This is a genomic window from Streptomyces sp. NPDC053474 (assembly GCF_044544845.1).
Taxonomy (GTDB): domain Bacteria; phylum Actinomycetota; class Actinomycetes; order Streptomycetales; family Streptomycetaceae; genus Streptomyces.
In genome coordinates this window covers 110,093-156,747 of the sequence record NZ_JBITXV010000021.1, presented here as the reverse complement: position 1 = coordinate 156,747, position 46,655 = coordinate 110,093, and the positions used below count along the sequence as shown (strand labels likewise).

Genomic DNA, 46,655 nt, shown 5'->3' with positions numbered 1-46,655 from the left:
GGCACGCTGTTGAGTTCTCAAGGAACGGACGCTTCCTTTGTACTCACCCTCTCGGGCTTTCCTCCGGGCGCTTCCCTTCGGTATTTCGTGTTTCCAACCCTACCAGATCCGTTTTCCGTTCCGTTTCCGGTTCGGATTTCATTTCCGGTGGCCGTTGGAGGGCCTTTGCCTTTCGGCGTGGTCACTACTTTAGCGGATTCTCCCGGCGACTCATAATCGAGTCTGCGGATTCGAATTTCGGCATGCGGACATGCGAAATAGGACCCCGCGAAGGGGAAGTCGTAGGTAGTGGTTGGCCGCTTCCGGCTGCAGGCTGAATGCCGTACCCGGGTCAAGCGGCTCGGGCCACATTACGGACCTGCCAACGCCGCGTCAAGTTCGTCGGCGCCGGGGCGTATGGGCCCGATAAGGGCTGACCGTGGGGTCGTTGGCCGCCCAGAAGCGCCAGGGGTGGCCGCTGCCCTCGCCGCCCACTCCGGTTCGGGGTCCGTTCTTGACCTGGTCGGGGTGGGTGGGCGTCCCGGTGAGGAGGCTGAGCGGCGCCTCGGGGCCCGCGCAGAAGTCGGCGCCGTTGAGAGCGCGGTCCACGTCGAGGGCCGTGGCCAGGCGTGCGGGTCCTTTGGCCAGTTCCTTGTCGTTCCGGGCCGAGAGTCGACGTTTGCGGGCCAGCTCGGCGCCTTCGACCACCTCGCCCGCGCGCAGCAGCACCCCGCTCGCGGTGCCCTCCGGGCCGCACACGACGTTGAGGCAGTGCCACATGCCGTAGGTGAAGTACACGTACGCGTGCCCGGGCGGGCCGAACATCACGTCGTTGCGAGCGGTACGGCCCCGATAGGCGTGCGAGCCGGGGTCCGCCTCCCCCTCGTACGCCTCGACCTCCGTCAGGCGCAGCGCGATCGGGCCGTCCGGGGAGGCGCGCACGAGGACGCGGCCGAGCAGGTCGGGGGCCACCTCCAAGACGGGGCGGTCGAAGAACTCTCGGGGCAGGGGCGTACGGTCAGGTCCCGCGATCATGCCGAACGAGCGTAGTGCACCGGATGTGTGCGGGTTCGGCGCGGAGGGCGGGCGGAGCCTGGCCCGAGGGCCTTCTCGCCGCGAGGGTGGGGACACGAGGGTGAGAGCGCGGAACCACACGCGCGCTGGTCGCGTTTGTACGGATCGAAGTCGACGATCCGATCGAATCAAGCCACAGGCAGGGTCCTGGGGAGGAGAGTCATGGGGTTCAAGAAGCTCCTTGCGAGTCTGGGTGCCGGCGGCGCGTCCGTCGAGACGGTGCTGACCGAGGCCAACGTCGTGCCGGGTGGTGTGGTCCAGGGCGAGGTGCGCATCCAGGGCGGCTCCGTCGACCAGCGGATCGAGGGACTCTCCGTGGGTCTGCAGGCCCGGGTCGAGGTCGAGGGCAACGACCAGGAGTTCAAGCAGGACATCGAGTTCGCCAAGCAGCGCCTCGGCGGGGCCTTCGAACTGAAGGCGAACGCGGTGCACGCGGTGCCGTTCGGGCTCGACATCCCCTGGGAGACGCCGATCACCCACTTCGCCGGGCGCGAGCTGCACGGCATGAACATCGGCGTGACGACGGAGCTGGCGATCGCCCGTGCCGTGGACTCCGGTGACCTGGACCCGATCCACGTCCACCCGCTGCCCGCGCAGCAGGCCGTCCTCGACGCCTTCGGGCAGCTGGGCTTCCGCTTCAAGAGCGCCGACATGGAGAAGGGCCACATCCGCGGCACGCGCCAGAAGCTGCCCTTCTACCAGGAGATCGAGTTCTTCCCGCCGGAGCAGTACCGCGGTCTGAACCAGGTCGAGCTGAGCTTCGTCGCCGACGACCGCGAGATGGACGTCGTCCTGGAGATGGACAAGAAGCCCGGCCTGTTCAGCGAGGGCAGCGACTCCTACAAGTCGTTCACGGTCGGTCTCCACGACTTCCAGGGCACGGACTGGGCCGCGTATCTGAACGCGTGGCTGTCCGAGGTCGGCAGTCGGCGCAACTGGTTCTAAGGCCTAGGCTCGGCAGCGCGGACGACCGCCGTGATCGTGGACGGTCGCCGCGGAGCAGGACCGTTGTCTGTACCGATCAGTCCCTACCGATCAGGAGGTGCCTACGTGGCCGAGGTCAACAGGCCGCCGCTGCCGCACGACTTCCACCCGCCCGTGCCGTCGTTCACGGTCGCGAGCACGGACTTCGAGGCGGGCGCGACGCTGCCGGACGCTCAGGTGTACGCGGCCGGGAACACGTCGCCGCAGCTGCGGTGGGAGGGGTTCCCGCCGGAGACGAAGAGCTTCGCCGTGACGTGCTTCGACCCGGACGCCCCCACGGGGAGCGGATTCTGGCACTGGGTCGTGTTCGACATCCCGGCCTCGGTGACCGAGCTGCCGACCGGCGCGGGCACCGGCAAGTTCGACGGCCTGCCCGAGGGCGCGGTCCAGGTGCGCAACGACTACGGGACGAAGGACTTCGGCGGCGCCGCCCCGCCGCCCGGTGACCCGGCGCACCGCTATGTGTTCACCGTGTACGCGGTCGACCAGGAGAAGCTGGGCCCGGACGCGGACGCCACGCCCGCCGTGGTCGGCTTCAACCTGCGGTTCCACACGCTCGCGCGGGCGCACGTGGTCGCCGAGTACGCGGCGCTCGCGGAGGACTAACACCCGCCGACCGTTCATGGAACGTTTGCCCGCCCCTGGTCTTGGAAGTGATCAGGGGCGGGCATCTTTTATTGCGTTGTCCATCCCGGCGTGCCCGGCCAGAGTTGATCCAAGCCCGCCAGGGGGTGGGCCGGTGCACACGGGAGGTGGGCGAGATGCGAGACACGCTGGTCCTGAACGCAAGCTTCGAGCCGCTGTCGACGGTGACGCTGAACCGCGCCGTCGTGCTGGTCCTCCAGGACAAGGCCGTCGTGGAGCACGCCCACCCCGGGCTGCGGATGCGCGCCGCCGACCTGGATCTTCCGGTGCCCCGGGTGATCAGGCTCTGCCGGTACGTACGCGTGCCGTTCCGAAGACGTGCTCCATGGTCTCGGCGCGGTGTGCTGGTGCGCGACCGGCACCGCTGCGCGTACTGCGGCAGGCGCGCGACGACCGTGGACCACGTGGTGCCGCGGTCCCGGGGCGGCGCGGACAGCTGGCTGAACACGGTGGCGTCGTGCGCCCTTGACAATCACCGCAAGGCGGACCGGACGCCGGAGCAGGCGGGGATGCCGCTGCTCAGGCAGCCGTTCGAGCCGACGCCCGCCGACGCGATGCTGCTCGCGCTCGGGCGCGAGGACCTGGAGGCCCTGCCCGACTGGCTGGGACAACCGGCCGCCTGAGTGCCGGTACGAGGCTGGGGCGGCACTCTTCGAAGAGTGCGGCCCCAGCCTCGTACCGTACGCGCGTCAGTCGATGGGCGGCTGTTCGCGGCGCTCCACGCTGCCCGGGGTCTTGGGGGCGGCGGGGCCGCCGCCCCCGATGGGGCCGAAGTTGCCGAGCGCGCCGCCGAGGCCCTTGAGGGCGTCGCCGATCTCGCTGGGCACGATCCAGAGCTTGTTGGCGTCGCCCTCGGCGATCTTCGGGAGCATCTGGAGGTACTGGTAGGACAGCAGCTTCTGGTCGGGGTCGCCCGCGTGGATGGACTCGAAGACCGTGCGGATGGCCTGGGCCTCGCCCTCGGCGCGCAGGGCGGCGGCCCTGGCCTCACCTTCGGCGCGCAGGATCGCGGACTGCTTCTCACCCTCGGCGCGCAGGATCTCCGACTGCCGGACACCCTCGGCCTGGAGGATCGCGGCGCGCTTGTCACGGTCGGCGCGCATCTGCTTCTCCATCGAGTCCTGGATGGAGGTCGGCGGCTCGATGGCCTTGAGCTCGACGCGGTTGACGCGGATGCCCCACTTGCCGGTGGCCTCGTCGAGGACGCCGCGCAGGGCCGCGTTGATCTCCTCGCGGGAGGTCAGGGTCCGCTCCAGGTCCATGCCGCCGATGATGTTGCGCAGGGTGGTGACGGTGAGCTGCTCGATGGCCTGGATGTAGCTGGCGACCTCGTACGTCGCGGCGCGGGCGTCGGTGACCTGGTAGTAGATGACCGTGTCGATGTTCACCACCAGGTTGTCCTGGGTGATCACCGGCTGCGGCGGGAAGGGCACGACCTGCTCGCGCAGGTCGATGCGGTTGCGGATGGAGTCGATGAACGGGACGACGATGTTCAGGCCCGCGTTCAGGGTGCGGGTGTAGCGGCCGAAGCGCTCCACGATGGCGGCGCTGGCCTGCGGGATGACCTGGATCGTCTTGATCAGGGCGATGAAGACCAGCACCACCAGAATGATCAGGACGATGATGATTGGTTCCATCGTGGTTCCCCACAACCCTTCGTGCTTCGGCTTTTCCGGAGGATCTTGGCGATCTCGCTGCGAGTCTGTCAGAACGCCGCCTGCCCCGTGGGGGGTTCCGATCACCCGGCGGCGTCGTACGGCGGCCCGGCGGACGGCTTCGCGCCGTCACATGACGACGGCGGTCGCTCCGTCGATCTCGACGACGTCCACCTGCTGGCCGGCCTCGAAGGTCTGCTCGGTGTCGAGCGCGCGGGCCGACCACACCTCACCGGCGAGCTTGATGCGGCCCCCGGAGGCGTCGACCCGCTCCAGGACGACTGCGGACCTGCCCCTCAAGGCGTCGATTCCGCTGGCCAGTTCGGGCCGTTGGGAGCGGTGCCGGTTGGCGATGGGCCGTACGACGGCGATCAGGGCGACGGAGACGGCGGCGAAGACGATCGTCTGCGCCGCGACTCCGCCGCCGACGGCCGCGGTCGCCGCGGCCGCCACGGCGCCGACGGCCAGCATGCCGAACTCCGGCATCGCGGTCATTACCAGCGGGATTCCCAGACCGACCGCGCCGATCAGCCACCACACCCATGCGTCGATGTCCACATAATCATGGTAGGGCCGCGGCTCCCGTTACGGACAGGGCGTGCCGGGTCAGCCGAGCGGCAGGCCCTGCGCGCTCCAGCGGTCGCCCCGCTGCTCGACGACCAGCGGCAGGCCGAAGCAGAGCGAGAGGTTGCGCGAGGTCAGTTCGAGCTCCAGGGGGCCCGCGGCGAGGACCTCGCCCTGGCGGATCATCAGGACGTGCGTGAAGCCCGGGGCGATCTCCTCGACGTGGTGCGTGACCATGATCATCGAGGGGGCGATGGGGTCGCGGGCGAGGCGGCCGAGCCTGCGCACGAGGTCCTCGCGGCCGCCGAGGTCGAGGCCCGCGGCGGGCTCGTCGAGGAGCAGCAGCTCGGGATCGGTCATCAGGGCGCGGGCGATCAGGGTGCGCTTGCGCTCGCCCTCGGAGAGGGTACCGAACCGCCGGTCCAGGTAGTCGCTCATGCCGAGGCGGTCGAGGAAGGCGCGGGCGCGCTGCTCGTCGACGTCCTCGTAGTCCTCGCGCCAGCCCGCGGTCATGCCGTACGCGGCGGTGAGGACGGTCTGCAGGACGGTCTGGCGCTTCGGCAGCTTGTCGGCCATGGCCATGCCGGCCACGCCGATGCGCGGGCGCAGCTCGAACACGTCGACCTTGCCGAGCTGTTCGCCGAGGACGGTGGCGGTGCCCTTGCTCGGGAAGAGGTAGCTGGACGCAACGTTGAGGAGGGTGGTCTTGCCCGCCCCGTTCGGGCCGAGGATGACCCAGCGCTCCCCCTCCTTGACCGACCAGGAGACCTGGTCCACCAGAGCCCGGCCCTCGCGGACCACGGATACGTCCTTAAGCTCCAGTACTTCGCTCATGAGCGCGGTCTCTCCCATTGCAGTCTCGGCTGTCGCGGCGCCCGTGGATTTCGCTGTGGACGCAGCCCCCGGATAAAACCTACGCCACTGGCCGACCGTTCCCGTGCGGAGGCCGGTCCTTAGGCTGTGTGCATGCTCTCGGAACCACGCTCAGGACGCTTGGCCGCATGGGGAAACGCCCTTTTGGCCGGACTTGTTTCACCGGACGACGCGGTGCACGCGATCGTGGGTGACGACGCGGTGCACCGCGTCGAGGGGCTGCCCGGGGAGTCGGCGCCCGTCGGTCTGACGCTCGCGCTCGGGCGGCTGCGAGGGCTCGGCGCGACCGGGTTCCGGGTGGCGCTGCCCGTGCCGGGCCATCCGCTGGGGCTGAGCGGGCCGCCCGACTTCAACGCGCGGGCGCTGGAGGCCGAGGAGGCCGTCGTCGCGTCCGGCGCGGCGTTCGGTCTCGTGCCCGAGGTGTACGAGGCCGGGCCCGAGGAGGCCGCGGACGCCGAGGACGTCCATGTGGAGGTCGTGTGGCACTGCCTGCCGGTGCGGGAGGCTCCGCCCGCCGACGTGCCGTCGCTCGGTGAGGCCGAGCGGGAGCTCGCGGAGGCGATGCGGGAGGCCACGCGGGTGCTCTCGCGGCTCGACGTGGCGGCGTCGGGGCCGCTCGCCGAGGCGGCGCTCGACGCCTACCGGGCACGGGCGGAGCGGGGGCGCGAACTCCTCGCGCCCGGGTATCCGCCGCGCGCGGTACGCGTGTTGGAGCTGGCGCAGCGCGTGGGCCTCCTGGTGTCGATGGCCTACGACCACGGGCACGGCGGGGCCGTGAGCGCCTCGGAGATGACGGCGCGGGCAGGCGCCCTACAGCCGGTGGAGCGAACGGCTCGGCGAGCACAGGTAGCCGCGTACAACGCGTACGTGGAGGTGCTGGAGGGCGGGCGGGGGTAGGGGGGCCTTTGCGGGTGCCCGGGGGCGGGCGGATGCCGGGGAAGCGACGCGGGGCGTCAGCCTGGGCGCGGACGCAGGGCGGCTCTAGCCGGGGGCGTGGGCGCAGGGGTGGTGCTCAGGGCGTCGATGCGGGGCGGATGCCCGAGAACCGTCGTGGGCAGACGCGCGGCGGCAGACGCGCGAGAGGTGTCGCGCGCGGCTGGTGTGCGGGGGTGGGGGTGGGTGTGCGGGACCCCGCGGACCGGGGTCCGCGGGGTCCTGGGCCCGTGGGTGTCGCGTCAGTGGTTCGCCGACTGGTTGCCGAACGCGGGGTTGAGGATGCCGACCACGTTCGCGCTGTTGCCGGTGGCGTTCACCGGGATGTGGATCGGGGCCTGCACGAGGTTGCCGGAGCCGATGCCCGGGGAGTTCTTGGCGTTGCCGTCGGCGTGGGCGTCGGTGGCGGAGGCGGCTCCGGCGGAGGCGCCCGCGGCGATACCGGCGACGGCTACGGCCAGGGCGGCCTTCTTGGCGATGCTCATGGGTGTGTTCCTTCTGGTGGCGCTGGTGGCGGGGGCCCCGGCCGTGCGGCCGGGGCTGTGCGGGGCGACACCGACGCGCGCGGCCGGGTGGGGGGAGGCCGCGCGCGAGCGGGTCAGACGTTCTCGCAGACGTTCCCGAAGGTGGGGTTCAGGATGCCGACGACGCTGACGCTGTTGCCGCAGGCGTTCACCGGGATGTGCACCGGGGCCTGGACCAGGTTGCCGGAGACGACACCCGGGGAGTTCTTGGCCTGGCCGTTGGCGTCGGCGCCACCGTGGGCGGAGGCCATACCGGCGCCGGCGACCAGCAGGCCACCCGCCATCATCGTGATGGCCGCGGCCTTCTTCACGTTCTTCACTGCTGAAACCCTCCTAGCGGAAGCTGCGGCTGAGGTGCCGCAGCACGCACTGGAGAACGGCCGCGCACCCTGGGGGATGCGCCATCCGGGGGACATCCACACGACGGTATGAATCTCATCCCGGAACGCGACGGTCCGTACTGACCGCGCCCGGTGTGCGCCCGGGGCGCTCGCCGCCCCGGCGCACCAGGGGATTCAGCCCGCCACGCCGTGGCGCACGGCCCAGAGGGCGGCCTGGGTGCGGTCGGCGAGGTCGAGCTTCATGAGGATGTTCGACACGTGCGTCTTGACGGTCTTCTCGGAGAGGACCAGGGCACGGGCGATCTCGCGGTTCGAGCGGCCGTCCGCGATCAGGCCGAGCACCTCGCGCTCCCGCTCGGTCAGGGAGCCGCCTCTCCCCTGCGAGTTGTTGGCCTCCTCCTGGGACAGCAGGGCGCCCGCCACCTCGGGCTGGAGCAGGACGTGTCCGGCGTGCACGGAGCGGATGGCTCCGGCGAGGGCGTCGGGGTCCACGTCCTTGTACACATAGCCGGCGGCGCCCGCGCGCAGGGCGGGCACGACCGTGCGCTGCTCGGTGAAGCTGGTGACGATGAGCACGCGCGCGGGGTTGGCCAGCTCGCGCAGCTTGCGCAGGGCTTCCACGCCGTCCATGCCGGGCATCTTGACGTCCATCAGGACGACGTCCGGCTTCAGCTCCTCGGCGTGCGCGACGCCTTCGGCGCCGTCGGAGGCCTCGCCGACGACCTCGATGTCGTCCTGGATCTCCAGGAACGTACGCAGGCCGCGGCGCACCACCTGGTGGTCGTCGACCAGGAGCACCCGGATCCGCCGTGTGACCGGGGCGGGCACCGCCCCTTCGTTCTCAGCCACCGGGAACCTCCATCTCGATCGTGGTGCCCTTGCCGGGCTCCGATGCCACGGTCAGCCGTCCGCCGACCCCGCCGGCCCGGTCCCGCATGGAGACCAGGCCCAAGTGCCGCCCGGCGCGGCGCGTCGCGCGCGGGTCGAATCCCTTGCCGTCGTCGGTGACGCGCAGCACCGCGCCCGTGCCGTGCCGCTCCAGGGCGACGCCCACGCACGCGGCCTCGGCGTGCCGCAGCGCGTTGTGCAGGGCCTCCTGGGCGACGCGCAGCATGGCCTCCTCCTGGGCCGCGGGCAGGGCGCGCACGCCGGTGCTGGTGAAGGTGACCGTGGCCGAGTGGGCGCGGTCGAGGACCTGGACGTGGGTGCGCAGCGTGGCGACGAGGCCGTCCTCGTCGAGGGCGGCGGGGCGCAGCTCCACCACGGCCGCGCGCAGCTCGTCGGCCGCCTCGGCCGCGAGCGCGGCCACCTGCTGGAGCTCGCCCTTGGCGCGGGCCGGGTCCCGATCGACCAGGGCGGTGGCCGCCTGGGCCGTCAGGCGCAGCGAGAACAGCTTCTGGCTGACGGCGTCGTGCAGCTCGTGGGCGAGCCGGGAGCGCTCCTCGGCGATGGTCAGCTCGCGGCTGCGCTCGTACAGCCGGGCGTTGGTGAGGGCGATCGCCGCGTGCTGGGCGAGGATCGAGAGCAGTTCCTCGTCGTCCTCGTCGAAGCCGCAGCCGCCGGTGGGCTTCGAGCAGTTCTTGTTGGCGAGGAACAGGGCGCCGAGTGTCTCGTCGCCGTGCCGGATGGGCAGGCCGAGGAAGTCGGACATGTCCGGGTGGGCGGACGGCCAGCCCTCGAAGCGGGGGTCCTCGCGGACGTCGGCGAGCCGCTCCGGCTCGGCCTTCTGGAGCATCGAGGCGAGGATGCCGTGCTGGCGCGGGAGCGGGCCGATGGCCTTCCACTGCTCTTCGGTGACGCCGTCGACCACGAACTGGGCGAAGCCGCCGTGGTCGTCGGGGACGCCGAGTGCCGCGTACTCCGCGGAGAGCAGCTCGCGGGCCGAGACGACGATCGTCTTGAGGACGTCGCGCACCTCCAGCTGGCTGCTCATGGCGAGCAGGGCCGAGCTGACCGCGTACAGCCCGGACCGGGGACCTTGACTCATGCGCCCACCGTACCGGCGGGGTGTGACAGGCCGTATCCGACCTGTGGCGGCAGGGGGGGTAGGGCGCTGGGACTAGGTCGTGGGGCCCTCGATCCCCCGCCGTAGGACGGCCCGGCGCCGTAGGCCGAAGAGCCCCGGAACGTCCCGTCCGGCGTACGAGGCGCCAAGGCGGGGTCCGTTCCTACCGTGAGGCCACCGGCCGCGGCACAGGGGCCGGACGGGCCGTGCGCACCGACGGACCCACCAGCGCGACGACAGACCGACAGGACGAAGGGGGCAGGCCATGCCGGTGGCGATCATCACGGGGGCTTCGAAGGGACTGGGGCGGGCGCTGGCGGCGGCGCTCGCGGGGCGCGGCTGGGACCTGGTCCTGGACGCGCGGACGGACGCGGTGCTCCAGGAGGCCGCGCGGGAGCTCGGCGGCCGTGGCGGGCGCGTGCGCGCCGTCGCGGGGGACGTCACGGACGCCGGGCACCGCGGCGCCCTGGTGGCGGCGGCGCGCGCCTTCGGCGGGCTCGAACTGCTGGTGAACAACGCGAGCGCGCTCGGCGCCGCGCCACTGGTCCGCCTGGAGGCGCATCCCCTCGACGGCCTGCGGCAGGCCCTGGAGACGAACGTGGTGGCTGCGCTGGGGCTCGTGCAGGAGGCGCTGCCGCTGTTGCGTGCCTCGCGCGCGGGCGGGGCGGTGGTCAACGTCAGCTCCGACGCGGCGGCGGAGGCGTACGAGACGTGGGGCGGGTACGGGGCGTCCAAGGCGGCCCTCGACCAGCTGACCGCGGTGCTCGCCAAGGAGGAGCCGGGGCTTCGGGTGTGGGCCGTCGATCCGGGCGACATGCGCACGGACCTCTATCAGGCGGCGGTGCCGGTCGACGACACCTCGGGGCGGCCGCTGCCGGAGACGGTCGTGCCCGCGTTCCTTCGGCTGCTGGACGAGCGTCCGGCGAGCGGGCGGTACGCGGCCCCGGCGCTCCTGTCGGTGTCATGACGCTCTCGGTGCGGGTGCCCGATGGCCTGCGCGCGGCGCTGCCGGTGGAGCGGCGGGGCCGTGGTCTGCGCCGGGATTCCGTACGGCTGCTGGTGTCGCGGGGCGGTGCGGTGTCGCACCACGCCTTCACGGAGCTTCCGGAGCTGCTGCGGGCCGGTGACGTGCTGGTCGTGAACACCTCGCCGACGCTGCCCGCGGCGGTCGACGGGCGGATGGGCCACGCGCGCGTAGTGGTGCATTTCTCGACGCTCGGGCCGGACGGGCGGTGGGCCGTGGAGCTGCGGGAGCCCGACGGGAGGGGCACCACCCGCGCGCGGGCGGGCGGGCCCGAGGGAGCGGTGGTCGAGCTCCCCGGGAAGGTCGGCTTGGTCTGTGAGGAGCCGCTGAGCGCGGACAGCGGGCGGCTGTGGTGGGCGCGGGCGGCCGTGGACGTGCCGCGGCTGCTGCGCCGCCACGGGCGGCCCATTCGTTACTCCTATACGGAGCGGGACCAGCCGCTGTCCGCGTACCAGACGGTGTTCGCCGTGCCGTCCGCCGACGGCATGGGGAGCGCGGAGATGCCGAGTGCGGCGCGGCCGTTCACCGCGCGCCTGGTGACGCGGCTCGTGAGCCGGGGCGTGCAGTTCGCGCCGGTCCGGCTGCATACGGGGGTGGCGTCGCCGGAGGCGCACGAGCCGCCGTACCCGGAGCGGTTCGAGGTGCCGGCGGCGTCGGCGCGGGCGATCGAGGCGGCACGGGCGGGCGGCGCTTCCTCGACGGGGCGGGGCGGGCGGGTGATCGCGGTCGGTACGACGGCGGTGCGGGCCGTGGAGTCGGCGGCCGGTCCCGACGGGGTGGTGCGGGCGGCGGCGGGGCGCACCGGCCTGGTGGTGACGCCGGAGCGGGGCGTGCGGGTGGTGGACGGGCTCCTCACCGGTCTGCACGAGCCGGAGGCCTCGCATCTGCTGATGCTGGAGGCGGTGGCGGGCCGGGCCGCCGTGGAGCGGGGTTATGCCGAGGCGGTACGCCGTCTCTACCTGTGGCACGAGTTCGGCGACGTACACCTCGTCCTCCGGGAGGAGTCTGCTCACCGAGAGCATTGCTTCAGCAACTGATGGTGAAACTGTTACGCGTCCGATGTGAGCCCGCGCATAGGACGCACATCACGTACGAAGCGCCTTAGTGGAGGACAGGACGCAGTAAAGGAAGGCTAAGCGCGGGTCTCGGCGCGGGCCGTCGACCCCCCGGTCCACTATCGCGGATCGTACGTCGCAGCTTTGCCACCGAATTTTGCGCCCGCTAAGAATTGCTCCCGTCGCTCGGCGCCGCGGTCCTCGCACCGCGGCGTTTTGCCGGTAGCAACACGTCCCCCGCCGGTGCCAGAGCGGCCTCCCGATACGAAGAGGTCCACTCCGCATGTCCAAGCGCACCCCCTCTGGTCATAGTCGCTCGACCCTGACCAAGGCCCAGAAGTTCTCGATCGCCGGTGTCGCCACGCTCGGCGCCGCCGCCCTCGCCTTCTCCATCGCGCCGGGCAGCTCCCAGACCGAGGCGACGCAGGCCGAGGCCCTGGGCGCCCACGCCGCCGCCTGGTCCGTGCCCGCCAAGACGCAGCAGGCCGTGCACGAGAACGTCAGCAAGCAGCACGCCAACGCCGACAAGCAGGCCAAGGACGCCGCCGCGAAGAAGAAGGCCGAGGACGAGGCCGCGGCGAAGAGGAAGGTCGAGGAGGACCGCAAGGCGAAGGAGGCCGCGAGCCGCGCCGCCGCGCGCAAGCCGGTCTACGCCAACAACCTCGACGGCTGGATCCGCCAGTCCCTCGACATCATGAAGAGCAGGGGCATCCCCGGCTCGTACGAGGGCCTGCACCGCAACATCATGCGGGAGTCCACGGGCAACCCGAACGCCATCAACGGCTGGGACATCAACGCCCAGAAGGGCACCCCGTCGATCGGCCTGCTCCAGGTCATCCAGCCGACGTTCAGCGCGTACCACGTCGAGGGCACCTCGACGAACATCTACGACCCGGTCGCCAACATCACCGCCGCCGCCAACTACGCGGCCCACCGGTACGGCTCGATCGACAACGTCAACGGCGCCTACTGAGCCGCACCTCCAGGATCGGACCTCCCCCGAGGCCGAGCTCACAGACGCCGAAGGGCGGCACCCCGTGCGGGTGCCGCCCTTCTTCGTGTGCCCGCTCCGCGTGACTCCGCGGGCGAGCGGTGCTACTTGCGCATGACCTCCGGCTCGTGGCGGCGCAGGAAGCGGGCCACGAGGAAGCCGCAGAACGCGCCGAGGGCGAGCAGCGCGGCCATGTCCATGACGTAGGCGCCGCCCTCGTGGTCCCACAGCGGGTCGGTGCTGCCCGGGTCGTCCGGGTTGGGGCTGATCCTGTTGAAGTCCAGCGTGCTGCCGGCGGCGGCCACCGCCCAGCGCGAGGGCATCAGATACGAGAACTCGTTGACGCCGACCGTGCCGTGCAGGATGAACAGACAGCCGGTGAACACGACCTGGATGATCGCGAACATGACCAGCAGCGGCATGGTCTTCTCGGCGGTCTTCACCAGGGCCGAGATGATCAGGCCGAACATCATCGAGGTGAAGCCGAGGCCCATGATCGGCAGGGAGAGTTCGAGCAGCACCTGGCTGCCGAGGACCAGGCCCTTGTCCGGGATCTCCCGGGTGGAGAAGCCGATCGCGCCGACCAGGGCGCCCTGGAGCACCGTGATCATGCCGAGGACGATGACCTTGGACATCAGATACGCGGAGCGCGACAGACCGGTCGCGCGCTCGCGTTCGTAGATCACCCGCTCCTTGATCAGCTCACGTACGGAGTTCGCGGCGCCCGCGAAACAGGCGCCGACCGCGAGGATCAGGAGCACCGTCGTGGCCGTGCCGTTCGGGATGATCTTGCCGGTCTTCGGGTTCACGACCGGCAGCAGGCCCTTGTCCGGGTCGATGAGCAGGCTGACCGCGCCGAGCACCGCGGGCAGGATCAGCATCAGCGCCATGAAGCCCTTGTCGGACGCGATGACCGACACATAGCGGCGGATCAGGGTGATCAGCTGTGAGCCCCAGCCCTGCGGCTTGGGCGGCTTGATCGCCTGCGGCGGCGGCATGTGTACGGACTGCGCGGCGACGGCGTCGATGTCCGCGGCGTACATCTGGTAGTGCTGCGAGCCCTTCCAGCGGCCCGCCCAGTCGTAGTCGCGGTAGTTCTCGAAGGCGGAGAAGACGTCGGCCCAGGTGTCGTAGCCGAAGAAGTTCAGGGCCTCCTCGGGCGGACCGAAGTACGCCACCGAGCCGCCCGGCGCCATCACCAGGAGCTTGTCGCACAGCGCCAGCTCGGCCACGGAGTGCGTGACGACGAGGACCGTGCGGCCGTCGTCGGCGAGCCCGCGCAGGAGCTGCATGACGTCGCGGTCCATGCCCGGGTCGAGGCCCGACGTGGGCTCGTCCAGGAAGATCAGCGACGGCTTGGTGAGCAGCTCCAGGGCGACCGAGACGCGCTTGCGCTGGCCGCCGGAGAGGGAGGTGACCTTCTTGTCCTTGTGGATGTCGAGCTTCAGCTCGCGCAGGACCTCGCCTATCCGCTGCTGGCGCTCCTGCTCGCTGGTGTCGGCGGGGAAGCGGAGCTTGGCCGCGTACTTGAGCGCCTTGTTGACGGTCAGCTCCTTGTGCAGGATGTCGTCCTGCGGGACCAGACCGATGCGCTGCCGCAGCTCGGCGAACTGCTTGTACAGGTTCCGGTTGTCGTAGAGGACGTCGCCCTGGTTGGCGGGCCGGTAGCCGGTCAGCGCCTTGAGCAGGGTGGACTTGCCGGAGCCCGAGGGGCCGATGACCGCGATCAGGGACTTCTCCGGGACGCCGAAGGAGACGTCCTTGAGGATCTGCTTGCCGCCGTCGACCGTGACGGTCAGATGGCGCGCGGAGAAGGAGACGTCACCGGTGTCGACGAACTCCTCAAGGCGGTCCCCGACCAGGCGGAACGTGGAGTGGCCGACGCCGACGATGTCGTTCGGGCCGATCAGGACCGTCGACGCCTTGGCGATCGGCATGCCGTTGACGTACGTGCCGTTGTGCGAGCCGAGGTCGCGCAGTTCGAAGCGGCCGTCGGGCGTCGAGGTGAACTCGGCGTGGTGCCGCGAGACCTGGAGGTCGGAGACCACCAGCTCGTTCTCCAGGGCGCGGCCGATGCGCATCTTTCGGCCAAGCGCGAACTGGTGGTACGTGGTCGGGCTGCGGTCGCCGTAGACCGGCGGGGCCCCCGCCGCGCCACCGGGTCCCACGCCCGCGCCCGGGCCCTGCTGCGGTGGCACCTGCGCGTGCTGCGGCTGCGGTGCGTGGTGCTGCGGCGCCTGCTGCCAGGCCTGCTGCTGCGGCATCTGCTGCTGGTGCTGCTGATACTGCGGCGCCTGGTGCTGCGGCTGTGCCGCCCAGCCCGGGGCCTCCTGATGGCCAGGTCCTGCCTGGCCAGGGGCCTGCTGCGGCGGGGCGTGCGCTGCCTGTGGCGGGGCGTGCTGCGTCTGCTGCTGCGCGCCCGGCGCGGACATGGCAGCGGCGGCGGCGCCGGGCGCGCCGCCGGAGAGGACGAGCTGCGGCCCGTCCGTCGCGTTGCCCAGATGGACGGCCGACCCGGGGCCGATTTCCCTCTGGTGGATCCGCTGCCCCTGCACGAAGGTGCCGTTGGTGGAGCCGTGGTCCTCGATGACCCAGCTCCGGCCGCTCCAGCTGATCGTCGCGTGCCGCCAGGAGACCCTGGCGTCGTCGAGCGCGATGTCACCCTGCGGATCGCGTCCGAGGGTGTAGGTCCGGGACGCGTCGAGCGTCCAGGACCTGCCATTCAATTCCAGTACGAGTTCCGGCACTCCATGCCCCACTGAGTTGTCCCCCGAGTTGCCCCCATCTATGGGGAGTCTAGGGATGTCGAACATCGGGAGGAACTATTTCAGGCGAAGGCCTCTGACCGAAAGTCGGGCCTTGTGAAGACTGCGTACGGGCCACTATGACTGCCCCGTTGACGGGGCAGATATCGCCTCGGAAAGTGGTAAGGGCTCTCAGCGAGTACGGATCACGAGCATGCCGCACATATCGACCATGTCACCCATGTCGTCGATGTCGCCCCTGCCGTGCGTCCACGGGCCGAGGGCGACGCGCGGCGAGCTCGGGGGGTCTGATGGTGAGCGGCGGGTACGAGGGCGGGCGGCGGAGCGTGCCCTGGGGGGACGTCCTGCTCTCCGCGATCGCAGCGGTCAGCTGGGCGTTGATCGGCATGGCGGGTACGGCGGCCTTTGGTCTGCACCTGCTCGGCGCGGACGCCGCGGCGTCGCTCGGGCCGATGACGGCGGCGGCGATCGCCCTGGGCGTCGGCGGCTCCATCACCCCATCCGGTGATGTGTCGGCCTTCGGCCTCAAGGGTGCCGAGGCGACCACGGCCATTGACATCGCGCCCTTGGGCGTGGGTCTTGCCGGGGCGGTCCTGCTCGCCTACTTCTTTTTACGTTCCCTGCGCGGCGCGGGAGTTGTGATCTCACCCGCCGAACTCGCCGCGCGCGCCGGTGCGGTGATCGCGCTCTTCGTCGGGATGCTCGGCGGACTCGCCTGGGCCGGTCACGACATCATCACGATCAACGGCGAACAGCTCGGCATCGACAAAGGAATTGACAAGGGAATCGACAAAGGGCTCGGTGACCTTCCCGGCGGCATCGGCGACCGGATTCCCGACGGCCTCAAGGACATCGGCGGCATCGGTGACATCGGCGGGCTCCTGCCCGACCGGCTGCGCGACCTCGTCGAGGCGAAGGCCGCGGTCGGCTTCACCGTCGACACCGGAGCCACCCTGCTCGGTGGCGCGATCTGGTCGGTCGTGGTGCTGCTCATCGCGCTGCTCGCGTCCCGCCGGACGCCCCTGCCGCCCGGCTTCGACGTCGTCCACCGGCTGCTGCGGCCCGCCGCGTCTGCCCTCGTCGCGGTCGCCCTGATGGCCGTCGCCGCGGGGCTCGCCGCGGCCGCGTACGCGGCGATCGGCGACGACCACCCCAAGCGGGTCGTGGGCGGCGCGCTCCTCGGCACCCCCAACGGCGTCTTCCTCGGCCTGCCCGTCGGTCTCTTCGTCCCCTACGACGGCGAGGCCTCGGGCGCCCTGACGCGGTTCCTGCCGGACCCGGTGGACGATCTGCTGAGCGGCTCCGACAAGCCCCTGACGCTGGGGCGACTCGCCGAACTCGACGGCCGGGTGTGGCTGCTCGGGGTCGCGACCGCGGTGATGATGCTGTTCGCGGGGGTGCTCACGGCGGTACGCAGTCCGCTGGCGCGGGCCTCGGCGCACCCGAGGGGCGTGGCCGGGTTCGTCGCGCGGTGCGCGCTGACGCTCGGGGCGGTCACGGCGGTGGCCCTGCCGCTGATGGCGTGGCTGACCGGGGTGTCCGCGGACGCCTCCCTCTCCGTCCTCGGCTTCGACGCGTTCGGGGCCGGGCTCGAACTGCACGGGGACCTGACGCTCGCCGCGCTCCTCGGCGCGGCGTGGGGGGCGGGGGCCGGGGCCGCCGGGGCGCTGCTCGCGCGGGCCACCGGGGCGGCGGGGGGCCGGGTGGCGCCGCTGGCGTCGGGCCCGCAGGCCGCGTCGGCCCCGGACGACGTGGGGCCCTACCGGCAGAGCACGCCCTACCGGCCGCCGCGGGCCGAGACGAACCCGTACTTGCGGGTGCCGGACGGGGGGCCTGCCCCTGGGGCGGGTGGGCCGCCGCCCGGCAGCGGGGCGCCGACCGTCGCGAGCCCTGTGCCACCGCCGCCGCCGGACGGGGCGAAGCGGGGGCGGCGGGGGGCGCGGGAGTGGCCTGCGCCACCGCCTCCCCCGCCGCCGCCACCGCCACCCCCGAAGCGGAGGCCCTGACCCCACGCAGGGTGCCCCCAACCCACCGAGCCGCGGCGCTCCGCGTCGGGGCCGGGCCCCGCAAGGCCGGAGCGCTTTGGGTGGGCGGGTGGGAGGGCAGTCGCCGCGACAGCGGCGGCACCCACCGAGCCGCAGCACCCGGGGGAGCCGAGCAGCCCGCGCGGCAGCGACGGCACTCCCGCCCAGGCGGGGAGTGACAGCAAGACGGGCACCGAGCGAGCACAGCGGGGCCGGGGGATGAACAAGGGGGCGAGGGGGTGTCCGGCAGCCGGACACCCCCGTCACCCGGCCCGCGCCGCCAGCTACCGTGGGGATCACCATGAGTGCCTCCACGCCCCCCGCGCCCCCGGGCGCCCCCGCGCCGCCCGGCACCCCCTCGCCGGTGGGCGCCAACGCTGATCTCCCCACGCTGCTCGTCAAGATCTTCGGCAAGGACCGCCCCGGCATCACCGCCGGCCTCTTCGACACGCTCGCGGCGTACTCCGTGGACGTCGTCGACATCGAGCAGGTCGTCACCCGGGGCCGGATAGTGCTGTGCGCACTGGTCACCGCGCCGCCGCACGGCCTCGAAGGGGATCTGCGGGCCACCGTCCACTCGTGGGCGGACTCCGTGAGCCTGCAGGCCGAGATCATCTCGGGCCGGGGCGACAACCGCCCGCGCGGCCTCGGCCGCTCGCACGTGACCGTGCTCGGCCACCCGCTCACCGCCGAGTCGACCGCCGCGATCGCGGCGAGCATCACGGGGACCGGCGGGAACATCGACCGCATCTTCCGACTCGCCAAGTACCCGGTGACGGCGGTGGAGTTCGCGGTGTCCGGCACGGAGACCGAGCCCCTGCGCACGGCGCTCGCGCTGGAGGCCGCGGCGCTCGGCGTCGACGTCGCGGTCGTCGCCGCGGGGCTGCACCGCCGCGCGCAGCGCCTGGTCGTGATGGACGTCGACTCGACGCTGATCCAGGACGAGGTGATCGAGCTCTTCGCAGCGCACGCGGGCTGCGAGCCGCAGGTCGCGGAGGTGACGGCGGCCGCGATGCGCGGCGAGCTGGACTTCGAGCAGTCGCTGCACGCCCGCGTCGCCCTCCTCGAAGGGCTCGACGCCTCGGTGGTGGACAAGGTCCGCTCGGAGGTGCGGCTCACCCCCGGCGCGCGGACGCTCATCCGCACCCTCAAGCGCCTCGGCTACCAGGTCGGCGTGGTCTCCGGCGGCTTCACCCAGGTCACGGATGATCTGAAGGAACGTCTCGGCCTGGACTTCGCCCACGCCAACACCCTGGAGATCGTCGACGGCAGACTCACCGGCAAGGTGACGGGCGAGGTCGTGGACCGCGCGGGCAAGGCCCGGCTGCTGCGCCGCTTCGCCGACGAGGCGGGCGTCCCGCTGGAGCAGACCGTCGCGATCGGCGATGGCGCGAACGACCTCGACATGCTCAACGCCGCCGGTCTCGGCGTCGCGTTCAACGCCAAGCCGATGGTCCGCGAGGCCGCCCACACGGCCGTCAACGTGCCGTTCCTCGACACCGTCCTGTATCTGCTCGGCGTCACCCGCGAAGAGGTCGAGGCCGCGGACATGCACCTGGACCACGAGTAGCCCGCCGCTCTCCGAAGGGCCCGGCACCCCTGGGGTGCCGGGCCCTTCGCATGGGTCGGCGGGTCCTGCCGTGCCGCTAGGCGGAGGGCGCCCAGTAGTCCACCAGCGTCGCCGTGCCGGGCTCCAGGCCCTTCCACGAGCCGGTGTACGTGAGGACGGCGAACGCCGAGGTGGGAAAGCCCCGGCGGTTCATCCGCACCTGGGCGTCGCCCTCGGCCTCCCCGGCGAGGACGTCGGCGAGGCCGTGGACGCCGGGGTTGTGGCCGATGAGGATCAGGTCGCGCACGTCGTCCGGGGTCTCGTTGAGCACGGCGATCAGCTCGCCCGGGGAGGCTTCATAGACCCGGTCCTCGTACACCGTCCGGGGACGCTGCGGGAGTTCCTGGACGGCGAGCTTCCAGGTCTCGCGGGTCCTGGCGGCGGTCGAGCACAGGGCCAGGTCGAAGACGATTCCGGTGTCGGCGAGTTTGCGGCCGGCCACGGGGGCGTCCTTGCGGCCGCGCTCGGCGAGCGGACGCTCGTGGTCGGACACCTCGGGCCAATCGGCCTTCGCATGCCGGAAAAGGACAATCCTGCGGGGTTCTGCGACGCTCATGCGTCCCAGCTTCGCATGAAACACGCCATCGGGCGCAGGGAGTTGGCGGGCTCTCCCGCCAGGGGTGACGGGGCGTCCACCGGGTGTCTCCTGAGGTGGCGAGGACGCCCACGACCAGGTACGAACGCCTTACTGGAGGGAGGCGAGAAGCTCCCTGACGCGCTCGAAGAGGTGGGTGACGACGGGCTCGCCCCTGGCCGCGTGGGCATCCACCGGGTTCAGTATCAGCAGGAGCAGGGCGGCGAAGGCGACCGCGGGCAGGGCGATGGCCCACCACGGGAGCTGGATCTCGACCGCGGCCGGCTCCGCCCGCTCTGCCGGGTCGCGTCGGGTGTGCGCACGGGCCGACATGCCGCCTCCAAGAACCTTCGAGTGCTCCGTGCCGCGTTGTCGCGGCCACATCTCGAAGGTACGGAGTCCCGGCCCCTCGGCCCATCCGGTGATCCACCCAGATAACCCTGACACTGACCCCCTAGGGGATGGTGGGGCTAGCACCACCATCCCGCGGTGGAGGGCGGGTTCGCCGGTGATCCGGCGGGGCCTCAGGGCGAGGCGACGGACGCGATGATCCCGATGATCACGGTGATGGCCAGCATCGCGCCGAGCACGATGAGGAGCTTCTTCTGGCCGTTCTGGGGGTTCGGGTCGAGCACTGGCATGCCGCAAGTCTCCCATCCCGGGCCGGTGGGCCCGCCGTCGGGGTGCGCGGGCCCCGGCCGGGGCCGCCGACGCCCGCCCTCGACCCGCGGGACCCGCCCTCGGCCCGCGGGGACCCGCCCTAGGCCCGGGGCGGCTCGCCCCCGGTGGCGGGCGGGCCGCCGGGTCAGGCCGCGGCCTTCGCCGCCACCTCGTCCTCGATCGTGCGGTCGCGGCCCGCCAGGAAGCCGACCGCGATCTGCGGCACCATCAGGCCCGCCATGAGGGCGAGCGGCAGGCCCCAGCCCCCGCTGTGCTGGTAGAGCACGCCCACCAGGAGCGGACCCGGAATCGAGATCAGATAGCCGGTGCTCTGCGCGAAGGCGGAGAGCTTGGCCACGCCCGCGCTGCTCCTGGCGCGCATGCCGACCATGGTGAGCGCGAGCGGGAAGGCGCAGTTGGAGATGCCGCACAACAGCGCCCACGCCCAGGCGCCGCCCGCCGGGGCGAGGTACAGGCCCGCGTACCCGGCGAGACCGCAGGCGCCGAGGACGACCACGACGGGGCCCTGGTGGGGCAGCCGGGTCGCCACGCGCGGGATCACGAAGGCGAGCGGCACGCCCATGGCCATCGTGACGGCGAGCAGCACCCCGGCCTCGCTCGCGGGCACGCCCGCGTCCCGGAAGATCTGCGGCAGCCAGCCCATGGTGATGTAGGCGGCGGTGGCCTGGAGCCCGAAGAAGCAGGCGAGGGCCCAGGCCGTGCGGCTGTGGGTGACGCGCAGCGCGTCGTCCTCGCGCCGGACGGCGGCCGGGGCCCGCTCGGCGGCGGCCGCCCCGGTGCCGCGCTCGCGCACCAGCGGCAGCCACGGCACGACGGCGACGACGGCGAGCACCGCCCAGACGCCGAGCCCGGTGCGCCAGCTGCCGCCGAGCGCGTCGGTCAGGGGCACGGTGACGGCGGCGGCCAGGGAGGTGCCGAGGGCGAGGGCCATCGAGTACAGGCCGGTCATCGAGCCGACGCGGTCGGGGAACCAGTGCTTGACGATGACCGGCATCAGGACGTTGCTCACGGCGATACCCATGAGGGCGAACGCGGTGGCGGCCAGGAAGCCCGCGGTGCCCCCGATGAAGGGGCGGACCAGCAGGCCGGTGGCTATCGCGGCCATGCCCGCGCACACCACGGCGCCGGAGCCGAAGCGCCGGGCCAGGCGTGGGGCCTGGCTGCCGAAGAGGGCGAAGCACAGCGGCGGCACGGAGGTGAGCAGTCCCGCGAGGGTGCCGCTCATGCCGAGCCCGTCCCGCACCTCTTCGAGGAGCGCGCCGAGGCTGGTGATGGCGGGCCGGAGGTTGAGGGCGGCGAGGACGATGCCGACGACGATCAGTCGCGTCGCCCACGCGCGCGGGGCGGTCGTTCCACCCGGCTCGACCGGCGCGTCCGCGGCGCCGCGCGCCGGTCCGCCGCCGTTCGCACCCGCCGGGCCCGCCGCGGCGGGCGCCTGCCGCACGGCCGCTCCGGCCGGTCCCGGTGGTGTCATCGTCCCGCGTGTCGTATCCGCTTCCTCACTGACCATGAGAGTCATCATAGAATCATGGGATGATTGCCTGTCCAATCCTCGATGGACTCACCGGGCTCAGAGGGGCTCACCGGACCGACAGGCTGAGCGGGTCCACAAGGTCCCGCCCGGCGCGCGGTGAGCCCGCCGTGCCCGACGACATCGCCGCCGACCTCGCCGAAGGAAGCACATGCCGCTGACCACCCCGCGCCGCTCCGCGCTGTCCGAGCAGGTCATCGCCGCCCTGCGCAATCAGATCTCGTCGGGCGAGTGGCCGGTCGGCTCCCGCATCCCCACCGAACCCGAGCTGGTCGAGCAGCTCGGCGTGGCCAGGAACACGGTCCGTGAGGCCGTGCGCGCCCTCGCCCACAACGGCCTGCTCGACATCCGGCAGGGCTCGGGCACGTACGTGGTCGCGACCAGCGAGCTGGCGGGCGTGATGCAGCGCAGGTTCGCCGACGCCGATCCGCGGCACATCGCGGAGCTGCGCGCCACGCTGGAGTCGAGCGCCGCGAAGCTCGCCGCCGAGCGGCGCACTGAGCGGGACCTGAAGCAGCTGGACACCCTGCTCGCGCGCCGCGAGGAGGCGTGGGCGTCGGGCGACGCCGAGGCGTTCGTGGCGGCCGACGCGACCCTGCACATGGCGGTGGTGGCCGCGTCCCACAACGACGTCCTGATCGCGCTCTACGCGGACCTGGGCGAGGTGCTGCGGGACTGGCTGCGCGAGGACATCGGCAAGGAGCTGACTCCGGCGGCGTACATGGACCACGGCCGTCTCGTCGAGGCGATCCGCGCGCGGGACGCGGACGCGGCAGCCACGGAGGCGGCCAGCTACCCCTACCTGTGCCACCCGGAGCGGCTCAGCGGCTGAGCGGCCCCCGGGGTCAGCGCTGGTGGCTGATCCACACCGAGCGGACCTCTTTCCAGCAGCGGCCCGCGAGCCGCACCGTCATGGCGGGCCCGGCCGCGACCGGACGGCTGTCGCTGTCGATGTCCCACCACCGGTCGCACTCGATGTGCAGCCGCAGCCGGTCGGTGTCGGGGTACGGGTTGTGGCAGTACGCGACGACGTGAGAGCCGACGACGTTGCTGCGGCACTCCGCGCCGAACGGCCGGTCCGCCGCGGCCGGGCGCGGGTCGGGGGCCGCGCTCGCGGGCCGCTCCTGGTCCTCCCGCGCGCGCTGCCCGGCCGCGTGGGACGCCGCGTGGGACACGGCGTCGTACGGCAGGGTGATCAGGAGGGCGAGCGCGGCGAGCGCCGCACCGGGGGACCAGCGCACACTCCAGGGTGCGCGGCCCGGCCCCGGCGCCGCCCGGTCAGCGGGGCCGAACGGGCGACGCCCCGCCCCCGCGCGCTGCGGGAACGGGGCGTCGACGCCTCAGGAGGGGTCAGGCACCCATCATGTGCACGCCGCCGTCGACGTGGATGATCTCGCCCGTGGTCTTCGGGAAGAAGTCCGAGAGCAGCGCGACGATGCCGCGGCCCGCGGGCTCGGGGTCGGCCATGTCCCACTGGAGCGGGGAGCGGCTGTCCCAGACCTTGGCGAGGTCGCCGAAGCCCGGGATGGACTTGGCGGCCATGGAGCCGATGGGGCCTGCGGAGACCAGGTTGCAGCGGATGTTCCGCGGGCCCAGGTCACGCGCCAGGTAGCGGTTGGTGGCCTCCAGGGCGGCCTTGGCCGGGCCCATCCAGTCGTACTGCGGCCAGGCGAACTGCGCGTCGAAGGTCAGGCCGACGACCGCGCCGCCCTCCTCCTCCGGCATCAGCGGCAGCAGGGCCATGGTCAGCGACTTCAGCGAGAACGCCGAGACGTGCATGGCCGTGGCCACCGACTCGAACGGCGTGTTCAGGAAGTTGCCGCCGAGCGCGTCCTGCGGGGCGAAGCCGATGGAGTGGACGACGCCGTCGAGGCCGCCGAGCTCCTCGCGGACCACGCCCTCCAGGCGGGCGAGGTGCTCCTCGTTGGTGACGTCGAGCTCGATGACCTTGGCGGGCTTGGGCAGCTTCTTGGCGATGCGCTCGGTGAGCGTGGGCCGCGGGAAGGCGGTCAGGATGACCTCGGCACCCTGCTCCTGCGCGACCTTGGCAGCGTGGAAGGCGATGGAGGACTCCATCAGCACACCCGTGATCAGGATCCGCTTGCCGTCGAGAATTCCGCTCATGGTGATCAGTGACCCATGCCCAATCCGCCGTCAACGGGGATGACGGCTCCAGTGATGTACGAGGCGTCGTCCGAGGTGAGGAACCGCACCGTGGCGGCGATCTCCTCGGGCTGCGCGTAACGGCCGAGCGGCACCTGCGCCACGATGCCCGCGCGCTGCTCGTCCGTGAGCGCCTGAGTCATGTCGGTGTCGACAAAACCGGGCGCGACGACGTTGAAGGTGATGTTGCGCGACCCCAGCTCGCGGGCGAGCGAGCGGGCGAAGCCGACCAGGCCCGCCTTGGACGCGGCGTAGTTCGCCTGACCCGCCGAGCCGAGCAGCCCGACGACGGAGGAGATGAGGACGACGCGGCCCTTCTTGGCGCGCAGCATGCCGCGGTTGGCCCGCTTCACGACACGGAAGGTGCCGGTGAGGTTGGTGTCGAGGACGGACGTGAAGTCGTCCTCGGACATGCGCATCAGAAGCTGGTCCTTGGTGATGCCCGCGTTCGCGACGAGGACCTCGACCGGGCCGTGCTTCTCCTCGATCTCCTTGTAGGCCTGCTCCACCTGCTCGGTGTCGGTGATGTCGCACTTGACGGCGAGCACACCGACGGCGGTGAGGTCCTTGGGCGGCTCACCCGAGCGGTGGGTGATCGCCACCTTGTCCCCGGCGTCGGCGAACGCGCGGGCGATGGCGAGGCCGATGCCCCGGTTTCCTCCGGTGACGAGAACCGAGCGGCTCAAGGGATCACCCTTCTCATTGACTGTGTGGTCTCCCGGAAACCTATCGGTCCCGTACGCGATCCGGAGAATCGGCGTCCGACAGTGGCGCAGATGACTCGCTGTTGGGTCCCTACAGAAAGGTATGGCCGAGCGACCGGTTCGCACGCGATGATCGGACATGACCGGTGCCCGGGGGTGGCCGTGGACCGGAGCAGACGGCGGCGGACCGGAGCCGACCGCAGATGACAGCAGGGAGACGTTCCGTGCCTCATTCCATCGATGAAGCCTTCACGGCGCTGCCGCTGCGGGCCCTCGCCGACGCGGCGCTGGCCCGCGCGCGGGCGCTCGGCGCCGAGCACGCGGACTTCCGCCTGGAGCGGGTGCGCAGCGCCGCCTGGCGGCTGCGGGACGCCAAGCCCGCCGCGTCCTCCGACACCACGGACCTGGGGTACGCGGTGCGGGTGGTGCACGGCGGCACCTGGGGCTTCGCCTCGGGCGTGGACCTGACCATGGACGCGGCGGCGCGCGTCGCGTCCCAGGCGGTGGCGATGGCCAAGCTGTCGGCCCAGGTCATCAAGGCGGCCGGGTCCGACGAACGAGTAGAGCTCGCGGACGAGCCGGTGCACGAGGACCGGACGTGGGTCTCCGCGTACGAGATCGACCCCTTCTCGGTCCCGGACGAGGAGAAGACGGGGCTGCTCGCGGACTGGAGCGGGCGGCTGCTGGCCGCCGACGGGGTCGCGCACGTGGACGCCTCGCTGCTCACCGTCCACGAGAACAAGTTCTACGCGGACACGGCGGGCACGGTCACCACGCAGCAGCGCGTGCGGCTGCACCCGCAGCTGACGGCGCACGCCGTGGACGAGTCGACCGGGGAGTTCGACTCCATGCGGACGATCGCGCCGCCGGTCGGCCGTGGCTGGGAGTATCTGACCGGCACGGGCTGGGACTGGGACGACGAGCTGGCCCGGATCCCCGGGCAACTGGCCGAGAAGATGCGCGCCCCGAGCGTCGAGCCCGGCCTGTACGACCTGGTGGTCGACCCCTCCAACCTGTGGCTGACGATCCACGAGTCCATCGGCCACGCCACGGAGCTGGACCGCGCCCTCGGCTACGAGGCGGCGTACGCGGGCACCTCCTTCGCCACCTTCGACCAGCTCGGCAGGCTCGCGTACGGCTCGTCCCTGATGAACGTCACGGGCGACCGGACGGCCGAGCACGGCCTCGCCACCATCGGGTACGACGACGAGGGCGTGGCCGCGCAGTCCTGGGACCTGGTCAAGGACGGCACGCTCGTCGGCTACCAGCTGGACCGGCGCATCGCGAGGCTCACCGGCTTCGAGCGCTCCAACGGCTGCGCGTACGCCGACTCCCCCGCGCACGTGCCGGTCCAGCGCATGGCGAACGTGTCGCTCCAGCCGGATCCTGCGGGCCTGTCCACGGACGACCTGATCAGCGGCGTGGAGCGCGGCATCTATGTGGTGGGCGACCGGTCGTGGTCCATCGACATGCAGCGGTACAACTTCCAGTTCACCGGCCAGCGCTTCTACCGGATCGAGAACGGGCGGCTCGCCGGGCAGCTGCGCGACGTCGCCTACCAGGCGACCACCACCGACTTCTGGGGCTCGATGACGGCCGTCGGCGGCCCGCAGACCTACGTCCTCGGCGGCGCCTTCAACTGCGGCAAGGCCCAGCCGGGCCAGGTCGCCGCCGTCTCCCACGGCTGCCCCTCCGCCCTCTTCCAGGGCGTCAACATCCTCAACACCACGCAGGAGGCCGGGCGATGAGCCCTCGTACGAGCAAGCCGCACGAGATCGTCGAGCGGGCCCTGGAGCTGTCGACCGCCGACGGCTGTGTGGTGATCGCCGACGAGGAGTCGACGGCGAACCTGCGCTGGGCGGGCAACGCCCTCACCACCAACGGCGTCACCCGCGGCCGCACCCTCACCGTCATCGCCACGGTCGACGGGGCCAAGGGCACCGCGTCCGGCGTCGTCTCGCGCTCGGCCGTGACCGGGGACGACCTGGAGCCGCTGGTGCGGGCCGCCGAGGCCGCGGCGCGCGCGGCCGGGCCCGCCGAGGACGCGCAGCCCCTGGTGACCGGCGCCCCGGCGGCCCCGGACTTCACGGACGGGCCCGCCGAGACCTCCTCGGCCGTCTTCGCGGACTTCGCGCCCGCCCTCGGCGAGGCCTTCGCCCGCGCCCGGGCGGGCGGCCGCGAGCTGTACGGCTTCGCCAACCACGAGCTGACCACCAGCTACCTGGGCACGTCCACGGGGCTGCGGCTGCGCCACGACCAGCCGAGCGGCACCCTGGAGCTGAACGCGAAGTCCCCGGACCGCACCCGTTCGGCCTGGGCGGGCCGGTCCACGCGCGACTTCAAGGACGTCGACCCGGCGGCGCTCGACGAGGAGCTGGCCCAGCGCCTGGCCTGGGCGCGGCGGCGCGTGGAGCTGCCCGCGGGGCGGTACGAGACGCTGCTTCCGCCCACCGCGGTCGCCGACCTGCTGATCTACCAGCTGTGGTCGTCGACGGCCCGGGACGCGGCGGAGGGCCGCACGGTGTTCTCCAAGCCGGGCGGCGGCACCCGCGTCGGCGAGCGGCTCGCCCCGCTGCCCCTGACGCTGCGCAGCGACCCGAACGAGCCGGGCCTGGAGGCGGCGCCCTTCGTGCTCGCGCACGCCTCGGGCGACGACGCCTCGGCCTTCGACAACGGCCTGCCGCTCACCCCCACCGACTGGCTGCGCGACGGTGAGCTGAAACACCTGATCACCACCCGGCACAGCGCCGCCCTGACCGGTCTGCCGGTGGCCCCGGCGATCGACAACCTCGTCCTGGAGGGCGGCTCCGACCGCTCCCTGGACGAGATGGTGGCGGCCACCGAGCGCGGCCTGCTGCTGACCTGCCTGTGGTACATCCGCGAGGTCGACCCGGCGACGCTGCTGCTCACGGGCCTGACCCGGGACGGCGTGTACCTGGTGGAGAACGGCGAGGTGGTGGGCGAGGTGAACAACTTCCGGTTCAACGAGTCGCCCGTGGACCTGCTGTCGCGGGCCAGCGAGGCGGGCCGGACGGAGAAGACGCTGCCGCGCGAGTGGGGCGACTACTTCACCCGGGCGGCCATGCCCGCGCTGCGGGTCCCGGATTTCAATATGAGTTCGGTCAGCCAGGGCGTATAACCTCGTAGACCGCACCCTTGAGGTGCACGTACTGATCACTCCCGAGGAGACAAGAGACCTGTGACGGACATCGTCGACGAGCTGAAGTGGCGGGGACTGTTCTCCCAGTCCACCGACGAAGAGGCACTGCGCAAGGCGCTCGCGGACGGTCCCGTCACGTTCTATTGCGGCTTCGACCCGACCGCGGCCAGCCTGCACGTCGGGCATCTGGTGCAGGTCCTGACCGTGCGCCGCCTCCAGCAGGCGGGCCACCGCCCGCTGGCCCTGGTGGGCGGCGCCACGGGCCAGATCGGCGACCCGCGCCCCACGGCCGAGCGCACCCTGAACGACCCGGAGACGGTCGCGAACTGGGTGACCCGCCTTCGGACCCAGATCGAGCCCTTCCTGTCCTTCGAGGGCGAGAACGCCGCAGTGATGGTGAACAACCTGGACTGGACCGCGGGCATGTCCGCGATCGAGTTCCTGCGGGACATCGGCAAGCACTTCCGCGTGAACAAGATGCTCACCAAGGAGTCCGTGGCCCGCCGCCTGGAGTCGCAGGAGGGCATCAGCTACACCGAATTCAGCTACCAGCTGCTCCAGGGCATGGACTTCCTGGAGCTGTACCGGCGCCACGGCTGTGTGCTCCAGACCGGCGGCTCCGACCAGTGGGGCAACCTCACGGCGGGCATCGACCTGATCCACCGCCTGGCGCCGGAGGCGACGGTGCACGCCATCGCCACGCCGCTGATGACGAAGGCGGACGGCACCAAGTTCGGCAAGACCGAGGGCGGCGCCGTCTGGCTCGACCCGGAGATGACGACACCGTACGCGTTCTACCAGTTCTGGCTGAACGTGGACGACCGGGACATCTCCCGCTACCTGCGCATCCTGTCCTTCAAGTCCCGCGAGGAGCTGGAGGAGCTGGAGCGGCAGACCGAGGAGCGTCCGCAGGCGCGCGCGGCCCAGCGCGCGCTGGCCGAGGAGCTGACGACCCTGGTGCACGGCGCCGACCAGTGCGCCGCCGTGATCGCCGCGTCGAAGGCCCTCTTCGGCCAGGGCGACCTCGGTGACCTGGACGCGGCGACGCTGGCCGCGGCGCTCTCCGAGCTGCCGCGCGCCGAGGTCGCCGAGCTCGGCCCGGTCGTGGACCTGCTCGCCGAGGTCGGCCTGGTGGCGAGCAAGTCGGCCGCGCGCCGCACCGTCAAGGAGGGCGGCGCCTACGTGAACAACGTGAAGGTGCCGTCCGAGGACGCCGTCCCGGCCCGCGAGGACCTGCTGCACGGGCGCTGGCTGGTGCTGCGCCGGGGCAAGAAGAACCTGGCGGCGGTGGAGGTCACGGCAGGCTGACCCCGATCACCACGGTCGGCTGACCCCGGTCACGACGGCCGCCTGATCCCGATCACGGCGGCCGCCTGACTCCGGTCACGGCGGCCGTCCGGCTGAGCTCGTGGTCGCGACCGGCGCGACTGAGGGGCCGGTCCTTACGGACCGGCCCCTCACACATGTCCGCGGAGCGCGTGCCCGCGGCCGCGTCACGTCGTCTGTCTGTTGCCCTTGACCGCCTTGTACAGCATGTCGCCGACCGCCACGACCACGAGCGCCGCACCGAGCTGGAGCGCGTGCCGCCCCCAGTCGATGCCCTTGGTCTCGTCGATGCCGAACCCGGCCGCCAACGAGTTGCCGATCACCGCGCCGATGATGCCGAACACGGTCGTCAGCCAGAGCGGACTGTGCTGCTTCCCCGGCAGGATCGCCTTGGCGAGCAGACCGAGCACGAAGCCCACGATGATCGCCCACAACCAGCCCATAGCTGCCTCCTCAGACGGCTCGACATGAGCATTACGCTCAGTGTCGGCCCATCCTCCGTACGGCGCATGTCGGGCGGCGCCATACGTGGCACGACGCACCGGAGACCGTGGGGCGAGGCCGGACCCGGTCTACGCGGCGGCGCAGGTGCGGCGTAACGTGGAGGGGTCCAGGCCGGGGAGAGTCTGGCGCGAACGGGCAGGCGGTGGAATGTGATGCGGAAGCAGAACGACACTCAGGTCTTCCGGATCACAGGGGCCAGGCAGGGCCTCGCGGACGACGTGCGGGGGCGGCAGCGGCGCTATGTGATCTCGATGTCCGTCCGCACTGTTTCGGTCATTGCCGCCGCGGTCCTCTGGAACGTCGAACGGCACGTCGCGCTCGTCGCGCTGGTGCTCGGCATACTGCTGCCGTACGTCGCGGTGGTGATCGCCAACGCGGGCCGGGAGAACGCGCCTTCGCTGCCGTCAACCTTCGTACCGGCACCGTCGCGGCCGATGCTGGCCGCCGCCGTGCCCGGCGAGCGGAGCGCGGAACGCGTCTCGGAGGAGCCGCCGAGGGCCGCCCGCGAGGAGCCCCGGGCGCCGTCACGGGATCAGGGCTGACCGACGACGTTACGCCAAGCTCAAGAAAAGCTCAGATCAATCATGGAGTTCCGGTGCCAGGCGGCCACTTGGCCGTGACATACTTCGTACGCGCTCCGCATCCCCCGTCGGAGCGACAGACCGACGCCGGGCAGCTCCCCCCGTGGCTGCTCGGCGTCGCCTTGTTTGGGATGAATACGTGACCGACGAAACCCCCGTCTGCTCCGCCAAGGGCTGCCGTGCGGCCGCCGTGTGGGTGCTTGCCTGGAACAACCCGAAGCTGCACACTCCGGAGCGCCGCAAGACCTGGCTGGCCTGCGAGGATCACCGCGAGCACCTGTCCCAGTTCCTCGGCGTGCGGGGCTTCCTCAAGGACGTCGTCACGCTGGCGGAGTGGGACGCCGCGCAGGCTTCCGGGGACGGCCCGGCGGCCTAGGGCCGCTCCGGCGCGTCCGCGCCGGGTCAGCCGCCGATCGCCGACATGGGGCGCTCGGGCTGGAGGAACGCCGGATCGTCCAGACCTGATCCCGCCTTTTTGCCCCACATCGCGAGCTTCCAGATGCGGGCGATCTCGTCGTCCGTACGGTCCGGCGCGCGCAGGGCGGCGCGCAGATCGGTCTCCTCCGTGGCGAACAGACAGGTGCGGACCTGTCCGTCGGCGGTGAGCCGGGTGCGGTCGCAGGCCGCGCAGAAGGGGCGCGTGACGGAGGCGATCACACCGACGCGGTGCGGGCCGCCGTCGACGAGCCAACGCTCCGCGGGGGCGGAGCCGCGCCGCTCGGAGCCCTCCTCGGTGAGGGCGAAGCGGGTGCGCAGCGAGGCCAGGATGTCACCGGCCGTGATCATGCCCTCGCGCTTCCAGCCGTGCTGGGCGTCCAGGGGCATCTGCTCGATGAAGCGCAGTTCGTAACCGTGCTCGACGGCCCAGGCCAGGAGGTCGGGGGCCTCGTCGTCGTTGAGCCCCGGCATCAGGACCGTGTTGACCTTCACGGGGGTCAGGCCCGCCGCGCGGGCCGCTTCGAGTCCTTCCAGGACGTCGCGGTGGCGGTCGCGCCGGGTGAGGGTCTTGAAGACGTCCGGGCGCAGGGTGTCGAGGGAGACGTTGACCCGGTCGAGACCGGCGGCCTTGAGGGCCTCGGCGGTGCGCTTGAGGCCGATGCCGTTGGTGGTCAGGGACATCTTGGGGCGCGGCTCCAGGGCGGCGCAGCGCTCGACGATGCCGACGAGACCGGGGCGGAGCAGCGGCTCGCCGCCGGTGAAGCGGATCTCCTCGATGCCGAGGCGGGTGACGGCTATGCGGACCAGGCGGACGATCTCGTCGTCGGTGAGGAGGTCGGGCTTGGCCAGCCACTGCAGGCCTTCCTCCGGCATGCAGTACGTGCACCGCAGATTGCACCGGTCGGTCAGTGAAACCCGCAGATCGGTGGCCACTCGGCCGTACGTGTCGATGAGCACGTGGGCCCCCTCCCCGGTCCGGATCGGTGGTGCGTTCGGTAGTACGCCCTTTGACCATGAGCCTACGTGACGCGACTGACATCGACAGAGGCCGTTTCCACAGGACGCGCGCGGCCGCGTCGTAGGGATCTACGACGCGGCCGCGCGACGGCTCATTTCGTCAGTGGGCGCCGGTGCCCGTGAGGGAGCGCACCTCCAGCTCCGCGTACTTGTCCTTGTCGGGCTCCTCCTTGGAGAGCATGGTGCCGAGCCAGCCGAGCAGGAAGCCCACCGGGATGGAGATGAGGCCCGGGTTCTCCAGCGGGAACCAGTGGAAGTCGACGCCCTTGAACATGGAGGTCTTCTCGTTGCCGGACACCACCGGCGAGAAGAGCACCAGGACGACGGCGGTGGTCAGGCCGCCGTAGATCGACCACAGGGCGCCCTGGGTGGTGAACCGCTTCCAGAACAGGCTGTAGAGGATCGTCGGCAGGTTCGCGGACGCGGCGACGGCGAAGGCGAGGGCCACCAGGCCCGCCACGTTCAGGTCGCGGGCGAGGGCGCCGAGGCCGATGGAGACGATGCCGATGAAGACGGTCGCCCAGCGGGCGGCCCTGACCTCCTCCTTCTCGTCGGCCTTGCCCTTCTTGATCACGTTGGCGTAGATGTCGTGCGCGAACGACGAGGACGAGGCGAGCGTGAGGCCCGCGACGACCGCGAGGATGGTGGCGAACGCGACGGCGGAGATCGTGGCCAGCAGGATCGCGCCCCAGTTGGAGTCGGTGCCCCCCAGATGCAGGGCGAGCAGGGGCGCCGCCGTGTTGCCCGCCGGGTTGGAGTCGGTGATCTCCTTGGGGCTGATCAGGGCCGCGGCGCCGAAGCCGAGGGCGATCGTCATCAGGTAGAAGGCGCCGATGATGCCGATGGCCCAGTTCACGGACTTCCGGGCGGCCTTGGCCGTGGGCACCGTGTAGAAGCGGATGAGGATGTGCGGCAGGCCCGCGGTGCCGAGCACCAGGGCGATGCCGAGCGAGATGAAGTCCAGCTTGGACGTCGACGTGGCGCCGTACTTGAGGCCGGGCTCCAAGAAGGGCGCGCCCTTGCCGCTGTTCTCGGCGGCGGTGCCGAGCAAATCGGAGATGTTGAAGTCGAACTTCAGCAGCACCAGGAAGGTCAGCAGGAGCGCGCCCGCGATGAGCAGGACGGCCTTGACCATCTGCACCCAGGTGGTGCCCTTCATGCCGCCGATGGTGACGTACACGATCATCAGGACGCCGACGAGCGCGACGATGCCGACCTTGCCGCCGTCGCTGGTGATGCCGAGGAGCAGGGAGACCAGGACGCCCGCGCCCGCCATCTGCGCGAGCAGGTAGAAGATCGACACGACGATGGTGGAGGTGCCGGCCGCGGTGCGCACCGGGCGCTGGCGCATGCGGAAGGCGAGGACGTCGCCCATGGTGTAGCGCCCGGAGTTGCGCAGCGGCTCGGCGACGAGCAGGAGCGCCACCAGCCAGGCGACCAGGAAGCCGATGGAGTACAGGAAGCCGTCGTAGCCGAACAGGGCGATGGCGCCCGCGATGCCGAGGAAGGACGCGGCGGACATGTAGTCGCCGGAGACGGCGAGGCCGTTCTGGAAGCCGGTGAACTGCCGTCCGCCGGCGTAGAAGTCCGCGGCGCTCTTGGTCTGGCGGCCCGCCCACACAGTGATGACGAGGGTGGCGGCGACGAAGATCGCGAACAGCGTGATGATCAGCGGGCGGTGCTCGCTGGCCTTGCTGGCGGCGAGCACGGCGGCGTGGGCCTCGGGGAGGGCCGTGGCGGTCGAGGCGATCGGGGTGCTCACGCGCCGCCCTCCATCCGGGACTTGATGGCGTCCGCGCGCGGGTCGAGCTTGGTGGCGGCGTGGCGCGAGTACCACCAGGCGATGAGGAAGGTGGTGAGGAACTGGGCGAGCCCGAGCACGAGCGCGATGTTGATGTGGCCGACCACCTTGGTACCCATGAAGCCACCGGCGTAGTTCGAGAGGAGGACGTACACGAGGTACCAGGTGATGAACGCGATGGTGAGGGGGAACGCGAACGAGCGGTGCGCGGCGCGCAGTTCGCCGAACTCCGCGCTCTGCTGCACCTGGACGTACTCCTCGATGGAGGGCACCGAGCGGGTGGGTTCTAGGCCGCCCTTCGACGGGGGCGGTGCGTCGGGGGCCACGGAGTCTCCTCGTGGTGCGGGGGTGGTGGGGACGGAAACGGAAGCGGTGTGATCCATGTGCTCTGCTCTCGAAGTGACGCGGATCACGTGGGCCGTGGATGGTGATGTTAGGCCCAGGGGACGTGATCCGACAGGGGGTTGATATTGCTTCTCCGCGCTGTTCAACGTCACGACGGCGCGCCCGGAGCGGTTCGAACGGGCGCTTTCCCGGCCTTTTGCAAGAAGTCATTGCTGGCCCGGGAGCGCAGGGGTTAGCTTCACCCTGCACAACTAGTCATGCACCTGGCACCACCCATCAGCATCTGCCCGAGCACCAGCAGTGTTCGGGCAGTTCCGTATCCGGATGATGTGGAGAACCCATGGCTCATCTGCGCTCCTCACGCCCGTCCCGCTCCAGACGGCTCGCGCTCGCCGTGCCGCTCGGTGTCGCCCTCGCCGCGGCCGTCGGCTTCGGCCCGGGCGCGGCGGCGGCCCCGCTGGACAACCCGGGACCGGCCGCGGCACGGGCCGTCGAGGCGCCCGCCGCGGGCAAGCTGGCGTACGTCGTGAACACCCGCACCGACGCCAAGACCATCGCCGCCGTGAAGAAGGCGATCGCCAGGGCCGACGGCACGGTCGTCGTGACGTACCGGAAGATCGGCGTGATCGTCGCGCACTCGGCCAACCCGGACTTCGGCAAGCAGCTGCGGGCGGTGCGCGGCGTGCAGTCCGCGGGCGCGACCCGCACGGCCCCGCTGACGGCGGCCGGGACGACCGAGGAGGGCGCGCCCGCCTTCCTGTCCAAGGACCGGGCCGACCGGCTCACGTCGGCCCAGCGGAAGGCCGCTTCGGGCCAGGCCGCCCCCGAGCCGCTCGAGGGCGACCAGTGGGACCTGCGGGCCATCGGCGCCGACAAGGCCGCGCAGATCAACCCGGGCAGCAAGAAGGTCACCGTCGGCGTCATCGACACCGGCGTCGACGACACGCACCCCGACCTGGCGCCCAGCTTCTCCGCCAAGCAGTCGGCGAGCTGCGTCGGCGGCAAGGCCGACACCTCGCCCGGCGCCTGGCGTCCGGCGAAGAAGGAGCACTACCACGGCACGCACGTGGCGGGCGAGATAGCCGCGGCCCGCAACGGCATAGGCGTCGCCGGGGTGGCACCCGGCGTCAAGGTCGCGGGCATCAAGGTGGCCGACCCGGTCAGCGAGCTGTTCTACCCGGAGAGCGTCGTCTGCGCCTTCGTGTTCGCCGCCGACAACGGCATCGAGATCACCAACAACAGCTACTACGTGGACCCGTGGCTGTACAACTGCAAGGACGACCCGGACCAGCGGGCCATCCTCGACGCGGTCAACCGGGCCCAGCTCTACGCCCAGCGCAAGGGCACCCTGAACCTCGCCTCCGCGGGCAACTCCAACCACGACCTGGACGCGGACGAGATCGTCGACGAGTCGAGCCCCGACGACTCCACCCCGGTCAAGCGCACCATCGACCCGCACACGTGCCTCGACGTGCCCACCCAGCTCCCGGGCGTCGTCACGGTCAGCGCGACCGGCGTGTACAAGGCCAAGTCGTACTACTCGACGTACGGCAACGGCGTCATCGACATCGCGGCCCCCGGCGGTGACCGCCGCTACCAGAAGCCGACGGACACCCCCTCGAAGGACGGCGGCATCCTCTCCACGATGCCGGGCGGCGAGTACGCCTGGCTGCAGGGCACCTCGATGGCCTCGCCGCACGCCGCGGGCGTCGCCGCGCTGCTGAAGTCCACGCACCCCAAGGCGAGCCCGGCCCAGCTCCAGAAGCTCCTCAAGGCACAGGCGGACAACCCGGGCTGCCCGGACAAGCCGTACGACCCGGACGGTGACGGCAAGGTCGACGCCGTCTGCAAGGGCGACAAGAACCGCAACGGCTTCTACGGCTACGGAATCGTCGACGCGCTCGACGCCGTCAAGAAGAAGTGAAGGGGAGCACCTACGTGACCAGGCACTCCGCATCCTTCGGACGTCGTGCGCTCGCCCTTCCCCTCGGTGTGGCCGTGGTGTCCGCGCTCGCCTTCCTGCCGGGCACGGCGGCGGCGAAGGCCGACGCGCCGTCCGCGCCCGCCGCGCAGCGGGCGAAGGCCGAAGGGTCGGCCATGAGCTACGTCGTCAACGTCCGCGCGGGACACGGCGGCTGGGCGGCGAAGTACGTCAAGAAGGCCATCGCCAAGGCGGGCGGCGAGGTCGTCATCGCGTACGACCAGATCGGCGTCATCGTCGCGCACTCCTCCGACCCGGACTTCGCGAAGAAGATCCGCCAGGTCAAGGGCGTGCAGTCGGCGGGGGCCACGCGCACGGCGCCGCTGTCCGCGCAGTCGAGCGACGACATCGACGCGGCGCGGCCGCTGTCCGCCAAGGAGGCCCGGGCGGCCGCGGGCTCGGCGGCCGACGGCCAGGACGAGCTGGAGCCGCTCCAGTGGGACCTGCCCGCCATCAAGGCGGACCAGGCGCACAAGGAGTCCCTGGGCAGCTCGAAGGTGACGGTCGGCGTCCTCGACTCCGGGGTCGACGACACGCACCCGGACATCGCGCCGAACTTCGACAGGAACGCGTCCGCGAGCTGTCTGGGCGGCGTGCCCACGCAGAAGGACAACGCCTGGCGGCCCGTGCCCAAGGAGAGCGACCACGGCATGCACGTGGCGGGCACGATCGCCGCCGCGAAGAACGGCACCGGCGTCACCGGCGTCGCGCCGGGCGTGAAGGTGGCGAGCCTGAAGGTGGCCGAGCCGGCGACCGGCCTGTACTACACGGAGGCCGTGGTCTGCGGCTTCGTGTGGGCGGCCGAGCACGGCGTGGACGTCACGAACAGCAGCTACTACACGGACCCGTGGCTGTTCAACTGCCGTACGGACGACGACCAGCGGGCCCTGGTCGACGCGGTCGGCCGCGCCAGCCGGTACGCGGAGCGCAAGGGCGCCGTGAACGTGGCGGCGGCGGGCAACGCCAAGACGGACCTCGCCCAGGAGGAGATCGTCGACAAGTCGAGCCCGAACGACTCGACGCCCGTCGAGCGCACCATCAAGACCGCGGACTGCTTCGACCTGCCGTCGCAGCTGCCGGGCGTCGTGACGGTGTCCTCCACGGGCGCGAAGGGCCTGAAGTCCTCGTTCTCCAACTACGGCAAGGGCGTCATCGACATCACGGCACCCGGCGGCGACTCGACGGCGTTCCAGAAGCCGCAGCCGCCCGCCACCAGCGGGCTGATCCTGTCGACGCTGCCGGGCGGCAAGTTCGGCTACAAGGCGGGGACGTCGATGGCGTCGCCGCACGCCGCGGGCGTGGCCGCGCTGATCAAGTCGGCGCACCCCAAGGCGTCGGCGGCCCGGGTGAAGGCCCTGCTGTACCGCCAGGCCGACGCCGTGGCGTGCACCGACCCGTACGACATCGACGGCGACGGCAAGGTCGACGCGGTGTGCGAGGGCGGCAAGAACCACAACGGCTTCTACGGCGTGGGCATGATCGACGCGCTGGACGCCGTGCGGAAGTAGCCCCTTTACGGGAGCAACGGGACCGCTGCGAGGCGGTCGGGGCCGGGCGGTTGCGGACCGCCCGGCCCTTCGCGAGAGGATGCCGCCCATGTACGCCTACCGAGACTCGTCATTCGTCCACGACGGCCCCGAGCGGTGGCGCGCCGAGCCGGTGCGCCCGACGTGGCAGCTGGTCCTGCGGTTCCTGGTCACGGTGGTCGTGCTGCCGGTGTGGTGGCTGCTGCTCCTCGTCCTCGCCGTCGTGGCCTTCGTGATCGCCCTGTTCGCGGAGATCCTCACGGTGGTCCCGGGCTTCGAGAGCGGCGCCGAGCGGGTCATGGACCGGGTCCTGGACAAGATCGCGATCTGGCCGCGCTGGATCGTGACCTGGCCCGAGCTGCGGCACGAGGGCGACGAAGGCTTCTACCGGGCCCGGGTCGACGGATACCTGGACACCTGGACGAAGCGGGCGTCGAGGCCCAAGGAGGAGAAGAAGCCCAACCCGCCGGTGGAGTGCGAGGTGCCGCTGCGCAAGTACCGCGGCGTGGGCGGCGGTTACGTGGTCGAGGCGGCGGCGTCCCGGGGCTGGGAGCTGCGGCCGTCGGACCCCGCGGAGGAGATCCGGCTGTGGTGGTCGGCGGCCTCCGGGCCCGGCGCCACGGGGCCCGCGTCATAGTGGCTGTATGACACAACTTCCTTTGGCCGACGGGGAGCCGCTCGCCGGGGCCGCGTACGCGTGGGCAGCGCTCGGCGGCGCCCCGCAGGCGCCGGACCGCCTCTCCCCCGTCGTGCGCGACGACACCCTGGCCGCACGGCTTCCGGTACGCGCCCTCGCACGGGCCTGCGTCGGCGCCTGCACGCTCGCGGCGGCCGAGCTCGCGGCCCTGCGCACGCAAAGGCCCGTGCCGCACGCGCGCGTGGACGACGGTGCCGTGGCCGCCGCGTTCACCAGTGAGCGGCAGCTGCTCGTGGACGGGCGCGCGCCGGTCACCTTCGCGCCCCTGTCCCGGTTCTGGCGGACCGCGGACGGCTGGGTGCGCACGCACGCGAACTACCCCCACCACCGGGAGCGCCTGCTCACCGCCCTCGGCCTCACGGAGCGTGAGGCGAGCGTGGACGCGGTGGCCGCACGCCTTGCCGCGCTGTCCGCCAGCGAGGCCGAGGACGCGGTGTACGCCGCCGGGGGCCTCGCCGTCGCGCTGCGCACCCCCCAAGAGTGGGCCGCGCACCCGCAGGCGGCGGCCGTGGCGCGGCTGCCCCTGGTGGCGCGCGAGCGGCTCGGCGACGGCGCGCCGCGCACCCTGCCGCCGCCCGCCGCGGGGCCGCTCCTGCCCGCGTCCGGGGTGCGCGTCCTCGACCTCACCCGGGTCATCGCGGGCCCGGTCGCGACCCGCACCCTCGCGCTGCTCGGCGCGGACGTGCTGCGCGTGGACCCGCCGCACCGCCCGGAGCTGCCCGACCAGCACGCGGACACGGGCTTCGGCAAGCGCTCCACCACCCTCGACCTCGGTGGCCGCGCGGATCTGCGGACGTTCCGGGAACTGCTCGCCGGGGCCGACGTGGTGGTGACCGGCTACCGGCCCGGCGCCCTCGACCGGTTCGGGCTCTCCCCCGAGGCGCTGGCCGAGCGCCGCCCGGGCCTGGTGGTGGCGCAGCTGTCGGCCTGGGGCACGACGGGCCCGTGGGCGCACCGGCGCGGCTTCGACAGCCTGGTGCAGGTGGCGACGGGCATCGCCGCCACGGAGGGCTCGCCGGAGCGGCCCGGCGCGCTGCCCGCGCAGGCCCTGGACCACGGCACGGGCTATCTGCTGGCCGCGGCGGTCCTGCGGGCGCTCGCCGAGCAGCGGACGGACGGCGCGGGCGGCACCCGCCTCGCCCGGCTCGCCCTGGCCCGGACGGCGGCGTGGCTGACCGGGGCGGTGGACGGCGAGGACCCCCCGGGGCGCGCGCCGGTCGACACGGGCCTCCCGCCCGAGGCCGGGGACGCGTGCGACCCCACGGACCGGCTCGCTCACACGGACAGCCCTCTCGGGCGGCTGCGGTACGCCCTGTCGCCGGTCGCCTTCACCGGCGGCCCGGTGAACTGGGCGTGCCCGCCGGGCCCTTGGGGCGCGGACGCACCCGTGTGGCGCTGAGCGGGCCTCTTCGGGCGGAAGGGCAGCACACCAGTTGTTTGCCCGGACTTGCCCCGAAGTGGGATGACTGGTGAAGATCGTGTAGTGACCATACGACCGTCCGTGGAAACCGGAGACTCCCTGGCGGCAGGCGCCCCCTCGGCGGGAGGCGAGGCCTCGGCAGAGGCGGCCGCTGCCCCGCGCGCGGGGCAGCCCGCCGCGCACCGCCGCGCCTCGTCGGGGCGTGCCGTGGCCGTGCTCATGCTCGTGGCCGTCGCCGCGGTAGTGCCGCTGCTGGGCCCCGCGGCCGCGCTCGACGGTACCGGCGAGGCCGAGGCGCCCGGCACCCAGGGCATCACGTTTCTGCGGACGGTCCTATTCGCCGCGCTGTGCGTGCAGCTCGGCGAGGTGTTCATCCGCCGGGTCGCGCGCCGGGTGCCCGGGGCGCCGGTGGCGTCGGCGCCGCCCGCGTGGGGGTGGTGGGCCGCGGCCGCGGGCTTCGTCGCGGCGCTGGGGCTCGCGTCGGTCGTGGCCAGCGGCAATCTGGTGCCGCGGCAGCCCTCGGACCTGGACCTCGGCGGTCTGTACGCGTCGCGGGACGGCCGCCTCGCGCTCCTGGAGGTCAACGCGTTCCTCGTGGCCGCGCTGTGCGCGCGTACGCGCCGCCCCGACAGCGCGGTCCTGCCGCTGGCGGCAGTGGTCGTCGCGGAGGCACTGCGCGCCCACCCGCCCACGGAGGACGCCGCCCTGGCAGGGTCCGGCCTGACCCTCGTCCATCTGACGTGCGCGGCCCTGTGGGCGGGCGGCCTGCTGTACGCGCTGCGGGTCCTGTGGCGCTGGCGAACGTCCGCCCCGGAGGCGGCCGTTGCCGTACTGGGCCTCTACGCGCGCGTGGCGGCCGTCCTGTTCGCCGCGATCACCGCGACCGGGATCGTCAGCACGCTGCGCCGCATGCCGCCCGACACGGTCGTCGACCAGCTGACGACGACCGCGTACGGCCGCACGATGCTGGCCAAGCTGCTGCTCGTGGCCGTCGTCGCCGTCCTCGCGCTGCTCGCCCGGCGCCGTCTGAAGCGGTGTTCCGGCCGCGACCGGATCGCGGCCTACGCGCCTGCGCGCGCCGAGGTGTTCGTGCTCGGCGCCGTGGTCGCCGTGTCGGCGCTGCTCACCGCCGTGCCGCTGCCGATCCGCTGGTGAGGACGCCACGGACCAGGAGGGCCTGGGCCGCCAGATAGGTGAGCATGATCCAGAAGTCGGGGCGCGGGGCCTGCGGCCAGTCGGCCACGTCGGTCGCGATGAGCGTGTCCGACAGCAGGAACAGCGCGCCGCCCGCGGCCGCCGCGGGCCCCAGGGTGGTGGCACCGCCCGCCATCGCCGTGAGCAGCAGGCTGTAGCCCGCGACCGGGACGCGCATGTCGGGCGGCAGGTCGGGCCAGAGCAGCGCCACGGTGACGCCGAGCGCCGCGCCGTACGCGAGGACCAGGCCCGCGCCCCGGGCCCTGGTGTGGGCGGTCCCCTGTCGCCGGAACAGGGTGAGGTAGCAGACGTGGCCCGCCGCGAAGGACGCCATTCCGGCGAGGAACGCGGGGTCGGCGTCCGCCAGGAGGAGGGTGTCGCCGCCCCAGCCGAGGAGCAGCGCGGCCGTGAGGAGGCGGGGGCCGCCGCGGAACGCCACGTAGAGGGCGAGCGTCGGCATGAGGAGGGGCTTCAGGAGGGTGTGGGCGAGGTCGGATCCGGCGGCCACGCCCGCCAGGTCGCCGAGCGCGAGCAGGGCGAAGGCGGCCAGGGCCCAGGGGGCGTAGCGGACCCGCCCTGCGGAGGCCGCGTCATCGGTGCGGGGCGCTGCGGGCTGTGCCCACCCTTCCCCAAGCTCTCGGCTTCGCTCGAGCAGGGGACGCCCCACCCGCCCTGCGGAACGATTGCCCACAGTGGGCGTCATGCGGCGCGCTCCGGAGTTCTCTGCCGTCGCGCGGCAGCCGTCGGTTCGGGCGGGGGTGTCGGCTGCCAGCCCGGGCCCCGGAAGACGTGGCCCGCTCGGGCGCGCCAACTGGTCGCCCTCCGCACGTCCCTGGCGATGGCCGCGTACTCGTGGGTGGCCACGCGCAGGGGGTTGTACGTGGAGATGTCCTTGGTCAGGCCGTAGACGGGGCGGTCCGTCTCCGGGACCCAGGAGCGGAAGACCCGGTCCCAGACGATGAGGATGCCGCCGAAGTTGCGGTCCAGGTAGCCGCCCTGGGACGCGTGGTGCACGCGGTGGTGCGAGGGCGTGTTGAAGACGTACTCGACGGGCCGCGGCAGCCTGCCGATGCGTTCGGTGTGGACCCAGAACTGGTAGACCAGGTTGGCCGACGAGCAGAAGGCGACGGCCGCCGGATGCACGCCGCACAGGATCATCGGCACGTAGAACGGCCACACCGTGAGGGACGTCCACGGCTGGCGCAGCGCGGTCGTCAGGTTGAACTTGCGGCTGGAGTGGTGCACCACGTGGCAGGCCCACAGGATGCGGACGACGTGGTGCCCCCGGTGGGACCAGTAGTAGAAGAAGTCCTGGGCGAGCAGCATCAGGGGCACCGTCCACCACAGGACGGGCACGCGCAGCGGCGTCAGGGAGTAGAGGGCCGAGTAGACCGCGACGATGGGGATCTTCCATAGCAGGTCGAAGACGAGGCTGCCGAGCCCCATGGTGACGCTGGTGGCCGCGTCCTTCGCCTCGTACCCGGCGGCGTCCTCGTCGGGATGCAGGCGGACGCTCACCATCTCGACGACGGTGAGCAGCACGAAGGCCGGGATCGACCAGAGCACCACATCGGGCAGGTTCGGGGACGACATGTCTGCACCGTAGGCGGCCTCCGGCCCGCTGCCTAGAGGTTGTTACCGACAAGTATTACCGGCGGTACGCCCTTGGTTGTTGGCGATCTCCGCCCTTGCACCTCAGACTCCGGCCGCCCCCAGGAGCGCGCCCGCCGCGTAGGTCACCGCCATCGCCAGGGCCCCGCCCAGCACGTTCCTGAGCACCGCGGGGCGCACTCGGGCCGCGCCCAGGCGGGCGCTCGCCAGGCCCGTGAGGGCGAGCGCCGCGAGGACCGAGACGACGGTGACGGGCAGGCGCCAGGAGGCGGGCGGCAGGACGATCGCGAGGAGCGGGAGCAGGGCTCCGACGGTGAAGGCGAGGAAGCTCGCCCACGCGGCGTGCCAGGGGTTGGCGAGCTCGTCGGGGTCGATGCCGAGCTCCACGCGCGCGTGGGCGCGCAGCGCGTCCCGTTCGGTGAGCTGCACCGCGGCCTCGCGGGCCACGTCGCGGCTGAGCCCGCGCCCGGCCAGGAGGTCGGTCAGCTCCGCCAGTTCGGCCTCCGGCTGCTCGCGCAGCTCGCGCTTCTCCTGGGCCAGAGCGGCCTTCTCGGAGTCGCGCTGCGTGGACACCGACACGTACTCGCCCGCCGCCATGGACATGGAGCCCGCGAGCAGGCCCGCGAGGCCCGCCGTCAGGAGGGTGCCGCGGTCGTCGGTGGCCCCGGCGACGCCGACGACGAGGCCCGCGGTGGAGACCACGCCGTCGTTGGCGCCGAGCACGGCGGCCCGCAGCCAGTTGAGGCGGGACCCCAGGGCGCCGCCGTGCGCTTCCTCATGCGTGGCTTCCGTCACGGGGTGAGCATGGCACCGCCCGCGTCACCAGACGCGGACCGACCCTCCCGGGGCGAACACCGGGCTCGTCGCGTCGGCCGGGGGCTCCTTGAGGGGTTCGGCGAGCTCCTCGACCGTGGGGCCGACCTCGGCCGCGAGGACGCCGAGGCGCTCCAGGTCGAAGCCGTACACGCGCGCGGCGTTGCCGCCGACCATGGCGGCGACCTCCGCGCGCGGCAGGCCCGCGTAGGCGGCGCGCAGGCCCTCCCGGGAGTACGGGTACGTCCCCTCGTCGTGCGGGTAGTCGCTGCCCCACATGACCTTGTCCAGGCCGATGCGCTCCCGCAGCGCCGCCTCGTGCGGGCGCATGAAGCTCGCGCCCACGAAGCAGTTCTCCCGCCACACCTGCGAGGGGCCCGCGCCCATCTGCTCCGCGAGCCCGGCCCCGAACTTGGACTCGGCGGTGTCCGCCCGCGTCGCCGCCGCGACGAGCCGCCCGTGGTAGTAGTCCAGCATCTCCAGGACGCCGGGGATCCAGCCGGAGCCCTGCTCGGTGAGGACCAGGCGCAGCCCGGGGTGGCGGCGGAAGGCGCCGCCGAACATCAGGTGCCACAGGGCCCGGTGCGAGAACCACGTCGTCTCGACCATGAACACCGCGCGCGCCGCGGGCTCCTCGCCGAGCGGCGGCGACGCCGAGCCCGCGTGGTGGTTGACCGGCACCCCGAGCTCGGCGCAGACCGCCCAGATCGGGTCGTACGCGCGCGCGTGCAGCTCGGGCAGGCCCGAGCCCGGCGGGGTGCCCGGGAGCAGCAGGCCGCCGGTGAGCCCCGCCGCGACGGCCCGGCGGATCTCCCGCACGGCTTCGTCGACGTCGTTGAGCAGGATCTGGAAGACGCCCGCGCGGCGGCCCGGGGCGGCCGCGCAGAAGTCGGCGAGCCAGCGGTTGTGGGCGCGCAGGCCCGCCCAGCGCAGCGCGTACTCCTCGCGCGTCGGGGCGGGCGCCATGAGGGACGCCGACGGGAAGAACGGCGGGATGGTGTTGGGGAAGACGACCTCGGCGACGATGCCGTCCCGCGCCAGCTCCGCGAGGCGGCGCTCGGAGTTCCAGTTGCGGTCGGCGGTGTCGGCGAGGAGGTCCTCGTGCGGATTGACGTACGTGGCCGCCCAGGCGTCGAAGGCGTCGTGGTGACGGGACTCCAGATACGGCCTGTAGTCGAGGAGGTCCGCGCCCGCGTGGCAGTCGGCGGAGATGACGGTGTAGCGCTCGGTCATCGGTTCACCCCAAGGGTCGGGAAGTCGTGGCCGGTCAGCCAGTGGCGGCCGACCTCGCGCGAGCGCGCCCAGGAGGCGGTGACGGCGTCCTGGTCGGGGTCCTGGCCGAGTTCGGCGGGCGTCGGCCCGATGCGGCGGGCCAGCGGGGCGAGCCGCGCGGTGTCGAAGCCGAACACCTCGGCGGCGGCGAGGCCCAGCATGCGCCGGGTCTCCGCCACCGGGATGTCGTGGAAGGTGTCGCGCAGCCACGCGCGCGTGTCGGGCCAGGTGCCCTCGGGGTGCGGGAAGTCGCTGCCCCACAGGATGTTGTCGACGCCGATCTCGTAGCGCTGGGCGAGCTCGCGGCGCTTGGTGTTGGTGGCGCAGACGAACACCTGCCGGTCCAGATACGCGTGCGGCGGGAGCGTCAGCTCGGCGAAGGGCGACAGCTTCTTGCCGCCGTGCGCGCCCAGGTAGAGGCGGTCCATGAACCACAGGAGGTTCGGCAGCCACCAGCAGCCGGACTCCGCGACGCCGAACCGCAGCCCCGGGTGGCGCTCGAACACCCCGGACCACAGCAGGAACCACAGGGGCCGCGCGGGCCACCACGTCACCTCGGAGACGTAGACGCCGAGGTGGTCGCCGTACTCGTGCCGCGGCGCGGCCCCGGAGTGGGTCATCACCGGCATCGCGCACGCGGCCGCCGCGGCCCACACGGGGTCGTAGCGGCGGTCGTGGTAGGGCGCCTTGTCGACCCACATGGAGGGGATCATCAGCGCGCCGAGCCCCGACTCCCTGGCCCGGTGGATCTCGGCCACCACGCGGGCCGCATCGTCGACGGCCCCCGTGACGGGCAGCAGCGCCACGCCGCAGTGCCGTTCGGGGTGCTCGGACACGAAGTCGGCGAGCCAGCGGTTGTGCGCCCGCGCGCCCGCCATGCCGAGGTCGGGGTCCTGGTCCCCGGAGAGGCCGAGGCCGACCCCGAAGGGCGCCGCGGTCCGGCTGTCGACGGCGTCGGCGTCCGGGAAGACGACCTCGGCGGCCACGCCGTCGCCGTCCAGCTCCTTGATCCGCTGCCCGGCGTCCCAGCCGCCCCTCAGGCCCTCTTCGTTGTCGCTGAACCACTTCGCGGCGAAGGCCTCGTTGCGGATCCCAAGCCGGGTCATCTCCTCGCGGCGCCGCTCGCGCCCGGCGAGGAACGCGTCGAAGTCCCGGTGGTACCGGGCCTCCAGATAGGGCCGGTACTCCTCGGTGGGAAGGCCCGCGTGGCAGTCCGAGGAGATGATCAGGTACGGGGCGTGCGGGTCCGTCATCGGAACTCCTCAGTCGAGTCAGTCGAGGATGAACTTCTCCAGGTAGTCCGGCGCGGAGCGCTCCAGCATGGACCGCGCCCGCGCCCTGATCTGCCGGTCGCTGTGCTCGCTCGCGGGCAGCAGCCAGAAGCGGTCCGCCGCGATGCCCTCGGCCACCAGCTCCGCGACCTCCTCGACCGGGGTGAAGACGACCTCCTGCCCGGCCTCGCGCATGGCGGCCTCCCACTGGCCGAGGGTGCGGTACGGGGCCTTGCGGGGGCGCTGCTTGGCGTACCGCTCGGGCCGGTTGCGGTGCGACTCCCACAGGCCGGTGCGGAGCATGTGGGGCCCAGGGAAGAGCACGGACGCGCCCACGCGCGCGTGCTCCGCCCGCAGATGCGCGTACAGGGACTCCGTCATGGTGACGACGGCGGCCTTCGTGACCGCGTACACGGAGGCCGTCGGCAGTGGTGCGATGCCGCCGTCCCCGGAGGACGTGTTGACGACGTGCCCCGGCTCTCCCCCGGCGAGCATCCGGGGCACGAACGCCTGGATGCCGTGGAAGACCCCCCACACGTTGACCTCGAAGGCCCACTTCCAGTCGTTCGGGTCGTGCTCCCACATGCGGCCCTCCGCGCCCGAGCCGACCCCGGCGTTGTTGCACAGGACATGCACCGCGCCGAACCGTTCGTACGTGTCCTCGGCGAGCGCCTGGACCTGCTCGCGCACGCCGACGTCGACCACGCGCGCGTGGACCGTCGCCCCCTCCACGCTCAGTGCGTCCGCCGCCTTGTGGAGGGCGCCCTCCTCGACGTCGGCGAGCACCACCGTCAGGCCTCGCGCCGCGAACCCGCGCGCGAGCGCGAGCCCGATACCGCCGGCCGCGCCGGTGACGACGGCCACCTGTCCCCTCGCGAGCTCCATCAGGCACTGCCCTCCGGAGGCCCGTCGAGCACCTGCCGGGCGTCGTCGTAGCGCTGGTGGACGTAGGGCAGGAGCGCCTCGGGGCTGACCCGCTCGACGACGGTGCCCCGCTGGT

At 72.3% G+C, this 46,655-nt stretch carries 47 protein-coding genes (1 of these 47 cut by a window edge); 20 read left to right on the top strand and 27 right to left on the bottom strand.

All coding sequences use genetic code 11. The features are described 5' to 3' along the window. Positions 1 to 372: 372 nt before the first annotated feature. A complete protein-coding gene (locus ACIG3E_RS36565; RefSeq protein WP_399624578.1) occupies positions 373 to 1,014 on the bottom strand; it encodes a DNA-3-methyladenine glycosylase in 642 nt (213 codons plus the stop codon). Positions 1,015 to 1,215: 201 nt separating this feature from the next. Here ACIG3E_RS36565 and ACIG3E_RS36560 point away from each other — a divergent pair, with 201 nt between their 5' ends. From ACIG3E_RS36560 to ACIG3E_RS36550, 3 genes are all read left to right on the top strand, one after another. After that, positions 1,216 to 1,998, top strand: coding sequence for a sporulation protein (locus tag ACIG3E_RS36560; protein WP_399624576.1), 783 nt, complete (start codon positions 1,216 to 1,218; stop codon positions 1,996 to 1,998). A 105-nt stretch (positions 1,999 to 2,103) separates the two neighbouring features. Further along, positions 2,104 to 2,643 (top strand): YbhB/YbcL family Raf kinase inhibitor-like protein, encoded by a 540-nt coding sequence (locus ACIG3E_RS36555; protein ID WP_399624574.1) that lies wholly within the window; start codon positions 2,104 to 2,106, stop codon positions 2,641 to 2,643. 155 nt (positions 2,644 to 2,798) lie between these two features. After that, positions 2,799 to 3,305, top strand: coding sequence for an HNH endonuclease (locus ACIG3E_RS36550; protein WP_138958911.1), 507 nt, complete (start codon positions 2,799 to 2,801; stop codon positions 3,303 to 3,305). 66 nt (positions 3,306 to 3,371) lie between these two features. On the opposite strand, the gene ACIG3E_RS36545 is transcribed toward ACIG3E_RS36550, so the two are convergent. The 3 genes from ACIG3E_RS36545 to ACIG3E_RS36535 all read right to left on the bottom strand — a co-directional run bounded on the left by ACIG3E_RS36545 (position 3,372) and on the right by ACIG3E_RS36535 (position 5,735). Continuing rightward, entirely contained in the window at positions 3,372 to 4,319 is a 948-nt protein-coding gene (locus ACIG3E_RS36545; RefSeq protein WP_399624571.1) for an SPFH domain-containing protein, read from the bottom strand. 147 nt (positions 4,320 to 4,466) lie between these two features. Next, entirely contained in the window at positions 4,467 to 4,895 is a 429-nt protein-coding gene (locus ACIG3E_RS36540; RefSeq protein WP_399624569.1) for an NfeD family protein, read from the bottom strand. Positions 4,896 to 4,943: 48 nt separating this feature from the next. Further along, the gene (locus ACIG3E_RS36535; protein WP_138958914.1) at positions 4,944 to 5,735 is read right to left on the bottom strand and encodes an ABC transporter ATP-binding protein; all 792 of its coding nucleotides are present in this window, start codon (positions 5,733 to 5,735) and stop codon (positions 4,944 to 4,946) included. A gap of 132 nt (positions 5,736 to 5,867) precedes the next feature. Here ACIG3E_RS36535 and ACIG3E_RS36530 point away from each other — a divergent pair, with 132 nt between their 5' ends. Continuing rightward, on the top strand, positions 5,868 to 6,671 hold the full coding sequence (locus tag ACIG3E_RS36530; protein ID WP_399624566.1) for a hypothetical protein: 804 nt from the start codon (positions 5,868 to 5,870) through the stop codon (positions 6,669 to 6,671). Positions 6,672 to 6,949: 278 nt separating this feature from the next. On the opposite strand, the gene ACIG3E_RS36525 is transcribed toward ACIG3E_RS36530, so the two are convergent. The 4 genes from ACIG3E_RS36525 to ACIG3E_RS36510 form a co-directional block, all read right to left on the bottom strand. Further along, entirely contained in the window at positions 6,950 to 7,192 is a 243-nt protein-coding gene (locus ACIG3E_RS36525) for a chaplin (protein ID WP_399624563.1), read from the bottom strand. 113 nt (positions 7,193 to 7,305) lie between these two features. Next, a complete protein-coding gene (locus ACIG3E_RS36520) occupies positions 7,306 to 7,551 on the bottom strand; it encodes a chaplin (protein ID WP_399624560.1) in 246 nt (81 codons plus the stop codon). Positions 7,552 to 7,746: 195 nt separating this feature from the next. Next, a complete protein-coding gene (locus ACIG3E_RS36515; protein WP_242716196.1) occupies positions 7,747 to 8,421 on the bottom strand; it encodes a response regulator transcription factor in 675 nt (224 codons plus the stop codon). Then, positions 8,414 to 9,559 carry a GAF domain-containing protein gene (locus tag ACIG3E_RS36510; RefSeq protein ID WP_399624558.1) on the bottom strand — a complete coding sequence of 382 codons (1,146 nt, stop codon included), beginning with the start codon at positions 9,557 to 9,559 and terminating at the stop codon, positions 8,414 to 8,416. The genes ACIG3E_RS36515 and ACIG3E_RS36510 overlap by 8 nt, the downstream gene beginning before the upstream one ends. Positions 9,560 to 9,842: 283 nt before the next feature. Between ACIG3E_RS36510 and ACIG3E_RS36505 the strand changes: the two genes are divergently transcribed. From ACIG3E_RS36505 to ACIG3E_RS36495, 3 genes are all read left to right on the top strand, one after another. Next, positions 9,843 to 10,544 (top strand): SDR family NAD(P)-dependent oxidoreductase, encoded by a 702-nt coding sequence (locus ACIG3E_RS36505; RefSeq protein ID WP_399624556.1) that lies wholly within the window; start codon positions 9,843 to 9,845, stop codon positions 10,542 to 10,544. Continuing rightward, entirely contained in the window at positions 10,541 to 11,638 is a 1,098-nt protein-coding gene (locus tag ACIG3E_RS36500) for an S-adenosylmethionine:tRNA ribosyltransferase-isomerase (RefSeq protein ID WP_399624554.1), read from the top strand. The genes ACIG3E_RS36505 and ACIG3E_RS36500 overlap by 4 nt, the downstream gene beginning before the upstream one ends. A 301-nt stretch (positions 11,639 to 11,939) precedes the next feature. After that, positions 11,940 to 12,629: a transglycosylase SLT domain-containing protein gene (locus ACIG3E_RS36495; RefSeq protein WP_399624552.1), complete on the top strand. Its 690-nt coding sequence runs from the start codon at positions 11,940 to 11,942 to the stop codon at positions 12,627 to 12,629. 122 nt (positions 12,630 to 12,751) lie between these two features. On the opposite strand, the gene ACIG3E_RS36490 is transcribed toward ACIG3E_RS36495, so the two are convergent. Next, a complete protein-coding gene (locus ACIG3E_RS36490) occupies positions 12,752 to 15,394 on the bottom strand; it encodes an FHA domain-containing protein (RefSeq protein WP_399624550.1) in 2,643 nt (880 codons plus the stop codon). A 308-nt stretch (positions 15,395 to 15,702) separates the two neighbouring features. On the opposite strand from ACIG3E_RS36490, the gene ACIG3E_RS36485 reads away from it, so the two are divergent. Next, positions 15,703 to 17,418 (top strand): streptophobe family protein, encoded by a 1,716-nt coding sequence (locus tag ACIG3E_RS36485; RefSeq protein ID WP_399624547.1) that lies wholly within the window; start codon positions 15,703 to 15,705, stop codon positions 17,416 to 17,418. Positions 17,419 to 17,737: 319 nt separating this feature from the next. After that, complete coding sequence (gene serB, locus ACIG3E_RS36480; protein ID WP_399624545.1) at positions 17,738 to 19,006, top strand: phosphoserine phosphatase SerB; 1,269 nt, start codon at positions 17,738 to 17,740, stop codon at positions 19,004 to 19,006. Between the two features lie 76 nt (positions 19,007 to 19,082). On the opposite strand, the gene ACIG3E_RS36475 is transcribed toward serB, so the two are convergent. The 4 genes from ACIG3E_RS36475 to ACIG3E_RS36460 form a co-directional block, all read right to left on the bottom strand. Continuing rightward, positions 19,083 to 19,601, bottom strand: a complete 519-nt coding sequence (locus ACIG3E_RS36475) for a SixA phosphatase family protein (protein WP_399624544.1) — start codon at positions 19,599 to 19,601, stop codon at positions 19,083 to 19,085. 129 nt (positions 19,602 to 19,730) lie between these two features. Continuing rightward, complete coding sequence (locus tag ACIG3E_RS36470; protein ID WP_399624543.1) at positions 19,731 to 19,952, bottom strand: hypothetical protein; 222 nt, start codon at positions 19,950 to 19,952, stop codon at positions 19,731 to 19,733. A gap of 191 nt (positions 19,953 to 20,143) precedes the next feature. Next, positions 20,144 to 20,260: an SGM_5486 family transporter-associated protein gene (locus ACIG3E_RS36465; RefSeq protein WP_107065829.1), complete on the bottom strand. Its 117-nt coding sequence runs from the start codon at positions 20,258 to 20,260 to the stop codon at positions 20,144 to 20,146. Between the two features lie 164 nt (positions 20,261 to 20,424). Beyond that, a complete protein-coding gene (locus ACIG3E_RS36460; RefSeq protein ID WP_399624542.1) occupies positions 20,425 to 21,810 on the bottom strand; it encodes a CynX/NimT family MFS transporter in 1,386 nt (461 codons plus the stop codon). A 172-nt stretch (positions 21,811 to 21,982) separates the two neighbouring features. Between ACIG3E_RS36460 and ACIG3E_RS36455 the strand changes: the two genes are divergently transcribed. Continuing rightward, positions 21,983 to 22,663, top strand: coding sequence for a FadR/GntR family transcriptional regulator (locus ACIG3E_RS36455; RefSeq protein WP_399624539.1), 681 nt, complete (start codon positions 21,983 to 21,985; stop codon positions 22,661 to 22,663). Between the two features lie 13 nt (positions 22,664 to 22,676). Here the strand turns inward: ACIG3E_RS36455 and ACIG3E_RS36450 are convergent, their stop codons facing one another. The 3 genes from ACIG3E_RS36450 to fabG all read right to left on the bottom strand — a co-directional run bounded on the left by ACIG3E_RS36450 (position 22,677) and on the right by fabG (position 24,680). Further along, complete coding sequence (locus ACIG3E_RS36450) at positions 22,677 to 23,072, bottom strand: hypothetical protein (protein ID WP_399624537.1); 396 nt, start codon at positions 23,070 to 23,072, stop codon at positions 22,677 to 22,679. A 109-nt stretch (positions 23,073 to 23,181) separates the two neighbouring features. Continuing rightward, positions 23,182 to 23,955: an enoyl-ACP reductase FabI gene (gene fabI / locus ACIG3E_RS36445; protein WP_399624535.1), complete on the bottom strand. Its 774-nt coding sequence runs from the start codon at positions 23,953 to 23,955 to the stop codon at positions 23,182 to 23,184. A 5-nt stretch (positions 23,956 to 23,960) separates the two neighbouring features. Beyond that, a complete protein-coding gene (fabG, locus tag ACIG3E_RS36440) occupies positions 23,961 to 24,680 on the bottom strand; it encodes a 3-oxoacyl-[acyl-carrier-protein] reductase (RefSeq protein ID WP_399624532.1) in 720 nt (239 codons plus the stop codon). Between the two features lie 242 nt (positions 24,681 to 24,922). Between fabG and ACIG3E_RS36435 the strand changes: the two genes are divergently transcribed. The 3 genes from ACIG3E_RS36435 to tyrS are packed head-to-tail and all read left to right on the top strand — an operon-like array spanning position 24,923 to position 29,166. Further along, positions 24,923 to 26,446, top strand: a complete 1,524-nt coding sequence (locus tag ACIG3E_RS36435) for a TldD/PmbA family protein (RefSeq protein WP_399624531.1) — start codon at positions 24,923 to 24,925, stop codon at positions 26,444 to 26,446. Further along, on the top strand, positions 26,443 to 27,837 hold the full coding sequence (locus ACIG3E_RS36430) for a metallopeptidase TldD-related protein (RefSeq protein WP_399624529.1): 1,395 nt from the start codon (positions 26,443 to 26,445) through the stop codon (positions 27,835 to 27,837). Before ACIG3E_RS36435 ends, ACIG3E_RS36430 begins: the two co-directional genes overlap by 4 nt. A gap of 60 nt (positions 27,838 to 27,897) precedes the next feature. Next, a complete protein-coding gene (tyrS, locus tag ACIG3E_RS36425) occupies positions 27,898 to 29,166 on the top strand; it encodes a tyrosine--tRNA ligase (protein WP_399624527.1) in 1,269 nt (422 codons plus the stop codon). Positions 29,167 to 29,351: 185 nt separating this feature from the next. On the opposite strand, the gene ACIG3E_RS36420 is transcribed toward tyrS, so the two are convergent. After that, positions 29,352 to 29,627 (bottom strand): GlsB/YeaQ/YmgE family stress response membrane protein, encoded by a 276-nt coding sequence (locus tag ACIG3E_RS36420; RefSeq protein ID WP_399624525.1) that lies wholly within the window; start codon positions 29,625 to 29,627, stop codon positions 29,352 to 29,354. 213 nt (positions 29,628 to 29,840) lie between these two features. Between ACIG3E_RS36420 and ACIG3E_RS36415 the strand changes: the two genes are divergently transcribed. Then, the gene (locus ACIG3E_RS36415; protein WP_399624523.1) at positions 29,841 to 30,230 is read left to right on the top strand and encodes a DUF3099 domain-containing protein; all 390 of its coding nucleotides are present in this window, start codon (positions 29,841 to 29,843) and stop codon (positions 30,228 to 30,230) included. 178 nt (positions 30,231 to 30,408) lie between these two features. Beyond that, the gene (locus ACIG3E_RS36410) at positions 30,409 to 30,645 is read left to right on the top strand and encodes a hypothetical protein (protein WP_242716245.1); all 237 of its coding nucleotides are present in this window, start codon (positions 30,409 to 30,411) and stop codon (positions 30,643 to 30,645) included. Positions 30,646 to 30,671: 26 nt separating this feature from the next. On the opposite strand, the gene moaA is transcribed toward ACIG3E_RS36410, so the two are convergent. From moaA to ACIG3E_RS36395, 3 genes are all read right to left on the bottom strand, one after another. Continuing rightward, a complete protein-coding gene (gene moaA, locus ACIG3E_RS36405; protein WP_399624520.1) occupies positions 30,672 to 31,664 on the bottom strand; it encodes a GTP 3',8-cyclase MoaA in 993 nt (330 codons plus the stop codon). Between the two features lie 160 nt (positions 31,665 to 31,824). Then, positions 31,825 to 33,486 (bottom strand): cation acetate symporter, encoded by a 1,662-nt coding sequence (locus ACIG3E_RS36400; protein ID WP_399624518.1) that lies wholly within the window; start codon positions 33,484 to 33,486, stop codon positions 31,825 to 31,827. Further along, entirely contained in the window at positions 33,483 to 33,851 is a 369-nt protein-coding gene (locus ACIG3E_RS36395; protein ID WP_399624516.1) for a DUF485 domain-containing protein, read from the bottom strand. Before ACIG3E_RS36395 ends, ACIG3E_RS36400 begins: the two co-directional genes overlap by 4 nt. Before the next feature lie 359 nt (positions 33,852 to 34,210). Between ACIG3E_RS36395 and ACIG3E_RS36390 the strand changes: the two genes are divergently transcribed. From ACIG3E_RS36390 to ACIG3E_RS36370, 5 genes are all read left to right on the top strand, one after another. Further along, the gene (locus tag ACIG3E_RS36390; protein ID WP_399624514.1) at positions 34,211 to 35,794 is read left to right on the top strand and encodes a S8 family peptidase; all 1,584 of its coding nucleotides are present in this window, start codon (positions 34,211 to 34,213) and stop codon (positions 35,792 to 35,794) included. A 14-nt stretch (positions 35,795 to 35,808) separates the two neighbouring features. Beyond that, positions 35,809 to 37,359 (top strand): S8 family peptidase, encoded by a 1,551-nt coding sequence (locus ACIG3E_RS36385; protein ID WP_399624512.1) that lies wholly within the window; start codon positions 35,809 to 35,811, stop codon positions 37,357 to 37,359. Positions 37,360 to 37,447: 88 nt separating this feature from the next. Continuing rightward, positions 37,448 to 38,014, top strand: coding sequence for a hypothetical protein (locus ACIG3E_RS36380; RefSeq protein ID WP_399624510.1), 567 nt, complete (start codon positions 37,448 to 37,450; stop codon positions 38,012 to 38,014). Positions 38,015 to 38,021: 7 nt separating this feature from the next. Then, positions 38,022 to 39,473: a CoA transferase gene (locus ACIG3E_RS36375; RefSeq protein WP_399624508.1), complete on the top strand. Its 1,452-nt coding sequence runs from the start codon at positions 38,022 to 38,024 to the stop codon at positions 39,471 to 39,473. 63 nt (positions 39,474 to 39,536) lie between these two features. Continuing rightward, the gene (locus ACIG3E_RS36370) at positions 39,537 to 40,649 is read left to right on the top strand and encodes a CopD family protein (protein WP_399624506.1); all 1,113 of its coding nucleotides are present in this window, start codon (positions 39,537 to 39,539) and stop codon (positions 40,647 to 40,649) included. On the opposite strand, the gene ACIG3E_RS36365 is transcribed toward ACIG3E_RS36370, so the two are convergent. The 7 genes from ACIG3E_RS36365 to ACIG3E_RS36335 all read right to left on the bottom strand — a co-directional run. After that, entirely contained in the window at positions 40,618 to 41,391 is a 774-nt protein-coding gene (locus tag ACIG3E_RS36365) for a lysoplasmalogenase (protein ID WP_399624504.1), read from the bottom strand. The two genes, ACIG3E_RS36370 and ACIG3E_RS36365, sit on opposite strands and share 32 nt — an antisense overlap. Then, entirely contained in the window at positions 41,388 to 42,281 is an 894-nt protein-coding gene (locus ACIG3E_RS36360; RefSeq protein ID WP_399624502.1) for a sterol desaturase family protein, read from the bottom strand. Before ACIG3E_RS36360 ends, ACIG3E_RS36365 begins: the two co-directional genes overlap by 4 nt. Positions 42,282 to 42,383: 102 nt before the next feature. Continuing rightward, on the bottom strand, positions 42,384 to 43,094 hold the full coding sequence (locus tag ACIG3E_RS36355) for a VIT family protein (RefSeq protein ID WP_399624500.1): 711 nt from the start codon (positions 43,092 to 43,094) through the stop codon (positions 42,384 to 42,386). A 24-nt stretch (positions 43,095 to 43,118) separates the two neighbouring features. Next, positions 43,119 to 44,345: an amidohydrolase family protein gene (locus ACIG3E_RS36350; RefSeq protein ID WP_399624498.1), complete on the bottom strand. Its 1,227-nt coding sequence runs from the start codon at positions 44,343 to 44,345 to the stop codon at positions 43,119 to 43,121. Then, entirely contained in the window at positions 44,342 to 45,637 is a 1,296-nt protein-coding gene (locus ACIG3E_RS36345) for an amidohydrolase family protein (protein ID WP_399624495.1), read from the bottom strand. The genes ACIG3E_RS36350 and ACIG3E_RS36345 overlap by 4 nt, the downstream gene beginning before the upstream one ends. Before the next feature lie 18 nt (positions 45,638 to 45,655). Next, entirely contained in the window at positions 45,656 to 46,540 is an 885-nt protein-coding gene (locus ACIG3E_RS36340; RefSeq protein ID WP_399624494.1) for an SDR family NAD(P)-dependent oxidoreductase, read from the bottom strand. Beyond that, positions 46,540 to 46,655 carry the end of an acetoacetate decarboxylase family protein gene (locus ACIG3E_RS36335; protein ID WP_399624492.1) on the bottom strand. 682 nt of this gene lie beyond the right edge of the window, so only the last 116 of its 798 coding nucleotides appear in the window; its start codon lies beyond the right edge, outside the window; its stop codon occupies positions 46,540 to 46,542. Before ACIG3E_RS36335 ends, ACIG3E_RS36340 begins: the two co-directional genes overlap by 1 nt.

What these genes read in the sequence shown, in the direction of transcription:
- ACIG3E_RS36565 (WP_399624578.1), bottom strand. Translation starts at nt 1,014, where the DNA reads ATGATCGCGGGACCTGACCGTACGCCCCTGCCCCGAGAGTTCTTCGAC.
- ACIG3E_RS36560 (WP_399624576.1), top strand. Translation starts at nt 1,216, where the DNA reads ATGGGGTTCAAGAAGCTCCTTGCGAGTCTGGGTGCCGGCGGCGCGTCC.
- ACIG3E_RS36550 (WP_138958911.1), top strand. Translation starts at nt 2,799, where the DNA reads ATGCGAGACACGCTGGTCCTGAACGCAAGCTTCGAGCCGCTGTCGACG.
- ACIG3E_RS36545 (WP_399624571.1), bottom strand. Translation starts at nt 4,319, where the DNA reads ATGGAACCAATCATCATCGTCCTGATCATTCTGGTGGTGCTGGTCTTC.
- ACIG3E_RS36535 (WP_138958914.1), bottom strand. Translation starts at nt 5,735, where the DNA reads ATGAGCGAAGTACTGGAGCTTAAGGACGTATCCGTGGTCCGCGAGGGC.
- ACIG3E_RS36530 (WP_399624566.1), top strand. Translation starts at nt 5,868, where the DNA reads ATGCTCTCGGAACCACGCTCAGGACGCTTGGCCGCATGGGGAAACGCC.
- ACIG3E_RS36525 (WP_399624563.1), bottom strand. Translation starts at nt 7,192, where the DNA reads ATGAGCATCGCCAAGAAGGCCGCCCTGGCCGTAGCCGTCGCCGGTATC.
- ACIG3E_RS36510 (WP_399624558.1), bottom strand. Translation starts at nt 9,559, where the DNA reads ATGAGTCAAGGTCCCCGGTCCGGGCTGTACGCGGTCAGCTCGGCCCTG.
- ACIG3E_RS36505 (WP_399624556.1), top strand. Translation starts at nt 9,843, where the DNA reads ATGCCGGTGGCGATCATCACGGGGGCTTCGAAGGGACTGGGGCGGGCG.
- ACIG3E_RS36500 (WP_399624554.1), top strand. Translation starts at nt 10,541, where the DNA reads ATGACGCTCTCGGTGCGGGTGCCCGATGGCCTGCGCGCGGCGCTGCCG.
- ACIG3E_RS36495 (WP_399624552.1), top strand. Translation starts at nt 11,940, where the DNA reads ATGTCCAAGCGCACCCCCTCTGGTCATAGTCGCTCGACCCTGACCAAG.
- ACIG3E_RS36485 (WP_399624547.1), top strand. Translation starts at nt 15,703, where the DNA reads ATGGTGAGCGGCGGGTACGAGGGCGGGCGGCGGAGCGTGCCCTGGGGG.
- serB (WP_399624545.1), top strand. Translation starts at nt 17,738, where the DNA reads ATGAGTGCCTCCACGCCCCCCGCGCCCCCGGGCGCCCCCGCGCCGCCC.
- ACIG3E_RS36475 (WP_399624544.1), bottom strand. Translation starts at nt 19,601, where the DNA reads ATGAGCGTCGCAGAACCCCGCAGGATTGTCCTTTTCCGGCATGCGAAG.
- ACIG3E_RS36470 (WP_399624543.1), bottom strand. Translation starts at nt 19,952, where the DNA reads ATGTCGGCCCGTGCGCACACCCGACGCGACCCGGCAGAGCGGGCGGAG.
- ACIG3E_RS36465 (WP_107065829.1), bottom strand. Translation starts at nt 20,260, where the DNA reads ATGCCAGTGCTCGACCCGAACCCCCAGAACGGCCAGAAGAAGCTCCTC.
- ACIG3E_RS36460 (WP_399624542.1), bottom strand. Translation starts at nt 21,810, where the DNA reads ATGGTCAGTGAGGAAGCGGATACGACACGCGGGACGATGACACCACCG.
- ACIG3E_RS36455 (WP_399624539.1), top strand. Translation starts at nt 21,983, where the DNA reads ATGCCGCTGACCACCCCGCGCCGCTCCGCGCTGTCCGAGCAGGTCATC.
- fabI (WP_399624535.1), bottom strand. Translation starts at nt 23,955, where the DNA reads ATGAGCGGAATTCTCGACGGCAAGCGGATCCTGATCACGGGTGTGCTG.
- ACIG3E_RS36430 (WP_399624529.1), top strand. Translation starts at nt 26,443, where the DNA reads ATGAGCCCTCGTACGAGCAAGCCGCACGAGATCGTCGAGCGGGCCCTG.
- ACIG3E_RS36420 (WP_399624525.1), bottom strand. Translation starts at nt 29,627, where the DNA reads ATGGGCTGGTTGTGGGCGATCATCGTGGGCTTCGTGCTCGGTCTGCTC.
- ACIG3E_RS36415 (WP_399624523.1), top strand. Translation starts at nt 29,841, where the DNA reads ATGCGGAAGCAGAACGACACTCAGGTCTTCCGGATCACAGGGGCCAGG.
- ACIG3E_RS36390 (WP_399624514.1), top strand. Translation starts at nt 34,211, where the DNA reads ATGGCTCATCTGCGCTCCTCACGCCCGTCCCGCTCCAGACGGCTCGCG.
- ACIG3E_RS36380 (WP_399624510.1), top strand. Translation starts at nt 37,448, where the DNA reads ATGTACGCCTACCGAGACTCGTCATTCGTCCACGACGGCCCCGAGCGG.
- ACIG3E_RS36375 (WP_399624508.1), top strand. Translation starts at nt 38,022, where the DNA reads ATGACACAACTTCCTTTGGCCGACGGGGAGCCGCTCGCCGGGGCCGCG.
- ACIG3E_RS36370 (WP_399624506.1), top strand. Translation starts at nt 39,537, where the DNA reads ATGACTGGTGAAGATCGTGTAGTGACCATACGACCGTCCGTGGAAACC.
- ACIG3E_RS36365 (WP_399624504.1), bottom strand. Translation starts at nt 41,391, where the DNA reads ATGACGCCCACTGTGGGCAATCGTTCCGCAGGGCGGGTGGGGCGTCCC.
- ACIG3E_RS36360 (WP_399624502.1), bottom strand. Translation starts at nt 42,281, where the DNA reads ATGTCGTCCCCGAACCTGCCCGATGTGGTGCTCTGGTCGATCCCGGCC.
- ACIG3E_RS36350 (WP_399624498.1), bottom strand. Translation starts at nt 44,345, where the DNA reads ATGACCGAGCGCTACACCGTCATCTCCGCCGACTGCCACGCGGGCGCG.
- ACIG3E_RS36345 (WP_399624495.1), bottom strand. Translation starts at nt 45,637, where the DNA reads ATGACGGACCCGCACGCCCCGTACCTGATCATCTCCTCGGACTGCCAC.
- ACIG3E_RS36340 (WP_399624494.1), bottom strand. Translation starts at nt 46,540, where the DNA reads ATGGAGCTCGCGAGGGGACAGGTGGCCGTCGTCACCGGCGCGGCCGGC.